At 65.6% G+C, this 57,671-nt stretch carries 48 protein-coding genes, 2 tRNA genes and 1 pseudogene (1 of these 51 running past the window's edge); 13 read left to right on the top strand and 38 right to left on the bottom strand.

Annotated features, from left to right (window positions below):
- A partial coding sequence (gene recD, locus JMF82_RS10280) for an exodeoxyribonuclease V subunit alpha (protein WP_201314433.1) occupies positions 1-1,794 on the top strand: 1,794 nt, incomplete at its 5' end.
- A gap of 47 nt (positions 1,795-1,841) precedes the next feature.
- On the opposite strand, the gene JMF82_RS10285 is transcribed toward recD, so the two are convergent.
- The 18 genes from JMF82_RS10285 to murJ form a co-directional block, all read right to left on the bottom strand.
- Entirely contained in the window at positions 1,842-2,447 is a 606-nt protein-coding gene (locus tag JMF82_RS10285; protein WP_236585399.1) for a GspH/FimT family pseudopilin, read from the bottom strand.
- Positions 2,447-2,875: a type IV pilin protein gene (locus JMF82_RS10290; protein WP_201314434.1), complete on the bottom strand. Its 429-nt coding sequence runs from the start codon at positions 2,873-2,875 to the stop codon at positions 2,447-2,449. Before JMF82_RS10290 ends, JMF82_RS10285 begins: the two co-directional genes overlap by 1 nt.
- A gap of 12 nt (positions 2,876-2,887) precedes the next feature.
- A complete protein-coding gene (locus tag JMF82_RS10295; RefSeq protein ID WP_201314435.1) occupies positions 2,888-6,601 on the bottom strand; it encodes a PilC/PilY family type IV pilus protein in 3,714 nt (1,237 codons plus the stop codon).
- A 24-nt stretch (positions 6,602-6,625) separates the two neighbouring features.
- A complete protein-coding gene (locus tag JMF82_RS10300; RefSeq protein ID WP_201314436.1) occupies positions 6,626-7,270 on the bottom strand; it encodes a PilX N-terminal domain-containing pilus assembly protein in 645 nt (214 codons plus the stop codon).
- 45 nt (positions 7,271-7,315) lie between these two features.
- Positions 7,316-8,635 carry a PilW family protein gene (locus JMF82_RS10305; RefSeq protein ID WP_201314437.1) on the bottom strand — a complete coding sequence of 440 codons (1,320 nt, stop codon included), beginning with the start codon at positions 8,633-8,635 and terminating at the stop codon, positions 7,316-7,318.
- Positions 8,632-9,162, bottom strand: coding sequence for a type IV pilus modification protein PilV (gene pilV / locus JMF82_RS10310; RefSeq protein WP_201314438.1), 531 nt, complete (start codon positions 9,160-9,162; stop codon positions 8,632-8,634). Before pilV (JMF82_RS10310) ends, JMF82_RS10305 begins: the two co-directional genes overlap by 4 nt.
- A gap of 994 nt (positions 9,163-10,156) precedes the next feature.
- Complete coding sequence (locus tag JMF82_RS10315; RefSeq protein WP_304487914.1) at positions 10,157-10,690, bottom strand: type IV pilin protein; 534 nt, start codon at positions 10,688-10,690, stop codon at positions 10,157-10,159.
- Between the two features lie 12 nt (positions 10,691-10,702).
- The gene (locus JMF82_RS10320) at positions 10,703-14,602 is read right to left on the bottom strand and encodes a PilC/PilY family type IV pilus protein (protein WP_201314439.1); all 3,900 of its coding nucleotides are present in this window, start codon (positions 14,600-14,602) and stop codon (positions 10,703-10,705) included.
- 68 nt (positions 14,603-14,670) lie between these two features.
- Positions 14,671-15,225: a PilX N-terminal domain-containing pilus assembly protein gene (locus JMF82_RS10325; protein ID WP_236585400.1), complete on the bottom strand. Its 555-nt coding sequence runs from the start codon at positions 15,223-15,225 to the stop codon at positions 14,671-14,673.
- Positions 15,226-15,340: 115 nt separating this feature from the next.
- Positions 15,341-16,357, bottom strand: coding sequence for a PilW family protein (locus tag JMF82_RS10330; RefSeq protein ID WP_201314440.1), 1,017 nt, complete (start codon positions 16,355-16,357; stop codon positions 15,341-15,343).
- Positions 16,354-16,776, bottom strand: coding sequence for a type IV pilus modification protein PilV (gene pilV / locus JMF82_RS10335; protein WP_236585401.1), 423 nt, complete (start codon positions 16,774-16,776; stop codon positions 16,354-16,356). The genes JMF82_RS10330 and pilV (JMF82_RS10335) overlap by 4 nt, the downstream gene beginning before the upstream one ends.
- A gap of 80 nt (positions 16,777-16,856) precedes the next feature.
- Positions 16,857-17,474, bottom strand: coding sequence for a GspH/FimT family pseudopilin (locus tag JMF82_RS10340; RefSeq protein ID WP_236585402.1), 618 nt, complete (start codon positions 17,472-17,474; stop codon positions 16,857-16,859).
- Between the two features lie 355 nt (positions 17,475-17,829).
- A tRNA-Thr gene (locus JMF82_RS10345) sits at positions 17,830-17,905 on the bottom strand.
- Between the two features lie 45 nt (positions 17,906-17,950).
- Entirely contained in the window at positions 17,951-18,910 is a 960-nt protein-coding gene (ispH, locus tag JMF82_RS10350; protein ID WP_201314441.1) for a 4-hydroxy-3-methylbut-2-enyl diphosphate reductase, read from the bottom strand.
- Between the two features lie 78 nt (positions 18,911-18,988).
- Positions 18,989-19,480 carry a signal peptidase II gene (gene lspA / locus JMF82_RS10355; RefSeq protein ID WP_201314442.1) on the bottom strand — a complete coding sequence of 164 codons (492 nt, stop codon included), beginning with the start codon at positions 19,478-19,480 and terminating at the stop codon, positions 18,989-18,991.
- Between the two features lie 173 nt (positions 19,481-19,653).
- A complete protein-coding gene (gene ileS, locus JMF82_RS10360; protein WP_201314443.1) occupies positions 19,654-22,521 on the bottom strand; it encodes an isoleucine--tRNA ligase in 2,868 nt (955 codons plus the stop codon).
- A gap of 108 nt (positions 22,522-22,629) precedes the next feature.
- Complete coding sequence (locus tag JMF82_RS10365) at positions 22,630-23,583, bottom strand: bifunctional riboflavin kinase/FAD synthetase (protein ID WP_201314444.1); 954 nt, start codon at positions 23,581-23,583, stop codon at positions 22,630-22,632.
- A gap of 152 nt (positions 23,584-23,735) precedes the next feature.
- Positions 23,736-25,343, bottom strand: coding sequence for a murein biosynthesis integral membrane protein MurJ (gene murJ, locus JMF82_RS10370; RefSeq protein ID WP_201314445.1), 1,608 nt, complete (start codon positions 25,341-25,343; stop codon positions 23,736-23,738).
- A 268-nt stretch (positions 25,344-25,611) separates the two neighbouring features.
- Here murJ and rpsT point away from each other — a divergent pair, with 268 nt between their 5' ends.
- Entirely contained in the window at positions 25,612-25,875 is a 264-nt protein-coding gene (gene rpsT, locus JMF82_RS10375) for a 30S ribosomal protein S20 (protein ID WP_167254468.1), read from the top strand.
- Between the two features lie 331 nt (positions 25,876-26,206).
- On the opposite strand, the gene cgtA is transcribed toward rpsT, so the two are convergent.
- The 4 genes from cgtA to JMF82_RS10395 form a co-directional block, all read right to left on the bottom strand.
- Positions 26,207-27,274 carry an Obg family GTPase CgtA gene (gene cgtA / locus JMF82_RS10380; RefSeq protein WP_201314446.1) on the bottom strand — a complete coding sequence of 356 codons (1,068 nt, stop codon included), beginning with the start codon at positions 27,272-27,274 and terminating at the stop codon, positions 26,207-26,209.
- A gap of 175 nt (positions 27,275-27,449) precedes the next feature.
- Positions 27,450-27,707 carry a 50S ribosomal protein L27 gene (gene rpmA, locus JMF82_RS10385; RefSeq protein WP_038616501.1) on the bottom strand — a complete coding sequence of 86 codons (258 nt, stop codon included), beginning with the start codon at positions 27,705-27,707 and terminating at the stop codon, positions 27,450-27,452.
- 19 nt (positions 27,708-27,726) lie between these two features.
- On the bottom strand, positions 27,727-28,041 hold the full coding sequence (gene rplU, locus JMF82_RS10390; RefSeq protein WP_201314447.1) for a 50S ribosomal protein L21: 315 nt from the start codon (positions 28,039-28,041) through the stop codon (positions 27,727-27,729).
- 137 nt (positions 28,042-28,178) lie between these two features.
- Positions 28,179-28,904: a DUF2059 domain-containing protein gene (locus JMF82_RS10395; protein WP_236585403.1), complete on the bottom strand. Its 726-nt coding sequence runs from the start codon at positions 28,902-28,904 to the stop codon at positions 28,179-28,181.
- A 181-nt stretch (positions 28,905-29,085) separates the two neighbouring features.
- Here JMF82_RS10395 and uvrA point away from each other — a divergent pair, with 181 nt between their 5' ends.
- The 4 genes from uvrA (at position 29,086) to JMF82_RS10415 (ending at position 34,957) form a co-directional block, all read left to right on the top strand.
- Positions 29,086-32,034, top strand: coding sequence for an excinuclease ABC subunit UvrA (uvrA, locus tag JMF82_RS10400; RefSeq protein ID WP_201314478.1), 2,949 nt, complete (start codon positions 29,086-29,088; stop codon positions 32,032-32,034).
- Positions 32,031-32,537 carry a thioesterase family protein gene (locus JMF82_RS10405; protein WP_201314449.1) on the top strand — a complete coding sequence of 169 codons (507 nt, stop codon included), beginning with the start codon at positions 32,031-32,033 and terminating at the stop codon, positions 32,535-32,537. Before uvrA ends, JMF82_RS10405 begins: the two co-directional genes overlap by 4 nt.
- A 105-nt stretch (positions 32,538-32,642) precedes the next feature.
- Complete coding sequence (locus tag JMF82_RS10410) at positions 32,643-34,109, top strand: DUF4139 domain-containing protein (RefSeq protein WP_201314450.1); 1,467 nt, start codon at positions 32,643-32,645, stop codon at positions 34,107-34,109.
- 92 nt (positions 34,110-34,201) lie between these two features.
- Positions 34,202-34,957, top strand: coding sequence for an enoyl-CoA hydratase/isomerase family protein (locus JMF82_RS10415; RefSeq protein WP_201314451.1), 756 nt, complete (start codon positions 34,202-34,204; stop codon positions 34,955-34,957).
- A 118-nt stretch (positions 34,958-35,075) separates the two neighbouring features.
- Here JMF82_RS10415 and JMF82_RS10420 read toward each other — a convergent pair whose 3' ends face one another.
- The 3 genes and pseudogenes from JMF82_RS10420 to JMF82_RS10430 all read right to left on the bottom strand — a co-directional run bounded on the left by JMF82_RS10420 (position 35,076) and on the right by JMF82_RS10430 (position 37,509).
- Positions 35,076-35,957 (bottom strand): sulfurtransferase, encoded by an 882-nt coding sequence (locus JMF82_RS10420; protein WP_201314452.1) that lies wholly within the window; start codon positions 35,955-35,957, stop codon positions 35,076-35,078.
- Positions 35,954-36,759, bottom strand: a pseudogene (locus JMF82_RS10425) (DUF1289 domain-containing protein). The gene JMF82_RS10420 and the pseudogene JMF82_RS10425 overlap by 4 nt, the downstream one beginning before the upstream one ends.
- Positions 36,760-36,795: 36 nt before the next feature.
- On the bottom strand, positions 36,796-37,509 hold the full coding sequence (locus JMF82_RS10430) for an FKBP-type peptidyl-prolyl cis-trans isomerase (RefSeq protein WP_201314453.1): 714 nt from the start codon (positions 37,507-37,509) through the stop codon (positions 36,796-36,798).
- A 440-nt stretch (positions 37,510-37,949) separates the two neighbouring features.
- Here JMF82_RS10430 and JMF82_RS10435 point away from each other — a divergent pair, with 440 nt between their 5' ends.
- Positions 37,950-38,732 carry an enoyl-CoA hydratase-related protein gene (locus tag JMF82_RS10435; RefSeq protein WP_201314454.1) on the top strand — a complete coding sequence of 261 codons (783 nt, stop codon included), beginning with the start codon at positions 37,950-37,952 and terminating at the stop codon, positions 38,730-38,732.
- A gap of 74 nt (positions 38,733-38,806) precedes the next feature.
- Here JMF82_RS10435 and JMF82_RS10440 read toward each other — a convergent pair whose 3' ends face one another.
- From JMF82_RS10440 to JMF82_RS10460, 5 genes are all read right to left on the bottom strand, one after another.
- Positions 38,807-39,718, bottom strand: a complete 912-nt coding sequence (locus JMF82_RS10440) for a DUF1684 domain-containing protein (RefSeq protein WP_201314455.1) — start codon at positions 39,716-39,718, stop codon at positions 38,807-38,809.
- A gap of 195 nt (positions 39,719-39,913) precedes the next feature.
- Entirely contained in the window at positions 39,914-41,746 is a 1,833-nt protein-coding gene (gene mutL, locus JMF82_RS10445; RefSeq protein ID WP_201314456.1) for a DNA mismatch repair endonuclease MutL, read from the bottom strand.
- An 88-nt stretch (positions 41,747-41,834) separates the two neighbouring features.
- Positions 41,835-43,439: an N-acetylmuramoyl-L-alanine amidase gene (locus JMF82_RS10450; RefSeq protein ID WP_201314457.1), complete on the bottom strand. Its 1,605-nt coding sequence runs from the start codon at positions 43,437-43,439 to the stop codon at positions 41,835-41,837.
- A 216-nt stretch (positions 43,440-43,655) separates the two neighbouring features.
- Entirely contained in the window at positions 43,656-44,114 is a 459-nt protein-coding gene (gene tsaE, locus JMF82_RS10455) for a tRNA (adenosine(37)-N6)-threonylcarbamoyltransferase complex ATPase subunit type 1 TsaE (protein ID WP_201314458.1), read from the bottom strand.
- Complete coding sequence (locus JMF82_RS10460; RefSeq protein WP_201314459.1) at positions 44,111-45,595, bottom strand: NAD(P)H-hydrate dehydratase; 1,485 nt, start codon at positions 45,593-45,595, stop codon at positions 44,111-44,113. Before JMF82_RS10460 ends, tsaE begins: the two co-directional genes overlap by 4 nt.
- Before the next feature lie 59 nt (positions 45,596-45,654).
- Here JMF82_RS10460 and queG point away from each other — a divergent pair, with 59 nt between their 5' ends.
- The gene (gene queG, locus JMF82_RS10465; RefSeq protein ID WP_201314460.1) at positions 45,655-46,725 is read left to right on the top strand and encodes a tRNA epoxyqueuosine(34) reductase QueG; all 1,071 of its coding nucleotides are present in this window, start codon (positions 45,655-45,657) and stop codon (positions 46,723-46,725) included.
- Between the two features lie 22 nt (positions 46,726-46,747).
- Here the strand turns inward: queG and pgi are convergent, their stop codons facing one another.
- The 6 genes from pgi to pcnB form a co-directional block, all read right to left on the bottom strand.
- The gene (gene pgi, locus JMF82_RS10470; RefSeq protein ID WP_201314461.1) at positions 46,748-48,403 is read right to left on the bottom strand and encodes a glucose-6-phosphate isomerase; all 1,656 of its coding nucleotides are present in this window, start codon (positions 48,401-48,403) and stop codon (positions 46,748-46,750) included.
- Between the two features lie 111 nt (positions 48,404-48,514).
- The gene (panD, locus tag JMF82_RS10475) at positions 48,515-48,901 is read right to left on the bottom strand and encodes an aspartate 1-decarboxylase (RefSeq protein WP_201314462.1); all 387 of its coding nucleotides are present in this window, start codon (positions 48,899-48,901) and stop codon (positions 48,515-48,517) included.
- A 98-nt stretch (positions 48,902-48,999) separates the two neighbouring features.
- Positions 49,000-49,845, bottom strand: coding sequence for a pantoate--beta-alanine ligase (gene panC / locus JMF82_RS10480; RefSeq protein ID WP_201314463.1), 846 nt, complete (start codon positions 49,843-49,845; stop codon positions 49,000-49,002).
- 19 nt (positions 49,846-49,864) lie between these two features.
- Positions 49,865-50,695 carry a 3-methyl-2-oxobutanoate hydroxymethyltransferase gene (gene panB, locus JMF82_RS10485; RefSeq protein ID WP_201314464.1) on the bottom strand — a complete coding sequence of 277 codons (831 nt, stop codon included), beginning with the start codon at positions 50,693-50,695 and terminating at the stop codon, positions 49,865-49,867.
- A gap of 56 nt (positions 50,696-50,751) precedes the next feature.
- Entirely contained in the window at positions 50,752-51,234 is a 483-nt protein-coding gene (folK, locus tag JMF82_RS10490) for a 2-amino-4-hydroxy-6-hydroxymethyldihydropteridine diphosphokinase (RefSeq protein WP_201314465.1), read from the bottom strand.
- Entirely contained in the window at positions 51,231-52,586 is a 1,356-nt protein-coding gene (gene pcnB, locus JMF82_RS10495) for a polynucleotide adenylyltransferase PcnB (protein ID WP_201314466.1), read from the bottom strand. Before pcnB ends, folK begins: the two co-directional genes overlap by 4 nt.
- 182 nt (positions 52,587-52,768) lie before the next feature.
- Here pcnB and JMF82_RS10500 point away from each other — a divergent pair.
- Positions 52,769-52,844: transfer RNA gene (locus JMF82_RS10500), tRNA-Glu, on the top strand.
- Between the two features lie 49 nt (positions 52,845-52,893).
- Positions 52,894-53,217, top strand: coding sequence for a ferredoxin FdxA (fdxA, locus tag JMF82_RS10505; RefSeq protein ID WP_201314467.1), 324 nt, complete (start codon positions 52,894-52,896; stop codon positions 53,215-53,217).
- Positions 53,218-53,312: 95 nt separating this feature from the next.
- Here the strand turns inward: fdxA and JMF82_RS10510 are convergent, their stop codons facing one another.
- Complete coding sequence (locus JMF82_RS10510; protein WP_201314468.1) at positions 53,313-53,906, bottom strand: hypothetical protein; 594 nt, start codon at positions 53,904-53,906, stop codon at positions 53,313-53,315.
- Positions 53,907-53,944: 38 nt separating this feature from the next.
- The gene (dapA, locus tag JMF82_RS10515) at positions 53,945-54,838 is read right to left on the bottom strand and encodes a 4-hydroxy-tetrahydrodipicolinate synthase (protein ID WP_201314469.1); all 894 of its coding nucleotides are present in this window, start codon (positions 54,836-54,838) and stop codon (positions 53,945-53,947) included.
- A gap of 120 nt (positions 54,839-54,958) precedes the next feature.
- Here dapA and JMF82_RS10520 point away from each other — a divergent pair, with 120 nt between their 5' ends.
- From JMF82_RS10520 to JMF82_RS10530, 3 genes are all read left to right on the top strand, one after another.
- Complete coding sequence (locus JMF82_RS10520; RefSeq protein ID WP_201314470.1) at positions 54,959-55,516, top strand: glycine cleavage system protein R; 558 nt, start codon at positions 54,959-54,961, stop codon at positions 55,514-55,516.
- 285 nt (positions 55,517-55,801) lie between these two features.
- Positions 55,802-56,263 (top strand): peroxiredoxin, encoded by a 462-nt coding sequence (locus JMF82_RS10525; RefSeq protein ID WP_201314471.1) that lies wholly within the window; start codon positions 55,802-55,804, stop codon positions 56,261-56,263.
- 151 nt (positions 56,264-56,414) lie between these two features.
- Positions 56,415-57,671, top strand: the 5' portion of a protein-coding gene (locus JMF82_RS10530; RefSeq protein ID WP_201314472.1) for a PhoH family protein. Its footprint extends 123 nt past the window's final position; the window shows 1,257 of its 1,380 coding nt (coding positions 1-1,257); its start codon is at positions 56,415-56,417; its stop codon lies beyond the right edge, outside the window.

A 57,671-nucleotide genomic window follows, 5' to 3' on the forward strand; every position in this document is an offset into this window, starting at 1 on the left:
GGCTGGGACTCGCTGGCCGATGAAGCCGGCTGGCCTGAATCGTGGCGCTCGCTGGTGGCCGTCATCGCCAGCGATCCCACCGCGCTTGCGCCGTCCACCGCGGTTGGCCTTCCCGACGGTACGCACGATGGCTCGCCACTGGTTCTCGATGGCAGTCGCCTCTATCTGCGCCGCTATTGGAACCACGAGCAACGGGTGGCGCAGGCCATCGGGCGACGCCTTGCGCAACCGTCGCGGGCGCCCGCTCATGTGCGCGAGCAGCTGACGCGGCTGTTTCCGCATGCCAACGGCGACGCACCCGACTGGCAGCGGGTGGCCTGCGCCTTGGCCGCACGCAGCCCGTTCACCGTGATCACCGGCGGCCCCGGCACCGGCAAGACCACCACCGTGGTCCGGCTGCTTGGCCTGTTGCAGACCTTGCATCGCGCCGATGCCGCACGCCCCCTGCGCATCCGGCTCGCGGCGCCGACCGGCAAGGCGGCGGCCAGGCTGCAGACGTCGATCAGCACGCAGATCGCCCGGCTCGACGTGGACGAGGCCGTGCGCGCCGACATTCCCAGCCAGGTGGACACGCTGCATCGCCTGCTCGGCGCACGACCGGACAGCCGGCGCTTTCGCCATGACAGCGCGAATCCACTGCATCTGGACGTGCTGGTCATCGACGAGGCCTCGATGATCGACCTGGAAATGATGTCGGCCGTGCTCGATGCCCTGCCCGACGACGCCCGCCTCGTGCTGCTCGGCGACAAGGACCAGCTCTCCTCGGTGGAAGCCGGCGCCGTGCTCGGCGACCTGTGCCGGCGCGCCGAGGCGGGCCACTACAGCGAGGAGACGGCGGCCTGGCTGCGCACGACCAGCGGCGACCGCGTCGATGCCTGGGTGCGCGCCGATGCGCACGCGCTGGACCAGCATGTCGCCATGCTGCGCCACAGCCATCGCTTCGGCGCCGACAGTGGCATCGGCATGCTCGCGCAACGCGTCAATGGCGGTGACGTCATGCAGGTACGCCAATGGCTGGGACAGCCGCATGCGGACGTCGCCTGGATCAACGCCGCCTCCGACCCCGCGCGCCTGGCCGAACTGGCGCTGGACGGCGGGGCCCGGCACTTCGCCGCGCGCGCCGATGCCGCCATGCCGCCCGGCTATCGCCATTACCTCGAGTGGTTGCGCCGCGAACGGCCGCCCGTGCATGCCGGCGGCGCGGCCTTCGACGATTGGGCGCGCGGCGTGCTGCGCGCCTTCGGTGGCTTCCAGTTGCTGTGCGCGCTACGCCAGGGTCCGTTCGGCGCGGAGAGCCTCAATCGGCAGATCACCGCGATCCTGCATCAAGCCGGCCTGATCGATGCCCATCACGAATGGTATGAAGGCCGCCCGGTGCTGGTGACCCGCAACGACTACGGCCTGGGCCTGATGAACGGCGACATCGGCATTGCGCTGCGCGTGCCCGACGAACAGGGCGTGCCGCAGTTGCGCGTTGCCTTTGAAGTGGCCGGCGACGCCCATGCCACGGCCACGCGCATCCGCTTCGTGCCACCCTCGCGGCTGGGCGAGCGCGAAACGGTGTACGCCATGACGGTGCACAAGTCGCAGGGCTCGGAGTTCGAGCATGCCGCGCTGGTGCTGCCCGACGCGCCCAGCGCCTTGCTCAGCCGCGAGTTGCTGTACACCGCCATTACCCGCGCACGGCGCTGGTTCAGCCTGATCGGCCCCGACGAGATCGTGCAATCGATGACCGCGCGGCCCACCAGGCGATACTCGGGCCTGCACGAGCGTCTTCCCATCCTGGCGGGCTGATGCCTCGCCAGGCCGTTCGTGATCACGCGGGTGCAACGTGCGCCGCCCTAAGGCGCGCAGCTGCCGCCATCGCCCACCTGCTCGGCAAGCAGGCTGCCCGGGCCACTCAGCCTGAGCGCGGCCCCGTGCACGTTGGCCGTGCTTTCCGCGGTGCCCACGTCGTGCGCGTTGGCCAGCGAGCACACCACCCAGCTCATGCTGGTGCGGCCAGCCGACGCCCTCAGCTGGCCTTGCAGGCCAAAGGTGACGACATCGCCGTCCGTTGCCTGAATGGCGACGCCATAATGGTTGCTCGCGCTGCGCAGCAGGACATGCGCGGCGCTGGTGGGTGAGTAGCGTTGGTTGGGACCGATCGTGCCCGCAGGGTAGGCATACACGAGCCAGCCATTTTCATAACCGGCCTCGCCGGAACACGTACTGCCCGTATCACTGGCGCACACGGAAACGAAGGCGCGTCGATTGACCGCCTCCTCGCGCGCATAGACCAGGTCGGCGCGCAGCGCGGTAGCCGCGGCGCTCACCCGGTGCCGGCGCATCAGGCCGCTGAAACTCGGTGCGGCGAGGGTCGCCAGGATGGCCAGCACCGCGATCGTCACCACCAGCTCGATCAGCGTGACGCCGGCGCTTCTGCGCCGATGCAGGGTCGCCTTCATCACCAGCACCGCCCGTTGCTGCCGCTTGCCGTGTCGGAAGCAGCCGGCAACTTGACGCCGGCACTGTCGATGGAAAGGCCCCCGCAGGCATCGGCCGCCTGCGCGCCGGCGGGCGTCGCCGTGGCGACATACCCTTGCCCGGCGCCCTGGGTGTCGACGATCGCCACCCCGGCGAGGTAGTGGCCCTTCTCCGACGGCGCGCTCGTCGTTGCCGAAAACTGGATGGTCTTCAGGTCGGCATAGCGGTTGTGCACGGCGTAGTAGCGCTCTTCGGCGTTGGCGATGCGCAGCAACAGCTCCTGGCCATCCACGCGGCGGGCGCGGTACACGTAGCGGCCATAGGTCGGGACGGCCACGGCGGCGAGCACCGCGATGATGGCCACCACGACCATGAGTTCTATCAAGGTGAATCCTCGCAGACGGCGCACGCGGCACCTCCCTTATTGGTCGTTGGTCAACTCGCGCCAGGAGCGGCGGCGCCACAGCGGTATGCCGAAGGACGGCGTGCCGCCATCGGCACCCGTGACGCTGGCGTCCGAGGTCATGCCCGGGATATAGGCGGTGCCGCCGCCCAGCATCGAGGTGATCGGCAGGAAACCTCCCGTCGGCGGGTTTTTCACCCGCATGCCGGCCTGCGCATAGCCGTCCGGCCATCCGGCGATGGCGCCGATGTTGCCGCCCAGGTTGGCCTGCCCCGTCGCCGCGTCAATCACCAGCAGCGCGCCGCGCGGCTCCGGGTCGCAGGGATCGTTGTTCTGCGGGATCAGCGTGGTCACCAACGCCTGGTTGGTGCTGAAGACGGCCGAGGCATCCACCACCACGCGTTCGCCCTTGGCCTGGCTGAGGTCCAGGTCGATGTACCAGCCACGTATCGCCGTGCCGGCGTCGGTCCGGGCAGGTACCGGGTTGCTGGACAGGCCGCGCACGCCGAGCATCTCCACCATGGTCTGCTTCACCAGCGGCGTGGCGCTGCTGCCGGCGGCCACCGTCGCCTGCCCCGCCACGCCGGCGTCGCGAATGCCATAGATCGACTGTGTGCGCGTATTGGCGTCGATCACGTTGTCCAGGGCGCCGAGGTACTTGCCGGTGCCGAACACCACCACCAGGCCACCACCGATGGGGTCCGGGAACAGGCGTGGCATCACGGTGACCGGCTGGTAGCCGGGATACTGCGGCCGGTAGAACAGGTCCACGCGCCAGCCGGCCGGGTCGCTGCTGGTGAAGTCGAAGCGCCACACGTTGCCCAGCAGGTCGCCGGCGAAAGCGACGTCGTCGATCTGGTCGCTGTTGTAGTCGCCCATTACCGGCGTGGTCAGGCCGTAACTCACGATGTTGCCGCTGATGCCAACGCCCGAGGTGGGCGTCTTCAGCTCGCGGATCAGCTTGCCGGTCTGCGCGTCGAGCACGAACAGCGAGCTGAATTCGTTGCTGGCTGCCGGCTCGGTGCTGCCGGCGGGGAAATAGCCGCCAGGCACCAGCACCGCCCAGCGGCCGTTGGCGAGCCGGCCAACGTTTGGACGTCCATACGTGTAACCCAGGTTGGCGGGGTCACCCTCGGCGGTGGCCGCCATATTGCTGCTGAATTCCCACAGCACCTTGTCGGACGCGGCGGCCTGGCTGGCGCCGGGTTCGGTGATGTCCAGTGCATACACGCCCCGCCCGCCCAGGCGCAGGCCGGCCACCAGCAGGCTATGCCAGCCCTGGTTGAAATACACGTCGCGACTCACCGGCGTGCCGTCCACCGAGGGCATGAAGCTGAAATGGTTGAGCGAAGACCAGCCCGCCAGCCGTCCATAGACCGAGTAAGGCACATAGGCCCAGCGTTCGGCGCCCGGATCGGGCGCGATGTCCACGCTGCCCGCCGCCGTCAGGCTGGTGGTGGCGTCGAAGGCGTGCAGCATGCCGTCGTTGGCCGCCACGTAAAGGGTCGGCGCACGCTTGGCATGGTCGTAGCGGAACTGCTCATAGGTCCTGCCCGACGCCACGCCCTTGGCCTCTTCCGAACCCGTGGGCCAGGCGTCGCGGTAGCCGTTTTCGGGAGCGGCCACGTAGAGCGCCTGGCCGTTGATCACCGCGCCCAACACCGAGTTGCGCTGGCGGAAGCCGGCGCCCTCCTTGCTCCTGTCGCCGCGCAGCCATGCCAGCTGGTCGGTACCGGTGGCACCCGCGCCGAAATCCGGGTCCACCGCGCGGATGGCATCGACCACCGTGCTGCCGGTGAACGCGGCACCGTGGTTCGGGCCGGGCAGCGTGCTGGTGAGGATCACGCGGCTGTCGCCCTTGGCGGCGCGCGCATCCAGCAGCGTGCGGCCGTTCCACAACACCGCGCTGGACACCGTGCCGTCCGAGTTCACCTTGTTCGCGGTAAGGCTGCCCTTCCAGTCGTTGGTGTCGTAGCCGGCCCGGTAGGTCACCGAACCCGCCGTGAGCACCGCCGCGTTGATGCTGCCCGCCACCGAGATCGTGCTGCGCGACACGATGCTGTTGATGATGCTCTTGAGCGCATCGGTAAGCGCACTCGGGTTGCTGGCCGCGAAGAAGGCGCCACGGCTGTTGAGCGCGGCATGCCACATGTCGTCGATCTTCTTGCCATCGTCGGTACCGACCGCAGGAGCCGGCCACTGGACGGAGCCGCGCCGAAGGTTGCCGTAGGTCGTGGCATTGTTGGCCAGCGTGCCGGACGCACCGAAGCCGATCATGTATTGCACCAGGTGCGGCCATGTCGCGGGATCGTTGGCGGGGTTCCAGTAGATTTCCCGATTGCTGCGCGGATCGGCATCCGCCAACAGCGGCGTGCCGAACAGGCTGGTCGACTGGTCGGGCAAGCTGGGTGGTACCTTGAGCCGGTTGGGCTTGGTGGCAAACAAACTGTCGCCGCTAACGCCCGCTTGCAGGTCGGTTGCCCAGTACCGAAAGGCAATATCCGCCATGGTCTCGACGTTATTCGCGGTTTCGTTCCATACGATCTGGCTTTCCTTATTCGACAGGGAAAAGCTGCCGATACCATCAGGCAAAAGGCTGATCGCGGCACGATCATTCACCACACCTTGATTCAAGGTATCGCCGTTCCACAGGCCATCCGTCATCTGGATATGGAAGTTCTGCCGGCAGACCAGCTCCTTGCCGACATCGCGATCCCAATAGGGGTTGTTGTCGGAGGCTCCGGTGCGATTGGTGAAATAGCTACCCGCCCTGATCGCCGCGCTACGATTTGGCGTGCCGTCGACGGCCGGCATGGTGAACAGCCAGTTGTAGAACTTGGTGCGCGCATTGCCTGTAGCCGCACCGTCCACAAACTTGTAGATAGTGCTGGACGTGGAAAGCCTGTAGGTAGTGTTGTTGATGGTTTGCCAGGCCAGCCGGATGTTTTCGTTGAATGGATTGAAGGCCCGCGACACCGACGATACGGCGGCCATGGTGCGGGTGCGGTAGTAGGAATACCAGTTGGCGAAGTTCTGCTTCTGCGCGTCGCTAACGGGCATCCAGGTCCAGTTGCCGGCGGCGTAGAGATTCGTGATCGAGGCATTGGTGAGTTGCCCCGTAGTGGCGTCCCTCTGCAAAGCCTGACCTGTGTATTTGAAGTAGCCGCCGCTCTTCCTGCCGCAGAAGGTATTGCTATTGGGAGAGTAGTTGCCCAGGTCGTACTTGGTGGACGCAGCAGGGTTATTGGGGCGGTTGGCTACGATGCCGTTCTCCCACGCGGCGGCATAGCTGGCATTGGGCATGGTGCTGCCGTCCGCCTTGATCGGCGGCTCATAGGTATTGTTAGGGTTGAAGTACACCCCATTCATGCTCCATGAGAGCGGATCATTAGGATCCGTGACGTCAGGGTTGATCACGCCGGCGCAGAGATAGGGCGCACTGCTGCTATAGGTACGATTGGCGTCGACGCTCTGCAGAGCATCCGTGTTGCTGTTGACCCAGGGCTTGTTGCCGCTGTCATAGGGCCGCGCATCCGGCATGTGATGCCAGGTCATCGAACCGGAATCATCGAACGTCAGCACCAGATTCGGCGCAACCGATACGGTGGCCGACGGCGGCCCCGGGCTCAGCTCCACCGTGCCGGCCATCGACACGCCGGCAAGGCCGGCGCAGAACGTCATGGCAAAACCGAGCAAGGTGTGGCGCGGGCGGAATCCGACTAGTTTGGCCATGCACATGGTGGACCTTCCGTTTTCTCAGTTGCCCTTCGCGCCGAAGGTGGATTCGACCACCCGCACCGCGTTCTCGCTGCCGCCGACGCCGCGTGCCGTGATGCGGTAGATGTGCGTGGAGGGGTTGCCGGCGCCGGTATTGGCGCTGCTGGTGACGCCCGACTCGTGCTGGCTGCCCACGCCGGGCGGCCGTTCTTCGCCCAGGTCTTCGATCAGGTAGCGGGGATTGTGTGCGAGCGCGGCGTTTTCCAGGCCAGCGCTGGACTGGGTGAAATCGATGCCACCGTTGGAAGCGTTGTATTCCGTACCCGCCGAGGGCAACCATCCGGCACGGGTGCGGAACTGCGTGACCACGGCCACCGGCACGGCCGGGTCGTAGAGGTAGCAATCGGTGAGGACGGTGGCGCCACAGCGCACGTTCGCATCCACGCTGCTGCTGGCCTTCCACAATCGCCACTCGGCGCCGCGCAGCGCCGCCTCGGCGCTCATCTCCGCCTGCTGGGCATTGCGAAGCCCGCCTGCCATGCGCTCCTGCAGCAGCGAGTGGGTCGCCGCGCTGATGCCAAGGATGGTCAGCAGTACAAGAAAGACCAGCGCGACCACCAGAACGACTCCCTGCTCACGGCGGGGAGCCGTCATCCGCCGTGCGGCGATGCACCGAAAGGACATGACGACCTCCTCGCGCTTTCGACACATCGTCGAAAGCGCATCCATTCATGGGTTGTAGTTGCGCACGGAAACCAGCGCGGTGAATTCGCGGCGAATCTTCGGATTGACGAAGCCCTGCGCGACCGGCGTGATCTTTCGCCCCGTCGCGCCCGGCGCGGCCGGCGTGCTCATGCCGTCGATGGCGTAGGCATACATCTGCTCGTTTTCCGTCAAGGTGAAGAGCGGCCGCTCGCCCGCCACCAGCAACCTCACCTCGATGCTCTTTACCGCGCGCCACAGGCAGCCGGGATCGCTGCCAAGCGGCAATGGCACCGATGGCGGACAGGCGATGCTGCCGGACGCGTTGCTGTCGATCTCGTCGGCCGTGAGGTAGCGCGTGTTGCCGTTGGCGTCTTCGATCCCGTAGAGGAAATCCAGCCGCTCCACCCCGCGCACGACCTCTTCGCTGGTGCCGCCCTGCTTGCGCACCAGGGCACCGGTCAGGGTCCCGTCGTCGTTGGCGACGGCCTTGACGTAGTACGTCACGGTGACGTAGTCGGTATTGAAGTCGAACAGGCGCGGCGCCGATGGCGTCGATTGCGCGGCCGGCGCGGCGAAATTGAGCGACGCCACCGGGACGAAGTCCGGGGCCCCCGATACGGCGAAGATCTGCGCCGACGAACAGTCGGCGAGCATTGCCAGGTCTCCCGGCTTGAACTCCGTCAACAGGGGCTCCCCCGCGCCAGGGACGACATGAACGGCGGCGATCGAACCATCGGCCAGGTTGGACTCGATCCAGCTGTTGCCTCCCAGGGCCCAGCCGCGCGAGGAATCCACATAGCGCAGCGTGACGATGCCGGTGCCCGGCACGCGGCTGCCGCTGGCCTTGCCCATCGCCGGCACCACCGACGTCGGCGGATTGATGGGCTTGCAGGTCTTGTCGTCGCAGTCGTAGCCGCGCATCGACAGGAACGAGGGCAGCGAGTATGGCGCCGTCGGCGTGGCGGGATACGTATTGCTGCCGGATGTCTGGCCCCAACGGGTGGTGAGATCCTGCGTACCCAGCGCCGTCATCACGTCCCTCGCATAGACGGTGGGTGCTCGCAGGCCATCGAGCAGAAGCCCGCTACCGGTGCTGGAGGCGACACCGCCCGTACTCGAGCAATACTGGCCGTTGGCCATGCGCAGGTCGTCCGTGATCCGCCGCACGGCATAGCGTCCGTTCTCCTGCACTTGTGCCAGTTGGTCCTGCGCGCGATGGCTGGCCGACGTCGCAATGAACAAGGTGACGATGCCGCCGGCAACCAGCAGGCCCAGCACGAGCGCGATCATCAATTCGATCAGCGTGACGCCCGACAGACGCCCGGCAACGTTGCGGCCCATCATGGCTGCAGCCTCCAGGAAAATACCTGCGGCGCCGCATCGCCGTTGCTTTCACCGGTGCCGATGCCACGCTCGGTCCAGGTGATGGTCATCGCGCAGCTGCCGCCATACGGAGGCCTCGATCCAAGCTGGCCCGATGGGTCGTAGCCCGCGCGGTCGACGCCGGTGCACTGCAACGTTGCGCGACTGCCTGGCAGCTGCGAGGTCAGGAGCCGGCTCCACATCACCTTGTCGCGCGCGGCGACCGCGGCCGGATCGCAACCCGTGGCCTTGTCGCAGGTAGTGGAGCCCGTGGAGACCGGGTATGCGCCGTTGTAGCTCCCCCTCCACACGCCGACCGAGTTGGCCCGCATGCGATCGGCCAGGTTGTTGGCGAGAAACGTGACCTGCGTGCGCAGATACGCCGCCTGGTTGGAGCGCGACGCCATCACCGTGAGGCCAGCCAGCCCGATCAGGCCAATCGCGAAGACGAATACCGCCACGAGCACTTCGATCAGCGATACACCGCGTTGGTATTGCAGACCGTCCATGACAGTTGCTCCCGAAAGCCAGGAGAAACTCTACGGAGCATGTCTTGGATGATTGCCACGCCACCGACAGGCGGCGGCAAAGAGCGGACAAATGGTGCGCACGGCTAGCGGTTTCGCTGAGTGCGTCATGGCTTTAGGACAGATCGCCACAGAGAGTTGGCTTTGTACGACAACAGTACGCACAAAACCCCACCCATCGATAAGCACCGCGCCTATACGATTTATCGCGACTTGCCCTATATACAGTGACGCGATGGTGTGATTGGCGCTCCGCGACGCCTGGATGACAGGAGTGGTGGGCCTCGGAACCTCAAAGGCATGATCGACACGACCATAACCGGCTGGAGAATTCGAGCACGCTTCACGAGGCGCATTCCTCGCGGAATCTTCAGCCCGGAATTAGCGGCACGGACAGCATGCCGATCATCGATCCACCTGCAACATCCACTCCAGCCCTCGCAGGACCGAAGCCTCGATGGCCGTCTCGACCAGCGAAGGCGGCCAGTCTTCGACATAGGTCGCCCCATCGATACTTTGCACGCAACACCCATCCCTCATGGTCGCGATCCAGATCGCGTCACCATGAACGCCGCTCTCATACAAGATGCGGACTTGCGCTCCCCGGAAATGACAGGAGAACGAGGGCACGTGACTTCACACCTTTCCCCTGGCTAGGCCTATAGTCTTCCCCGCCCGGAAAGCACGCAAGTCGACCATTTGGTCGATCGGGCCCTCGTGCAGACCCGTAGCGTGCCCCACCTGCAACGTCGCCACAGCCAGGCAAGTGGCTATTGCCGATCAGGCCAGGACATGTGCCATCGGAGCACTACCGCACGAGAGTGGATGACACCCCGGCATCACTCAAGCAGGAAAGCCCACCCATCGCCGATGCTTCGGCTCAGGCGAAATGTTCACTACTTCCACGAACAAGAAACCGCCCGAAGGCGGCTTCTCACTCGATCGCTTGCCTGCGTTGCCTGCCCCATCTTCGGCGTTATTGCCCCCAGCACTTGGCCGCCGTTCCGGTGCCGCCGTCAATACCGCGCACACCGGCCTGATCCAGCGTCAAGGTGGCGCATTCCGTATCGCGAGCCAGCTGCGTACCCGTAGGCGTTGCCGTAATGAGGTACGTCGTGGGTGTGGCACCGGTCGCGGCACTGAAACCCGCATACGAATAGTACTGCCCTGTCTCATTTGCCGCCTCGCACTCGAGGCCCGGGTCCCCGTTCGCGACCGGCGGGGTATCCGCCGTCTCGTTGTATTTCAGGTTCGTCGTATAGAACCGCTCCATGTAGTTCGCGATCTGCGACACACACGAAGCCGCTGCCGCACGTCGGGCACGCGTGATGTAGCTGCTGTAGGACGGAACCGCAATCGCCGCCAGGATGGCGATGATCGCCACGACGATCACCAGTTCAATCAGCGTAAAACCGCCAACCGGCTTCGAGCGACGGATGCAAAACGGAAAGCTCGCGTTTCCCATGCCCATCGCATTCGTCCTGCTTCCATTCGAAAAGGGCTGTTTCATGGCGTCACCCTGTTATTGATTGATCAGCTCGCGCCACGAGACGCGTTGTGTCTTCGAGGTCGCACCGGAGGTCTGGATGCTGCTGTTAGTGCCGTTGTCGAAGCTCACGAGCATGCTGCCGCCCACGAAAATCGGGTTATTGGGTAGCGAGCCGAAGCCCACGCCCGCCGCCGGCGCCCCATTGACGCGATCGCTGGCATTGGTGCTGCCATCGCCGTTGACGTCAAAGAAGTCCATATTCGGATTGGTGCCGGTGAATGGATCGATGGCCATGATCCAGCCGGTACCCGACGGGTTGCAGAGATCCGTTGCCTTGGGAATACGCGTCGTACCCAGCAACAGGTTTCCCTGGAACTGGTTGGGCGTGACCATGCGCTCGCCCTGGGCGTTCGTACCGCCACCGGCCACCGGCTGTAGCAGGTCGATGTACCAGCCGGACTTGCCTGTCAGCGAGGTAGCGTCCGTGGTGGTGGTAATCGAACGTGCCGCCAGCGTGTTGCCGGAGGCGCTGGTTTCCGCCGTGATGGATCGCGACGCCAATGCCGTGCGGTCTTTTGACGAATCTATCGCGGGATGGTTGGTCGAGTCCGTGCTGCTGACGATCAGGCCATACCAGGTCTGCGTGCTCGTATCCTTCAAGTCGCTCTGAGTCAGGTATTTGCCCGTGCCGAAGAACACCCACACATTGCCGGTCTGAGAATCCTTGCCGGCCAGGATACCCCCGGTGATAGGTTGAGCCTTGTTGCCGGAATCCTTCGCCGTGAAAAGCTTCGTGCCCGAGCTGGAAGGCGTGGCCGTGAGCACCGTATTGCCCGAGCTGTCTTTCGACGTCTTGTTGATCGTGAACGACCAGAGGTTTCCGTCGAGGTCGCCCGCGTAGGCCATCGTGCTCACGCCGTTGTTCACCGGGTCGATCCACACCGCCGGCGCAGCGAGGCCCGTGGTGTCCGTGGTTGCATGCACGCTGAGCGTTCCATCGGACAGGTTGAACTGCAGCAGCGCCGCGACGCCTGCAGTGCTGTTGTAGCCGTTGCCCATCAGCACCGACCAGGTGCCGTCCGAGGTCTGTGCGATGACGGGCTTGCCGGTCATCTGCCCGATGTACTTGCCGTTGCCGTCCGAATTGCTGTCGCCGCTTGACCGCTCCCACAGGAACTTGATGTTCGCCGGATCTGTCACGTCAAAGGCATACACGGCCTTGGCCAGACCACGTCCTGTCGTACCGACGAGAACTGTTTTCCAAGCCGTTCCGATGTAGACGTCCGCGACCGTCAGTTCGCCGTCGTTGAAGTACTCGTGGGACACCGTGCCGCCGTAGTCCGGGCTAGCCAGATCGGTGATGCCGACGCTGGAGGAAAGAACCGCCCCAGGCAGGTAAGCAAAGGCCTCACTGCCCCCCGCGTTGGTTATCGTACCGTCCGCCTTCTTTACATCGCTGGCATAGAAGGCATGCAACATACCGTCGTTGGCCGCCACGTAAATCAGGCCCGTGCGGCTGGCGTTGTCGCTTGCGTACTTTGCAAAGGCAGTTGAGCCGGTGAACGTCTGGTTGATGAACTGGTTTGCCGTCGGCGCACCGACGTAAACAGGCTGCGAGCTGATAATGTCCCCGATGGGCGTATCGCGAGTGCGGAAGCTGCCGCCATGCTTCTGATCCTTCGAAGAATCGCCTCGAAGATAGTTCACCATATCCGCCTGGGCGGTCGCCGAGCTCGCCAATGCGCTGAGCTGACTGCTCGACAGGGCGGGCGGACTGCCCGACGAATCATTCTTGAAGGCGATATAAGACGAGCCCGTATAGGTGTAGATATTTCGGCTGGCTGCTGCGGGCAGCGCGTTCGAAGCAGTCCAGGTCGCCGTTGCGGAAATCGCCCCCGTCGTCGAATTGATGGCCAGTGCCTTCAGGTCACCCTTCCACTTGGCGGTCCAGTAGTTGGCCTGGTAGGCCACCGTTCCCGTCTGCAGCTGAGTGGAGTTGGCTGCGAGGCTGGCGCCCGTACCTACGCGTTCGGACGCCCGCTTGAGCGCATCTTTCAGGCCGCTGGCAAAGGCCTGCGGGCTGCTGGCCGAATAGAAACCACCATGACCATTCACCGCCGCGTGCGCCAAGTCGGCGATATTGTTGATTGATCCCTGGTTGGCATTGGTGGGCAGCGGCCATACGAATCCGCTGATAGCCTTGGTGCTATCGCCATTCGCCCATGCGAAGACCTGGTCCATGGGTATGGCCGTCTTCTGGTCGGAATACAGTGGCGTGAAGCCAAGACCCATGGTGAACGTGGTCATGTGCTGCCAGAAGGCAGGATCTTCATTGTTGACCGGCACTTCGTTATCGGTCGATGGGCGCAGGTCGGTTTCCCAATACTTCATCGCCACGTCGGCGAGCGTGTTGCTGTAAGTGACAGCCGGCGAAGTGACCACCGAACCGGTATACGAAAACTTGCACGTGCCGCGCTTCGAACTGTAGTAAGACGTCTGATAACCCGAAGTGGAGCCCGTTGCCGCCTTGTACTGGTTCTGGCAGTCGGTATTGCTGCTGGCCGACTGGGAGTAATTGACCGTGCCTGGCCCATAGACATTCGTCAGCTGGCCGCTGTCCGCGTAAGGCAAGGCCGGACTGTACGTATAGGCCTGCGAGTTCGGGCCCGTGATCTTGGTGCCCGCGACACCATCGGTATCGCCGATACCGGTGACAAGGCTGTCGTCTTCGTTCCAGAAGCCGTCCGTCGTGAGAATGGTGTAGGACGCACGGCAAGCGAGCTCACCCGAGCTGCTGTCCGTGGTATCCGTCTGCCAGGGCTGCCCCGATTGGTAATACTGGCCTACCGAGTCCAAGGCCATGCGCAAAGGCGTCGAGTTGTTCGGGGTGATGTCATTCACCCACGTCCAGAAATTACTCTTCTGCGTACTCGATGCACCGCTGCCGAATGGCTGCACCGTTGCCATCGTGTTGTTGTACGCCGAGGTGTAGTTGCCGGTGGCCTTGATGTCCGTGACGTTGCGATTATTGATCGACCCGAAACCAACGCGATAGGTGGGATCGATGGTGGCGAACGCCGTCATCAGACCGCTCTTCGCCATCAGGATGCGCGTACGGTAGTACGAGAACCAATTGGCCACGTTCTGCTGGGTCGTGGTGTTGTCATCGCACAGCGCTTTGGTCGTCGAAGACGTGATCGTTGCACACGTCCCGGTGGTACCCACATAGTGCTGCGTGTAGGTACCGTTCTTCACCGGTGTACCGGTGGCATAAGTGAAGAAATTCCTCTTCGTGGAGACGCACTGACCACTTGAATTGAGACTGTCGGTAGAATAGTTGGGGCAGTTCTGAGTCGGCGCGTAGTACGTAGTGCCTGACCAGCCACTGTGCGCGCACTGCCCAGCATGTGTACCGGTCGATACCAGGGAGTCGCCGTTTGAACACGTGAGAGTGGGCGCATAGGTGTACGACGCCACGGACAACGTGACGAAGTAATTGACCTGCCCCTTATAGCGCGTGATGTCAGTCGCGGTCTGGTCCAGGAAGCCATCCGCATAGGCGTTGGTCAGTCCTGGCGAGTTTGCGTAACTGCTGCTGCCGTCGGCTTTAGGCGGCGGCGTGTAGGAAACCGCAGAGTTGTAATAGGTACCGTTATTCGCCGAGTTTCGAACGCCATCATCCGTTTGGTCGACCAAATAGCCCCAGTCCGGCATGTAGTCCCAGGCCATCGAGCCCGAGTCATCGAGCATCAACATGATGTTCGGCGGCAATGAAGCCTGCACGATCAGCGGACCCTTATCGATGGTCACGCTCGTTCCTGCCGCCTGCGCGGGCTGGCTGGCTATGCCGAGGCCAAGGACAAGCAGACTGGTGTAGACGAGCCTGCCAGCGAAGGTGGCGGCCGTGCTGCGCAGTCGGGATGTAATGTTCATGACGGCTGTGCTCTTTTATGGGTACGTCGTGGATGGCGCTCATGCGCCCGGTCAACACACGGTTCTTTTCAGCCTTGCTTGATCATGGCCTGCAGCACCACCACGGCGCGATTGCCCACGGCTTCAGGGTTGCCGCTGCGCGCCGTAACGCGGTAGTAGATGACGTTGGTGGACGTGCCCTGGGCGCCGTAGTTGTGCGCATTCGCGCTCTGGTTGTAACCCGTGCTGGAACTCGGGTCGTACCAGTTGCCCATGTTTTCGATCACGTACTGTGGTTGGCTGGCTGCCGCGCCACTGGCCGTGTACTGGCCTGCGGCATTGCCCTTCGCCACGGTGACGATCTTCGTCGAGTCGAAGTTGGGGTCATTGAACGGATTCGCCTGGCAGTAAACGCCACCCGCCTGGCAGTTGCGCGCGATGTCTTCCGGATTGGTCTGAATTCGCGCCGTCGCGACGCGGATGGCGGCTTCGGCCGCCTGAAAGGCGACCTGCCGGTCATAGAGGTTGGCAGCCATCTTCTGCTGCATGATGGTGCCCCGGATCGCGGCAAAGCCCACAAGCACCACGACGACGAGAAGCAACAATGCCACCACGAGTGCGATGCCTTGCTGCTTCCCTTGCATGCCCGGCTGCTTCCGTCTCCGGACGGCCAACGGGTGGGATGTCGACGCCACCGGCCGCGCCAACGAATCCTGAGGCTTGCGCTGGCCAAAATGGAAAAAGGATGCCTGGCTCATGTCAGCTCACCCGGTTGCGCAAGGTGGTGGTGGAGGTGAACGACCGCGATACCGGCTTGGCATTGACGCCGGCGCGCTTGTCGACACTCTCGGTCGTCAGCGTGATCCGCACCGCATCCACGACCGCCCAATTGGTGATGTTGTTTGCCGTCTTGAAATCCGTATCGCCGGACTGGTGATACAGGATCTGCATATCGGTGACATCACGCACCATTTCCGCGGGATTCTGTGTGGCACCGAGGCTTACGGTCTGCCGAAACAGCGACTTGCCATTCGCGCCATTGTTCCCGATATACCAATTGGAAACCGAGAGCTTGGAAATGAGCGCGTTGGGCGCAAACACATAGCTGCTGGAGCTGCTGCAAACGCTGGGATAGCTGAGGTCTGTCGTGCAGTTGCCGGGCGTACCGCTCGCCGCGTGGCTGAGGACGCTGCCCGCCACCGCCGTGATCTGCACGACGGCCGCGTGATCCGGATCGCAGACCACGACGACATCGTTGGTCTGGATATCGGTCGAACTTTCGTTGAGCGTGAAGTTCGCCGCCGGCTCCGCATCGACTTTCAGGCTGTTGCCGGTGCCTTCCGCGCCCAGCAGGATGATGGAGTCCGTACCGGCGACGCGATTGGCACCGGCGGCAGGGTCCGTCTGCGTGCTGTCATAACCCACCAGCGGATTGTTTACCGTAGCCCACCAGGCCGGTGTTGCCGACTTGCTGGGGCCATTGTTGAGCACATTGGAGAGGCGCCCGCTGTTGCCGCAGCCGTTCAGTCCCGCCGCCCGGATGTCGCGGGCGAGCATTTCGAAGGCGAGGCGCGAACTGTCCTGCACGTTGGACAGTGCCTCGTTGCTGCGATACACCTGCTGGTTGGATAGAAATACGCTGATGACGCCTGCGATAACCACCAGGCCAAGCAGGAGGGCGATCATCAACTCAACCAGCGTAAAGCCGGCTTCGCGCGTCTTTGCGCGCTGACGCAGGGTGAAGCCCCTGGACTCGAGCTTGCTTCGCACGTTCATAGAATGGCCTGCGTGACAACTTTCTCGGTGCTCGAGCCGCCCGCGCCTGCGCGACTGTCGTCGAAACTGATGGTGATGGTGCAATTGCCAAGAGCATCACAGGCAATCGTGCCTTGGGTGCTTTCAACCGCACCGAAGGTATTGCCCAGCTGCGTGCACCACGCATTGAGCTGATAGTTGGCGAGGCTGCCGGTTCCGTCGGGACAGGCATTGGCCTTCACGGTCGTGTTGTAGGTCGTTCCCGTTGCGGCATTCACGTCCGTGCGCATCGCATCCAGGATGGAATAACTCGCGATGGTGGCCATGCTGCGAGCCATCGCACTGTTGTTGGTCGAGAGCGACGTCGCCTGCAGTGCAGCGATCCCGAGGAAAGCAATCGACAGGACCAGCACGGCAATCAGCACCTCGATAAGTCCCACGCCGGCTTGGTAACGACCCGCTCGTTCGGGGCATGCAGACCCGCCCTTGATCCGGACATCCGCTGGACTTCCCATGTTCATTAGGTGCACGACCCTGAAGAAGGTGAGGTAGTCAGAATTCCACCAGCAGCCATGGTGATGGTCCGCTGGTTGTTGGTACTAAGCGCTGTCGTGCAGATCACGGCTACGACCCCGTTGTAAGGCGTCGTGTCGCCCACCTTGATCGCCAGACCTTGGCCGTTGAAGCGCAGCGCGGTCATGTCTCCCTTGAGGACCACGGCCCCCGTGAGCTCCGGCGTGGGCGACCGCACCTGATCGGCGATATTGGATTTGGTCATGAGATAAACAGCGCCCGTCTGCGTGCCGCAGGCAGAACCGAGGACGTCGCTGTTGTTGTTGGCCGCGGAGTTGCTGCACAACTGCGCGCTGCCGCCGCGTTTGATGGCTTCCATCTTTGCGGTGCTGATGGATGCGATCACGTCGTTGACTGCTGTCGTGAGCTTGTTGCTATACGTCATGGAGCGAAAACTCGGCACGGCAATCGTCACCAACACCACGGCCACGGCGAGCGTGATCATCAATTCGACGAGGGTGAAGCCGCGTTGCCGGGGTTTCATCGAGCAGCACGCGTTGCGTACCGAGCCCGGCATGGCGCTTTTCCCCGAAGTGGACTGGCCGGCGGTCCGCTTGCGAGCCATGAAAGGCACTTGGCGACGACCGGACAGATGTGCCGAGCCAGCGCACCCATGCTGTGCAGTTCGCGCGCCGGCACCGGCCACGCTCGCCCGCCATACGCTTCCCGGAAGCGGCATAACGCCCATAAGAATCCCCTGCCCCTGTAGGTACAGCCGTACCTTGCAGTGGGACTGTAGCCTTACTCCTGCATCCGCCTAGGCGTTCGCCGACGGGCGATGGGATTATTCCGACAAGCGGTATAGGCGAACGAGGCCAAGGTGATCCTGGTCACAGGGCACGGCCGCACGCTCGCGGCCGGCCAGCCGATGGTTTCGGGCAAGAAAAAAGCCCGCTCGATGAGCAGGCTTTTTTCTTGTCTGGTGCCGGAAACAGGAGTCGAACCTGCGACCTACGCATTACGAATGCGCCGCTCTACCAACTGAGCTATTCCGGCGAGGAACCGCCAATTCTACGGAGGCCGGGAGGGGTGCGCAAGCCGTCAAAGGCTCGCCGAGGCACCACCGGCGATGCGTAGTTCCTTCGGAAGGGCGAAGGTGATGGTTTCGGGCTCGCCATCAAGCTCGCGCACGGCGCCGGCGCCCCAGGACTGCAGGCGGGCGATCACGTCCTTGACCAGCTTTTCGGGAGCGGAGGCCCCGGCGGTCAGGCCGATGCGGGTGACGCCATCCAGCCAGCGCTGGTCGATGTGTTCCGCGCCGTCGATGAGATGGGCACGCACGCCCTGCTTTTCCGCCAGCTCGCGCAGGCGGTTGGAGTTGGAGCTGTTGACGGAGCCCACCACCAGCACCAGGTCCACGGCGCCCGCCAGGCGGCGCACGGCGTCCTGGCGGTTCTGGGTGGCGTAGCAGATGTCGTCCTTGCGCGGGCCGTCGATGTCCGGGAACTTCGCGCGCAACGCCTCGATGATCGCCTTGGTGTCGTCCACCGAAAGCGTGGTCTGGGTAACGTAGGAGAGTTCATGCGGAAACGTGGGGGTGAGTTCGGCCACGTCTTCGACCGACTCCACCAGCAGGATCTCGCCGCGATTGGCAGGATTCCACTGCCCCATCGTGCCTTCCACTTCCGGGTGTCCGGCGTGGCCGATCAGCACCACGCTGCGGCCGGTGCGTCCGAGGCGCGCCACCTCCATGTGCACCTTCGTAACCAGCGGACAGGTGGCATCAAACACCTTGAGGCCACGCTGGTCGGCTTCCTCGCGCACCGCCTTGGAGACGCCGTGGGCGCTGAAGATCACGGTGGCGCCATCGGGCACTTCGTCCAGCTCCTCGACGAACACCGCGCCATCGGCACGCAGCTTGTCCACCACATAGCGGTTGTGGACCACCTCGTGCCGCACGTAGATCGGTGCGCCATAGGATTCGAGCGCGCGCTCGACAATGGCAATGGCGCGATCCACACCGGCGCAAAAGCCACGGGGATTGGCAAGCAGGATATCCACGAACACTCCGGGCCCGAGCGGGCCTAATGGCAGGCTTTCATTATCGCATGCCCCATGAAATCACACGTGAGGGCGCGTTCAGGCCTTGGATTTGCCCGCAAACAGGCCGAAAACGACGAGCGCCACCGCACCCACGGTGATGCCGCAATCGGCCACGTTGAACACCGGGTAGCTCCACTCGCGGTAGTACACCTGGATGAAATCGGTCACCTGGGCCGCGTGGAGGCGATCCATGAGATTGCCCAGTGCGCCGCCCACGATCAGGGCCAGCGGCATCGCCGTTTTCCAGTCGCGCCGGGGCGTGCGATGCAGCCATGCCACCAGCACCGCGCTGATCACCACCGCCAGCAACACGAAGAACCAGCGTTGCCAGCCATCGCTGTTCGCCAGGAAGCTGAAGGCGGCGCCGGTATTGAAGGCCAGCGTCCAGTTGAGGAAACCGGGGATCACCGGGTGCGGCAGCCCGGCGGGTTGCAGGGCAGCCAACGCCCACCACTTGCTGAGCTGGTCGAGCACGATGACCACGGCGGAGAGCAGCAGCCAGGAAAGGGCGTTGGGCTTAGGTTTCATGAGCACATCAATCTTGCGAGCTGTACTCCCTCTCCCCTTTGGAGAGAGGGTTGGGGTGAGGGGCCAATCTTCCGGTGGGTTGTGGGTAGAGCGACGGCGTTCTTTTGAGACTCAATCGCGAGCACCCGCCCCTCACCTCAGTCCTCTCCCCGGGGGAGAGGAAGAAAGCAACATCAGAACCAGCGCCTATCCTCGCCCGGACCATCCACGTTGCTGATGCAGCGATCGCACAGCTCCGGATGGTTCGCATGCGTGCCCACGTCATCGCGGCGATGCCAGCAACGCACGCACTTGGCGGCATCGCTGACGGTCGCCGAGACCCACACGTCCGCGCCTTCCAGCTCGGTCAGCACGGCGTCGGCCGGCTGGCCACCGGCGAGGTCCAGGCGCAGGTCGGAGGTGATGAAGAAGAAGCGCAGTTCCGACGCCGCGGGCTGGTAGCGCGCAACGATGGCCGGATCGGCATGGATCGCCAGCTTCGCTTCCAGCGAGGCGCCGATCTGCTCGCCCTTGCGCATGCCTTCGAGCACGCGAGAGGCGGTTTCGCGGATGGCCAGTAGGTCGGACCAGTACCGACGCTGCTCTGGCGAACCCTGCGTGGCGGCCAGGCCTTCGTACCAGGTTTCGAACAGCACGCTCTCGCTGCGTTCGCCCGGCAGGTATTGCCAGATTTCCTCGGCGGTGAAGCTCAGCACCGGCGCCAGCCAGCGCACCAGCGCCTCGGCGATGCGGTACATCGCGCTCTGCGCGCTGCGGCGACCGTGGCTTTCGGTCGGCATCGTGTAGAGGCGGTCCTTGGTGATGTCCAGGTACAGCGCGCCCAGCTCGTTGGTGCAGAAGTTCTGCACGCGCTGCACGATCTCGGGGAAGTCGTAGCGGTCGTACGCCGCCATCACCGCCTGCTGCGTGTCGTACGCCTGCTGCACGGCCCACTGGTCGAGCAGCAGGCTCTGCTCCACCGGCACCAGGTGCTTGGCGGGGTCGAAACCGTCGAGGTTGCCGAGCAGGAAGCGCGCGGTATTGCGGATGCGGCGATAGGTATCGGAGACGCGCTTGAGGATCTCGTCCGACAGCGACATCTCGTTGCGGTAATCGGTCGAGCAGATCCACAGGCGCAGGATGTCCGCGCCCAGGTTCTTCATGATGTCCTGCGGTTCGATGCCGTTGCCCAGCGACTTGGACATCTTGCGGCCCTGCGCATCCACGGTGAAGCCGTGGGTGAGCACGTCGTTGTACGGCGCCTTGGCGAACATGGCCGACGAGGTGAGCAGGGACGACTGGAACCAGCCACGATGCTGGTCCGAGCCTTCCAGGTACATCACCTTGTAGCTGGACGCCTTGCCCTGCTGCAGTTCAGGACGCTGGCCGACGACAGCGAAGTGGCTGACGCCGGAGTCGAACCACACGTCGAGCACGTCCAGGACCTTTTCATAGTCCTTGGCCTGGTCGCCCAGCAGTTCGGCCGCATCCAGTGCGTACCACGCGTCGATGCCGCCCTGCTCCACGCGCTTGGCCACCTGCTCGAGCAGCGCGACGGAATCGGGATGCGGCTCCTGCGTGCCCTTGTGGATGAACAGCGCGATCGGCACGCCCCAGGTACGCTGGCGCGAGATGCACCAGTCGGGACGATCGCCGACCATGCCGGCGATGCGCTCCTCGCCCCAGCCCGGCACCCAGCGCACCTGCTTGATCGCGTCGAGCGCGGTCTGGCGCAGGCCTTCCTTCTCCATGCTGATGAACCACTGCGGCGTGGTGCGGAAGATCACCGGCGTCTTGTGGCGCCAGCAATGCGGGTAGCTGTGTTCGATCTTGGCGAAGGCCAGCAGCACGCCGCGACGGCGCAGCAGCTCGACGATCTCGTCGTTGGCCTTCCACAGGTGCTTGCCGGCGATCACCGTGCCGTCCAGCGCGGCCGGCGTGTCCGCGCGGTACGTGCCGCGCGCCTCGGTGTAGTTGAGCGTCTCGATGCCGTACTTGCGCGAGACGACGAAGTCTTCCACGCCATGGTCGGGCGAGGTGTGCACGGCGCCGGTACCGTCTTCGGCGGACACGTGGTCACCGATCAGCACGGGCACTTCGCGCGCATAGAACGGATGCTTGAGCAGCACGCCCTCCAGCACCTGGCCGGCAACGTGGCCGAGCACCTTCGCATCGCCCTCGATGCCGTAGCGCTGCGCGACCTTTTCGACGAGGGCGCTGGCGACGACCAGCAGCACGCGCCGTCCGTCGCGCGGCAGCCCTTCGATCAATGCGTATTCGAGCTCGCCGCCCAGCGATACCGCCAGGCTTTCCGGCAGCGTCCACGGCGTGGTGGTCCAGATCGGGATGGCGACGATGGCATCGCCTGCGTCCACGCCGAACTTCTGCGCAAGCGCCCGCGGATCGACGGCGTCATAGGCGACGTCCACCGCGGGCGAGGTCTTGTCGGCGTATTCGATCTCGGCTTCGGCCAGTGCCGAGCCACAATCGAAGCACCAGTACACCGGCTTGGCGCCGCGCACGACGTGGCCGTTGGCGACGATCCTGGCCAGCGCGCGCACCATGTCGGCTTCGTACTTGAAGTCCATGGTGCGATAGGGATGTTCCCAGTCGCCCAGCACGCCCAGGCGCTTGAAGTCGGTGCGCTGCAGGTCGATCTGCTGTTGCGCGTACTCTCGGCACTTCTGGCGGAAGGCGGCGGCGTCGAGCTTGTCACCCACGCGGCCGAACTTCTTCTCCACCGCCACTTCGATCGGCAGGCCGTGGCAATCCCAGCCCGGCACGTAGGGCGCGCGGTAGCCGGCCAGCAGGCGCGACTTCACCACCACGTCCTTGAGCACCTTGTTGACCGCATGGCCCAGGTGGATCGCGCCGTTCGCGTACGGCGGCCCGTCGTGCAGCACGAACACCTTGTCGCGGTTCGCCGCGCGCTCCTGGATCTGCACGTAGCGGTTCACCTGCTGCCAGTCGGCCAGCCACTTGGGCTCGCGCTTGGGCAGGTCGCCGCGCATCGGGAATTCCGTCTGCGGCAGGTTGATGGTGTTCTTGTAGTCCTGGGTCATTGCCTGGGGATGCTCTGATCGGGGTCTGGCGCGGTCCTGCGGGCGCCGTCGTTGCCTGGCGCCGCCATGGACACGGCGGAAACGCTAACGTTACCGGATTTGGGGCCGTTACGCTTCGCTGAGGCGCGGATTCATGCCAAGCAGCTCGCGCGCCTGGCGGGCATCTTTGGCCATCTGGACGGTCAAATCGTCCAGGTTGTCGAACTTCTGCTCGTCGCGCAGCTTGGCGACGAATTCCACCGCCATGCGCTGGCCGTAAAGGTCGCCTTCGAAATCGAACAGATGGACTTCCAGCAGCGGCTCGGGCACTTCATTGACCGTGGGCCGCACACCGAGGCTGGCCACGCCCGGCCAGCTGCACTCGCTCTCGCCCAGGCCCACCCGCACCGCGAAAATGCCGTGGACGGGGCTGGAACGGTCCCGCAGGTGGATGTTGGCGGTGGGATAGCCCAGCTGGCGTCCCAGCTGCTTGCCGTACTCCACCTTGCCCTCCATCACGAACGGACGACCGAGCAGCGGCGTGGCTCCGGCAAACTCGCCCGCGGCCAGCAGCATGCGTACGCGGGTGGCCGATACGCGGGCACCCTCCAGCAGCACCGCAGGCATGGTGCGGGCGCTGAAACCCAGTTGCCGGCCCATGGTCTCCAGCAATGCCACATCGCCACCGCGCTTGTGCCCGAAGCGGAAGTCGCCACCGACCCATACCTCGCGTGCCGCGAGGCGGTCGACCAGCACGCGCTGCACGAAATCCTCGGCGGACATGGCGGTCAGCGCGCCGTTGAAGCGCAACAGCAGCACCTGCTCCATGCCGGCCGCCGCGAAGCCGCGGAGTTTCTCGCGCACGCTGGAAAGACGCGCCACCGGCTCAGGGGAGAAAAACGCCCTTGGCAGTGGCTCGAAGCTCACCACCACCGGCGTCAGGCCGAGCGCGCCCGCGCGCTCGCGGACTTCGGCGAGCAAGGCCTGGTGGCCACGATGCAGCCCATCGAACGCACCCACGGCCACCACGCTGCCGCCGGGCGCCAGGCATGGGCCGGCGACATCCCTGGAAAGTCTCATCATCCGGCGAGTATAGCGGGTGACAGCCACCATCCCGCCTTCCGCCTTCTTGCAGGAGGGCGCCCAGGGCGCGATCGCCGCAGGACGTTCCTAGCGCTTCGGCCACGCGGTGATCGCGCACTGGGTGCGCTCCTGCAGGAGGACGGCAGGACGCCTCAGGCGCCCCGCAGCTCACGCATGCGGAAGCCGGCGGCGAAGAGCGTCACCACATAAGCGCCACCGCCCGCCATTACCAGCACGGCCAGGCGCCATACGCGGGTCCACTTGTCGACGCTTGTCCAGTCCGGCCAGATCCACATGCCCACCAGCAGTACCGCAATCATGACCGTACAGGCCAGCACCAGGCGCAGCATGTGGCGAGTCCAACCCGGCTGGCGCTGATACACGCCCGCCTGCTTCAACCAGCGCCATAGCAGACCCAGGTTGATGTAGCTGGCCAGCGCACTGGCCATGCCCAGCGCCATGTGCAGGCCCGGCACGGCGGCGATGCCGTCCATCCAGGGCAGCTGGCGCTGTTCCGGCGTGGCCCACAGCATGAACAGCATCGCCACGAACACCACGTTGAGCGCCATGTTCGCCACCAGCGAGGCCACGCCCGCGCGCACCGGCGTGCGGGTGTCCTGGCGTGCGTAGAACGCCGGCAGGGCCACCTTCACCAGCGCGAAGGCCGGCAGGCCGAAGCTCAGCGCCGTGATGGACAGCGTCGCCATGCGGGTATCGAACGGGGTGAACTGGCCATGCTGGAACAAGGTCGCCACCAGCGGCCGCGCCAGCAGCATCAGCGCGAACATCGCCGGCACCGCGATCAGCAGCGTGGTGCGCAAGCCCCAGTCCAGCGCCTTGGAAAAGCCTTCCTTGTCGGTGGTGACGTGGTGACGCGACAGCGACGGCAGGATCACCGTGCCCAGCGCCACGCCAAACAGGCCCAGCGGCAGCTCGAGGAAGCGGTCGGCCTGCGACAGCCAGCTCTGCGAGCCGGTCATCAGGTAGGCGGCGATCACGGTGTCGAGCAGCAGGTTGACCTGGGCCACCGAGGACCCGAACAGGGTCGGCACCATCAGCCTGAGGATGCGGCGCACATCCGGGTGGCTCCAGCCCCAGCGCGGCAGGGCGAGCAGGTCCAGGCCCCTCAGCGACGGCAGCTGGAACAGCAGCTGCAGGATGCCCGCCGCCAAAATGGCCCAGCCCATCGCCATGATCGGCGGATTCAGATAGCGCGACAGCCACAACGCGCCGCTGATCATGCAAAGGTTGAGGATGACCGGCGTCAGCGCCGGCAGCGCGAAGCGGTGGAAGCTGTTGAGCGCGCCGCCACACAGCGCGGTCAGCGACACGAACAGCAGGAACGGAAAGGTCAGGCGCAGCAGCTGGGTGGTCAGCGCGAACTTCTCGGGCGTATCCGCCGCCCCCTGCGAGAACAAGGACGCCACCTGCGGCGCGAAGATCACGCCCACCGCCGTGATGACCAGCAGCACCCCGCCCAGCGTGCCCGAAACGCGCGACATCAGTTGCTTCAGGTCCTCGTGGCTTCGCTTCTCCTTCACCTCGGTGAAGACCGGCACGAAGGCGGTGGAGAACGAGCCCTCCGCGAACAGGCGGCGCATGAAGTTGGGGATGCGGAAGGCCACCCAGAACGCGTCCGTCGCCGCGTTGGCACCGAACGTCGCGTTGATGGACATGTCCCGGACCAGACCGAGCACGCGCGAAATCATGGTCATGCTGCTGAAGGACAGCAGCCCGCGGAACATGCTGGGAGACTTCATGCGTGGAAACAGTGCCTTTGCTGGTGAGACGGCGCAGGCGCGGATCGCCCCGCCCTGGCCGAAAGGCGCGTAGTGTGACAGCCGCGAAGAGCAAGTTCACGGCCTGGGCATGGCATAATCGGGGCTGGTTCATCCGAGCCATCGCCACCGCAGCGGCGTCTGGCGCCCATGGGCGCCTTGACAAACAGCTAAGCTGTTGACGCAACGGCGCATTGACCGCATAATTGTCGTCTTTTTCCAACCCAGTCATTCATTCCGGAGTTCTACCTTGGCCAACATCAAGTCCGCGAAGAAGCGCGCGCGCCAGTCCGAGCAGCGCCGCCTGCGCAACGTCAGCGCCCGCTCCATGGTGCGCACCGCCCTCAAGAAGGTCGTCAAGGCCATCGAGAACAAGGACAAGGCTGCTGCCGTCGAGGCGTTCGCCGCCGCCCAGCCGGTCATGGATCGCTACGCCTCCCGCGGCCTGATCCACAAGAACAAGGCTGCTCGCCACAAGAGCCGCCTCAACGCGAAGATCCGCGAGCTGGCGTAAGCCGGCTCCGCGTATTGCATCTCGGGTTGGTAGGGAAGCCGGCGCAAGCCGGCTTTTCTGTGCCTGAACGAAACACCGGCCGGCGCAAGCCGGTTTTTTTTGTTTGGGGACAGCCTGACGGGGAGCGCCCCGCCCCTTCCCCGTCATTCCGGCGCAGGCCGGAATCCAGGCTCCGTGAGCACGGTTTTCGCGACGCGATGAAAGGACTGCCGGCAGGCGGGGGCGACAACCCGCCTCTTCCGTTACTGGATTCCGGCCTGCGCCGGAATGACGGCGAAAAAAAAAGCGGCCGCTGGGCCGCTTTTCCGTCAACCTCGTTGAGCCTTCCGGCTTACTCGCCACGCAACCGCACATCGCCTGGCAGCATGTCGTCGCGCTCTTCCCGCGCCATATGCTCGGCTTCCAGGAAGCGCCACACCTGTTGGCAGACCGGCATGGTGTTTTCACGGGCGATGGCGGACACCAGGAACCAGGGCTCCTTCCACTCCAGGCGCCGCACGATGTCCTCGGCAATGACCTGGCGCTCGTCGTCGGGCAGCACGTCGGCCTTGTTCAGCACCAGCCAGCGCGGACGCTGGAGCAGTTCGGGATCGAACTTCTCCAGTTCCTGCTCGATCGCATGGACCTGCTCCACCGGGTCGGTCCCATCGACCGGCGCGATATCGACCACGTGCAGCAGCAGGCGCGTGCGCGACACATGGCGGAGGAACTGGATGCCCAGGCCGGCGCCATCCGCGGCGCCCTCGATCAGGCCCGGGATGTCGGCGATCACGAAGCTCTGGTCCGTACCCAGGCTGACCACGCCCAGGTTGGGGTGCAAGGTGGTGAACGGGTAATCCGCCACGCGCGGCGTCGCTGCCGACACGGCACGGATGAAGGTCGACTTGCCGGCATTGGGGAAGCCCAGCAGGCCCACGTCCGCCAGCAGCTTCAGCTCCAGCTTGAGCTCGCGCACGTCGCCCGGCGTGCCAGGCGTGGACTTGCGCGGCGCGCGGTTCACCGAGCTCTTGAAATGGATATTGCCCAGGCCACCCTTGCCGCCCTGCGCCACCAGCAGGCGCTGGCCGTGCTGGGTGAGGTCGCCGATGGTCTCGTCGGTGTCGACGTTGGTGACCACGGTGCCGACCGGCACGCGGATGAAGGTGTCTTCGCCGCCCTTGCCGTACATCTGGCTGCCCATGCCGTTCTGGCCACGCTGGGCCTTGAACATGCGCTGGTGGCGGAAGTCGATCAGCGTGTTGAGGCCCTCGTCGGCCACCAGCCACACCGAGCCGCCGCTGCCGCCGTCGCCGCCATCGGGACCGCCAAAGGGAATGAATTTTTCGCGACGGAAGCTGATGCATCCGTTGCCGCCGTCACCGGCCTGGACCTTGATGATGGCTTCGTCGACGAATTTCATTTTGGGCGCAGTCAGTAGTAAGTGGTGAATGGTAAACGGTAAAAGCGTCGCGGGGCTGTGAGTGGGCTGGCCTGCGCCAGGCATGCCTTTCCCATTCACTATTCACCATTGACCATTTACTCGACAAAACAAAGGCCCCGCCGAGGCGGGGCCTTCGCTGCAACATCGAAGGGGATTAAGCCTTGACGACGCTGACGAACTTGCGACCTTCGGCGCCGCGAGCCTTGAATTCGACGGTGCCGTCGACCAGGGCGAACAGCGTGTGGTCACGACCCAGGCCCACGCCGGTACCGGCATGGAACTTGGTGCCGCGCTGACGCACGATGATGTTGCCGGCTTCGATGGCCTGGCCACCGTAAACCTTCACGCCGAGGTACTTCGGGTTCGAATCGCGACCGTTGCGGCTGGAACCTACGCCTTTTTTATGTGCCATGACTCAATGCTCCAGTTGCTTAGGCGTTGATGCCCGTGATCTCGACTTCGGTGAAATGCTGACGATGTCCCTGCTGCTTCTTGTGGTGCTTGCGGCGGCGGAACTTGATGATGCGGACCTTGTCGGCACGGCCGTGCTTGCGCACGGTGGCGCTGACGGTGGCACCGGCCACGGTGGGTGCACCGACGGTGATCGACTCACCGGCACCGACCAGCAGGACCTGGTCGAAGGTGAAGGCGGCGCCTTCGTCGGCGTTCAGCAGCTCCACGCGCAGGACGTCGCCCTGCTGAACGCGGTACTGCTTGCCGCCGGTCTTGATGACTGCGTAACTCATGGGAATATCCCTTCTGTCGTTATTCTCTTGGGTTCGCCACGCCGAAACCGGCACTGGCGAACTCGGGAGTATAGCGGGCCTTCAGGACGCTGGTCAATTACTGACCAACTGCCCATGCAAGCCTTTCCAGCCCACGGTCATTGCCCGCTGGGAGCCGGCGCACTCTGGCTGGGCGCCTTGGCCGGCGTCGTCTTGGCATCGGTCTGGGCAGGGGCCTTTGCGTCCGTCTTGGCCGGCGCCTTGGTGGCCGGCTTCCTGGCCGTCGTCTTCGCCGGCGCCTTCTTGGCCGGCGCTTTCGCCTTGGACTTGGCCGGCGCCTTGGCAGCGGGCTTGGCCGGCGCCTCCTCGGCGGCGTCGTCTGCCTGTGCCGGCGTCGCACCAAGGGCCGGGGCGGCGGCCGCCACCTTCGAGGGGCAACGCCCGCTGGCGTCCAGGCTCCCCTTCTGCTTGAGCTCGGCGATCATCTGGTCGCTGCGCTCCTGGCTCCACTGCCGGCCGGCCTGATTGGCTTCGGCCATGGTGGTGGGCATCTCGTTGATGACCTTCTGGCCCAGCGGGGAACGGTAGAACTTGAGCAAGCCCTCCATCTCCTCGGCGTTGAAGTGCTTCTGGTAGACCGGCACCAGGCGGCCGATGAACTGCTGCGTGGCGTTCGCGTCCAGGTAGCTCTGCCAGTACTCGGCCGGCACGCACGGCAGCGACTGCTGCATGGTGGTCACCGCCTGGTAGTTCATCTGGCTCAACATCTTGCCCACGCCGACGACGTCCATCAGCTGGCGAACCTGCGCCTCGCTGGCCGGCCCCGAGGCCGCCATCACCTGTCCGCCGGCCATTGCAAGCGCCAGGCCGACGCCCCATCTCATCCACTTAAGCATCCGCACTCTCTACCGAATCAAGCCAGGGCCCGTCGGGGCCAAAGCAGCTATTTAGCCATAGTTGGGCCGGTCTTCCCTGAAGACGACGCTCAGGCATCAGGCGGGCAATAACTAACCTGATTGGTTTGGTATAGTGCAGTTTTTCCCTTTCCCCACCTTCCCGGGCGACATGGACACCATCCGCATCCGCGGTGCGCGCACGCACAACCTCAAGAACATCGACCTGGATCTGCCGCGTGACCGGCTGATCGTCATCACCGGTCTTTCCGGCTCGGGCAAATCCTCGCTGGCCTTCGACACGATCTACGCCGAAGGCCAGCGCCGGTATGTCGAATCGCTGTCGGCCTATGCCCGCCAATTCCTCTCGATGATGGAAAAGCCGGACGTCGACCACATCGAAGGTCTTTCCCCGGCCATTTCCATCGAGCAGAAGTCAACCTCGCACAACCCGCGCTCCACCGTGGGCACGATCACCGAGGTGTACGACTACCTGCGCCTGCTCTACGCCCGCGTAGGCACCCCGCGCTGCCCCGACCACGGCATCCCGCTGGAGGCGCAGACGGTGAGCCAGATGGTGGACAGCACGCTCGCGCTCGATCCCGAGAAGCGCTTCATGCTGCTTGCCCCGGTGATCCGCGAGCGCAAGGGCGAGCACGTGCAGGTGTTCGACCAGCTGCGCGCGCAAGGCTTCGTGCGCGCGCGCGTCGACGGCACCGTGTACGACCTCGACGCCGTGCCGCCGCTCACGCTGCGCCAGAAGCACACCATCGAGGTGGTGATCGACCGCTTCCGTCCGCGCGACGACATCAAGCAGCGCCTGGCCGAATCGTTCGAGACGGCGCTGCGCCTGGGCGATGGCCTGGTGATCCTGGCCGACATGGACGCCGGGCAGGGAAGCCCGAGTGCCGCGGGCGCAAGCCGCGCAGGAGCGGCCGATGCCAGGGCCCCCGAGCAGCTGCTTTCCTCGCGCTATTCCTGCCCCGTCTGCGATTACTCGCTGCCGGAGCTGGAACCGCGCCTGTTCTCGTTCAACTCGCCGATCGGCGCGTGCCCGACCTGCGATGGCCTGGGCGTGACGCAGGTGTTCGATCCGGCGCGCGTGGTGGCGCATCCCGAGCTGTCGCTGGCCGGCGGCGCGATCCGCGGCTGGGACCGTCGCAATGCGCACTATTTCCAGCTGATCATGTCGCTGGCCAGCCATTACAGGTTCGATGTCGAGACCCCGTGGCGCAAGCTGCCGGCGGACGTCCAGAAGGCCATCCTGTATGGCAGCGGCAAGGAGACGATCGCGTTCAAGTACCTCACCGAGCGCGGCGGCCGCGTCACGCGCGAGCATTCGTTCGAAGGCATCCTTCCGAACATGGAGCGCCGGTACAAGGAAACCGAATCGCCGGCCGTGCGCGAAGAGCTGGCCAAGTACATCAGCGACCAGCCCTGCCCCGAGTGCTCGGGACAGCGGCTCAATCGCTCGGCCCGCAACGTGTTCGTGGCCGACCACGCGCTGCCCTCGCTCACGTCGCGATCGATCGATGACGCACTGGCCTTTTTTGAAGCACTGAAGCTGACCGGCTGGCGTGGCGAGATCGCGCTGAAGATCGTCAAGGAGATCCGCGAGCGCCTGTCGTTCCTCAACGACGTGGGCCTCAATTACCTCACGCTGGATCGCCAGGCCGACTCGCTGTCCGGCGGCGAGGCGCAGCGTATTCGCCTGGCCTCGCAGATCGGCGCCGGCCTGGTCGGCGTGATGTACGTGCTCGACGAGCCGTCGATCGGCCTGCACCAGCGCGACAACGAACGCCTGCTCGGCACGCTGACGCGGCTGCGCGACCTCGGCAATACGGTGATCGTGGTCGAGCATGATGAAGACGCCATTCGCATGGCGGATCACATCCTCGACATCGGCCCGGGCGCCGGCGTGCATGGCGGCGATATCGTGGCGCAGGGCGCGTTGAAGGACATCCTTTCGTCGCCGCGCTCCGTCACCGGCCAATACCTGTCGGGCAAGCGCGGCATCAAGGTGCCGACCGAACGCCGCCAGCAGCTGGATGCCGATTCGTGGCTGCACCTGAAGGGTGCGAGCGGCAACAACCTCAAGAACGTCGACCTCGCCATTCCCGCGGGCCTTTTCACCTGCGTCACCGGCGTGTCCGGCTCGGGCAAGTCGACGCTGGTCAACGATACGCTGTTCCGTCTCGCCGCCGCCGAGTTGAACGGTTCCAGCGAACAGCCGGCGCCGTACAAATCCGTCGAGGGGCTGGAGCTGTTCGACAAGGTGGTGGACATCGACCAGTCGCCGATCGGTCGCACGCCGCGTTCGAACCCTGCCACCTACACCGGCCTGTTCACGCCGCTGCGCGAACTGTTCGCGCAGGTGCCCGAAGCGCGTGCGCGCGGCTACACGCCGGGCCGTTTCAGCTTCAACGTGCGCGGCGGCCGCTGCGAGGCTTGCGAAGGCGACGGCATGATCAAGGTGGAGATGCACTTCCTGCCGGACGTGTACGTGCCTTGCGATGTGTGCCACGGCAAGCGCTACAACCGCGAAACGCTGGAAGTGCATTACAAGGGCCACACCATCGCCGACGTGCTGGACATGACGGTGGAAGATGCGCTGAAGCTGTTCGAGAACGTGCCGACCATCGCGCGCAAGCTTGAGACCCTGCGTGCCGTGGGCCTGGACTACATCAAGCTCGGCCAGAGCGCGACCACGCTCTCGGGCGGCGAAGCGCAGCGCGTGAAGTTGTCCAAGGAGCTGTCCAAGCGCGATACCGGCCGCACGCTGTACATCCTCGACGAACCCACCACCGGCCTGCACTTCCACGACATCGAGCAGTTGCTCGACGTGCTGCACCAGCTGGTGGAACAGGGCAACACCGTGGTGGTGATCGAGCACAACCTGGACGTGATCAAGACCGCCGACTGGCTGGTCGATCTCGGCCCGGAAGGCGGCGCCGGCGGCGGTCGCATCCTCGTGACCGGCACGCCGGAACAGGTCGCGGCCACGCCGGGCTCGCACACCGGACGTTTCCTTGCGCCCCACCTCGACGTGAAGCCCGCCAAGGCGGCGAAGACCGGGGGCAACGGCAAGAGCAAACCTGCACTACGGAAGAAGACTGCATGAGTTCCGCCCAACCGGCGCCGGAGAAACGCACCCGCGCCCGCAAGGCCCAGGCGCCGGAGAGCACCCCGGCCGTCGATGGCATCGAAACACCCGCAACCCGGCCACCGGCGCTCTTCGTGGCGCCGATCGGCGTGCGTTGGCGCGATCTCGACGCGTTCAACCACGTCAACAATTCCAACTACCTCACCTATCTGGAAGAGGCGCGCCTGCAGTGGCTGCGCCACGTGCCCGGCTGGTTCGACGAACAATCGATGCCGGTGCTGGCCGCCAGCGAGATCAACTATCGCCGGCCCATCGAGTGGCCGGCACAGCTGCACGTGGAACTGACCTGCGAGCGGCTGGGCAACAGCTCGATCACACTGGCGCATCGCATCGTCGATGCGCATGACGACACGCAGCTGTACAGCGACGGCAAGGTCGTGATGGTGTGGATGAACCCCGCTACCGGCAAGCCGGTGCCACTGCCGCAGTCGATCCGCGACGCCGCCGAAGGCGTCGCTTGAACGACGCTTCCGGCGTTCGGGGTTAATGCCCCTTGGACGCCGGATGCCCCAGCTTCATGCGGTATCCGTAACATCCACGTCGACCACCCCGAAAGGAGTTCGACCGTGCGCCCGCTTTCCCTCACCACCCTCGCCTTCGCCGTCGCCGCCGGTGCATCGACTGGCGCCATCGCCGCTTCATCGACAGCCACCAGCCTCACGCTTTATCGCAGTGACGACGCCGCGCTGTTCAGTGGCGGCGACGGTGGCAGCATCCAGGCAGGCTACGCCGTGGCACGCGAGCCGCGCGAGCTGTCGTTGAAGAGCGGCGTGCAGGACATCAACCTGGGCGGACTGCCGCAATACCTCGACCCTGAAGCGCTCGCGCTGACCGTGGCGGGCAACAGCGCCAAGGTGCTGTCCCAGCGCCTGTTGGTCGGCCAGGGCCAGAACGCCGCACTGGCCAGCCTGGCCGGCCAGCCCATCGTGGTACTGGGCAGCAATGGCCAGCCGCTCGCTTCCGGCACCTTGCTTCGCGCGGGCGATGGCCTGCTGGTGCAAGGCAGCGATGGCGGCACCAGCCTCATTCGCGATTACGCTGCCGTGCGCGCGCAAGGCAGCTTCCAGACCGGTTCGCTGCTGCAGCTGCGCGTCGATGCGCAGCGTCCGGGCGCCGCCAAGGCCACGCTGAGCTATACCACCGCCGGCATGGGCTGGCGCGCGGCTTACGTCGGCACCCTGCAGGCGGGCGGTCGCTGCCAGATGCAGTTCGAGTCACGCGCGAGCATCGCCAACCGCAGCGGGCGCGACTGGAAGGATGCGGAACTCACCCTGGTCGCCGGTGAACCCAACTTCGCCAAGCCGTCGGCGCCTCGCCCCATGGGCGCTCCGGTGGCCTATGCGATGCGCGCGAAGACGGACACCGCCCAACTACCCGAGCAGGACACGCTGGCCGATTACCGCACCTATACGCTGCCCGGTGCCGTCGACCTGCCCGACGGCAGCGTCAGCCAGGTACCGCTGTACGCGACGCGCACGATCGAATGCGAACGCACGTCGCTGTTCGAGCATGGCGGCGGCTGGGTACCGCCGCAGCCGATGATCAATCGCGACTACACGCCGGGCGGCGACACCGCCATCACCAGCACCCTGCAGCTGCGCGCCTTCGACAGCCTGCCGGCGGGTTATCTGCGCGTGCTGACGGCGGACCGCAACGGCACGCCGCAATTCATCGGCGAAGGCCGCATCAACGACACGCCCAAGGGAAGCGATGCGCACATCACGCTGGGCACCGCCTTCGACCTGCGTGGCGAGCGCGAACGCACGGCCTTCAGCGTGGACAAGGCCGGCCACACGCTCGATGAATCGTTCCGCATCACCCTCACCAATGCCGGTGACAGCGAACGCGTGGTGACGGTGCGCGAACATCCGTCGCGCTGGCGCCAATGGACCCTGGTGTCGTCGAGCAGCAAGCCCAGCCAGCAGACGCCCGACACGCTGGAATTTCGCGTGACGGTGCCCGCTGGCGGCAAGGCCACGCTGGATTATGCGGTGCGTTACCAGTGGTCCGCCGACGACCATCCGCAGGGATGACACTGGCCATGGCAACGAGAGGAAGCCAGCCGCAATCCGGTTTGCTACTCTCGTTTCCTGTTGCCGCCACCCTCCTTTGACGGGCCCTCGCCATGCTCAACCTGATCACGCACGACGCCATTACCGAAATCAACATGGCGCGCCCGCCCGTGAACGCGCTCAACATCGAACTGCTGCGCGCCATGCGTCACGGCATCGATGACGCGGTCCGCGCCGGTGCGCGGGGACTGGTGCTGTCCGGCGCGCCCGGCCTGTTTTCGGCAGGTGTCGATGTACCGGCCTTGCTGGGACGGGATCGCGAGGGCGTACAGGAGTTCTGGCGCGAGTTCTTCCAGACCTGCTCGAAGCTGGCGATGTCGCCGGTGCCGGTGGTCGCCGCCATTACCGGCCACAGCCCGGCAGGCGGCGCGGTGCTGTCACTGTTCTGCGACTACCGTGTCATGGCCGAAGGTCCGTTTCGCATCGGCTTGAACGAAGTGCAGGTGGGACTGGTCGTGCCCGAAAGCATCCAGCAGGCGCTGCGCCGCACCGTCGGCCCTTATCGCGCGGAGCGGCTGATGGTGGCCGGCGCCATGATCGAATCGTCGGAGGCCTTGGCCTGCGGACTCGTGGATGAACTCACCAACGTCGAACAGGTGGTGACACGCGCACTCCACTGGATGCAGGGCATGCTGGCCTTGCCATCCAACGCGATGCTCAAGACACGCGCCATCGCCCGCGCCGATCTCACCAGGGTGTGGGTCGATCCGGATGCCCTGCCGATCGATGAATTCATCGACGCGTACTTCCATCCGGAAACCCAGGCGGTGCTGCAGCATCTGGTGGCGCGCCTGAAGAAGAAGGACTGACCGGACTTCCAGTTTTTTTCTGTTGTAGGAGCGCACCCACTGCGCGATAAGCCAAAGGAGCGATGCGATTGTTGCTCCGCGGTCGCGCACTGGGTGCGCTCCTACAACGGCGGCCATGTCAGCCCGGCGATTCGCCCTTGGCGACCGGCCTTGCCGGATCGCTGACCCAGCCACTCCAGGAAGGCGCATACAGGCGCGAGCCCGTGAGGCCGGCGACTTCCATCGCCAACAGGTTGTGGCACGCGGTGACGCCCGAGCCGCACATGTGCACGACGTCCCGCGGTGCGTGCGCGCCCAGCAAGGCCAGGAATTCTTCGCGCAGGACAGCCACGGGCTTGAAGCGACCATCGGCATCCAGATTGTCGGCGAAGGGACGATTCAATGCCCCCGGTACATGGCCGCCGACCCGATCGATCGGCTCCACTTCGCCGCGATAGCGCGGCGCCGCGCGCGCATCGAGCAGGACGCGCCCCGGCTCGTCCCGCAAGCGCGCATGATCGACCAGGTACTGGTTCGCGTCGAAACGCAGATCCACTTTCGAAGGCTCGCGAACGACATCGCCCGTTTCGAGCGGCAGTTTAGCGGCCACCCACGCCGGATAGCCGCCATCGAGCACCGCGACCTCGCGCACACCGGCGAGCTTCAGCAGCCACCAGAGGCGCGCGGCAGCCAAGGCTCCATTGGCGGCGTCGTAGCAAACGACCTGCATGCCGGGTCGCCAGCCCCAGCGCGAAAGCACGGCGGAAAACGCGGATTCGAGTGGCAAGGGATGGCGCCCGAGACCCTCGGCCTGCCGCGAAAGGTCGGACAAGTCCGTATCCAGGCTTGCATACACGGCGCCCGGGATATGCCCCTCGCGATAATCGCGCTCGCCCTTGCCCGGGTCGCGATCGCCGGTGCCCGGCGCCATCAGGTCGAACCGGCAATCCACGATCAGCGCTGCATCCACGGGCAAGACTGCCAGATCGTCGACAGTGATCAAGGTGGTCTTGGCGGTCATGCGCGTCCCATCCTCTGCAACAGGTTGAACACCATGGCGGCCGTGGCACCCCAGATGCGATGTCCGCCGTGCACGAACTCCACCATGTCGCGGCGGTGTCCGCGAAACTCCATCGTATAGCGCCGCAGGTTGGCCGGTTCGAGGAAAAACGACAGCGGCACCTCGAACACCTCGGCCACTTCCGCGGGCGCGGGATACAAGCGCGCTTCCGGGTCGATGCGGGCCACCACCGGCGTGATGTTGTAACCGCTGATCGTCTCGAAGCGATCAAGAAAGCCGAGCGGCTTGACCAGCGTGCGCTGCAGACCGATCTCTTCCTCGCTTTCGCGCAACGCGGTGGCCACGGCATCGGCGTCGCCGGGATCGCTGCCACCGCCGGGAAACGCCACTTGTCCCGCGTGCGATGGCAGGTCGTTGGTGCGCACCGTCAACACCACCCTTGGCTGCACGCCCTCGCGCACGCCCACCAGCACGGCAGCCGGACGCCGCGGCGCGTCGCCGAGCAACTCCGTCATCTGCGCATGATTCCAACCCTGCCCGCTCGGTGGCGAGGAAAGCGGCACCAGCGATGCGCTCAGGTCGGCGAGCAATGCGCTCATGAGGTGGCCTTGCGCGCGGGCAGCACATCGCGCATGAGGCGCAGCCGTTCGTGATCGCCCAGGCTGCGCCAGCGCGCTATTTCGTCACCCGTGCGCAGGCAACCGAGGCAGTAGCCACGGTCATCGAGCTTGCAGATGCCGATGCACGGCGTAAGTGGTGCGACGGGCGGGGGGACGGGATCATTGAACATGAGCCCTCCCATGCTAGCCGATTCCCCGCCTTCAGGCAGGGAATCGCGTCACTGCTGGATGTCCAGCAGCTCGATTTCGAATACCAGCGCTTCGTTGGGGCCGATGCGCGGCAGGGCGCCACGCGGTCCATAGGCAAGCTGCGGCGGAATCACCACTTTCCAGCGGTCGCCCACGTGCATGCGCGGAATCACGTCCTGCCAGCCAGGAATGACCTTGTCGACCTGGAAACGGACCGGCGCGCCGTGCGCCCAGGTGCTGTCGAACTCCGTGCCGTCCACCAGCCTGCCGCTGTAATTGACGGTGACCTGGCTGGTGACCTTGGGCGTGGCCGTTCCCTCGCCCTTCTTCAGCACGGCGTACTGGATGCCCGAAGGCAACTGGATCACACCGGGCTGCTGGCGGTTGCGCTCCATGAACTCGGTGCTCTTGCGCGCATTGGCGTCGGCGATGCGCTTGTATTCGGCCAGGGCCTTGGAATGCATTTCCTCGTCGAGGCGCTGCAGCTGGTCGTGCATGTCCTGCATGGACACGGACGGCGGCTTCTTCGAGTACGCGTCCTGGATGGCTTTCTGCAGCGTGGGAATGTCCACGTCCGGTTCGCCGTTCGCGAACTGGCTGCCGATCTGGAAACCGATGGCGTAGGACAACTTGGTCTTGTCCAACCTGACCCGCGATGCGTCGGGCGAGGCGCCGCCATCCTGTGCGTGCGCCATCGCACCCCACAGAAGGACGCCCAGAGCCAGCCAACGCAGTTGTGCCATGCCTATCTCCATTGCAGCGCGAACTCAAAGGCAACACCGACCAAGTATCGTCGTCGTGATAATGCCTGGAAGATCCGCAGGGTGTGTCGTGTGACGCCGGCGAGACTGGCTGTCTTGCCAAGCCGCGCGGCGCAGCCTACGGGCCTTCCAGGCATCACCCTATCGCTTGTATTTAACACGCCAGGGCCAGCCCTGTCTGTCCGCATACCTTCGGTCCGTCGTCTCGATAGCCAGCCGGGCTGCCTTCGCCGACCCTGTGGTCTCCGAACAGACAGGGCTGGTGACGGCGACGATACTTGGTCCAGTGTTGCCTTGGTCATCGTAAGCGGTCCGGGCCGATCGTGCAGCGAACGTCCGTCGACGGGCGTCCCTGCTGAGAACGCCGGGAGCTCCAAAGGTTCCCACTGGTACCATGGCGGCTTTACCTGTGGAGTGAGGCCATGGCCTACCGGAACCTGGAAATCACCAACCGCGGCGCGGTGCGCACCATCACCGTCAACCGCCCGGACAAGCTCAACGCGCTCAATCGCGAAACCCTCAATGAGCTGACCCTGGCCTTCACGCAGGCCGCACAGGACGACGCCGTGCGCACCGTGGTGCTGGCCGGTGCCGGTGACAAGGCTTTCGTGGCCGGCGCCGACATCTCCGAAATGAATGGCTACACGCCGGTGCAGGCGCAAGGCTTCTCGCGGGCGGGCCAGCGCCTCATGAGCCTGGTCGAACGCCTCGGCAAGCCGGTGATCGCACGCATCCAGGGTTTTGCCCTGGGCGGTGGCATGGAGCTGGCCATGTGCTGCCACCTGCGCGTGGCGAGCGAGAAGGCGAAGTTCGGACAACCGGAGATCAACCTCGGCCTGATCCCGGGCTTCGGTGGCACGCAGCGCCTGCTGCGCCTCGCCGGCCGTGGCGCCGCACTGGAGTTGTGCCTGACCGGCGCCCCTGTCAGTGCACAGCGCGCCTACGAACTGGGCGTAGTGACGCGCGTGGTGGCCCCGGAGGCGCTGGACGACACGGTCAACGCCCTGGCCGACCAGCTTGCCGCTTCGGCACCGCTGGCCGCCGCCGGCATCCTCGATGCCGTGCTGCAGGGCGGCGAGACCAGCATCGACCAGGGCCTGGAGTTTGAAACGCAGGCGTTCGCCCTCGCCTTCGCCACCGAAGACATGCGCGAAGGCACCACGGCGTTCCTGGAAAAGCGCAAACCCGAATTCAAGGGCCGCTGAAAACGCGAAGGCCAGGCGATTCGCCTGGCCTCATGCTGCCGCGTCAAACCCTGCTTGTCGCACTCACGCGACGATCAGTGCCCACCGCTGTATTTCTTCTCGCCCGCCGTCACCGCGAGGTCCATGCGGTTTTCCGGCGGTGCCAGCGGACACGTCGCGTACGGCGTGAATGCGCACGGCGGGTTGTACGCGCGGTTGAAATCCAGCACGACCTTGCCGTCCTTCGGCAGATCCGCGTAGAGGAAGCGCGCCGCGCCGTAGGTTTCGCGGCCGGACGTGCGATCGGCGATCACGAAGAACAGCGAATCGGGTTCTTCCTGGATCGGCATCAGCTCGTAGGTGTGACCGTCGCGATGGAACACCGCCTTGCCCGGCACCTTCTCCTTGTTGATGGTGCCGAGTACCGAGCCGATCTCCAGTTCGTGCGGCGGATCGAACGGCACCCAGTCCGCCACGATGCGCCACGAAGGATCGGCCGGGAAGTTGTCCAGGCCCGCGAAATGCGTACGCGTTTGGGCATTGCTGTCCTTCACGCGCAACGCCTTGCGCCCATCGCGCTCGATCACCAGGAAACTCACGCTACCGAACGCCACCACCGATGGCGCGCCGTTGCCGGCATGCATGTCGTCGATCAGGTTGGCCTCATGCACCGCCTTGCCGTCCACCGTCGCGCAGCTATCCTTGTCGAGCACGATGTGCAGCGAGCCGTCCTTCGCCAGCGTCACCACGCCCAGGTGCGCAGGCCCCGCCTTGAGCACGATGTCGTTGTCGGCGGCACTGCCTACGCGGTTGGCCCCCTCCTGCAACCAGTCCAGGCCGATCAGGCTGAGCCAGCCGTTCGGCGCGGCGAGGTTGTTGAGGCGCGCACTACGCCACTGGGCGATCTGCTGCGGGAAATCGTTGGCATCGGCATGACTGGGGGTTTGGGCGTGCACGGCGGCAACTCCAAGGCTCAAGGCAAAAGCGAAAACGGCGGTACGCAACATGGCAGGCCCCGTCGGAACGAGGTTCCGAGTATGGCCGTCCATTTGCCGGACTGGCAAGCCGGTGCGCCGTTCAAGAATGGGGACCACACCGGAGCCTGATGTGGGAGCGCATCCTGTGCGCGACAAGCCCGCGGAACGGCATCGGGATCGGTGGCTGTCGCGCACAGGGTGCGCTCCCACTGACGTGCGGCCGGCTTACCGTCCCCGCAGGAACAGCTTGTCCAACTCAGGCAGGCTCAGTTGCGTCCATGTCGGACGACCGTGATTGCATTGGCCGGAGCGCTCGGTGGCTTCCATCTCACGCAGCAGCGCGTTCATTTCTGGCACGGTGAGACGACGGCCGGCACGTACCGAACCGTGGCAGGCCATGGTGGCGAGCAGTTCGTTCTCCAGCTCCTGCAATCGGCGCGAACTGCCGTGCTGCGCCAGTTCGGCCAGCACGTCGCGGCACAACTGGGCCACATCCGCGCCTTCCAGCAACGCCGGGATACGACGCACCACGACACCTGAAGGACCGCTGCGCGAGAGTTCCAGCCCCCAGTCGGCCAGGGCGTCGGCATGTTCTTCCGCTGCAGCCGCTTCCTTCGCGCTCACCGGGACATTCAATGGCACCAGCAACAGCTGCGATCGCAAGTTGCTGCAGGCGCGCCCCGCCTTGAGCTTCTCGTAGGTAATGCGCTCATGCGCGGCGTGCATGTCGACCAGTACCAGGCCGTACGCATTCTCCGCCAGGATGTAGATGCTCTTGAGCTGCGCGATGGCGAAGCCAAGCGGCGGCGCTTCGTCGTCCGCGGCTTCGGGCATGGGCGTGTTCGCGGCAAACGCCAGCGACGCGGATGGCGTCGCGGGTTCGCCCAGCAGTGCGGCGTAATCGGCCAGCGGCTCGTCGCGCACGCCCAGGCTCAGCCGGCTCTGGCTGAAGGCATTGGGCCATGACGGCGCGGAAGCCGCGGCGGGCGCCGAGGCAAACGCGTAGGCCGGCGGCGTTGCGGCCATCGGTTCCTGCGTCGATGTCCCAAGCTGTCCTGCCCGCGTCTGCGCAAGTGCTTCGTGCAGCGTGCGGAACAGGAAGTCGTGCACGAGTCGCTGCTCGCGAAAGCGTACTTCGTGCTTGGCCGGGTGCACGTTCACATCGACGCCCGCCGGATCGAGCTCGAGATACAGCACGAACGCCGGGTGGCGACCATGGAACAGCACGTCCGCATAGGCCTGGCGCACCGCGTGCGCCACCACGCGATCGCGAACCAGGCGTCCATTGACGTAGAAATACTGCGAATCGGCCTGCGAGCGCGACGCGGTCGGCAAGCCCACCCAGCCGGACAGATGCAGGCCGGCGGCGGCGTGATCGATGCGCAGGCTCTGCGCGGGAAAGTCCTCGCCCAACACTTCGGCCACGCGCTGCAGGGCGGCGCCCTCGTCACGCGCCGCCTTGAGGATGCGCACCGGCTTGCCGTTATGGCTCAGGCGAAACTCCACCGAGCCACGCGCCAGGGCGAGCGACTTCAGCAGGTCGTCGATATGCGCGAACTCCGTGCGCTCCGCGCGGAGGAATTTCCGGCGTGCGGGCACGTTGTAGAACAGGTCGCGCACTTCGACGCTGCTGCCCTGCGGATGCTGAGCCGGACGTGCGGCCTGCATCTTGCCGCCATCCACTTCGATGCGAAATGCCGTTTCCTGGCCTTGCGCGCGCGAAGTGAGCGCGAAGCGCGCCACCGACGACACCGAAGCCAGCGCCTCTCCGCGAAAACCCATGCTGGCGACATGCTCGAGATCGTCGAAGCTGCCGATCTTGCTGGTGGCGTGGGATGCCACGGCCAGTTGGAGTTCGTCGGGCACGATGCCGCAACCGTCGTCACGCACGCGGATCAGCCGCGCGCCACCCTGCTCGATGTCGACTTCGACGCGCGTGGCGCCGGCATCCAGGCTGTTCTCGACCAGTTCCTTGACGACGGACGAGGGACGCTCGATCACTTCGCCAGCGGCGATCTGGTTGATGAGTTCGGGAGGAAGGGGACGAATGACAGGCATCGGTGAAGCTTAGAGCCTGCCGCCCGGCGACGAAAGCAAAAGCGCCGCCCGAAGGCGGCGCCACCTGCACTCCCCCAACACCGACGTATCAGCCGGATGGAATGGCCAGCGTCATGCCGACGCGCACGCCGCTGTCGCTGTCCAGGCGATTGGCGCTCTTCAAGGCGCTCACGCTCACGCCGTACTGGCGGGCGATGCTGCGCAGGCTTTCGCCACGTTCGACGCGATGCATGTCACGCACTCCCTCGTCGGCCGACTTGGACGCCATGGCCTGCGCCACGGCCTTGGTGGCCTTGGCCGAGGTGTCATCATCGTCGCCCTGCGAGGAAGCCACGGCCGTCGCTACGCCATTGCGACGCGCGGCTTGCGACGCGAACCAGCTGCCCGGCGGCGGCGTGGCTTCGAAATAGCCTCTTACGCCATTCATTACCGCCGTCGCCAGCCGCGACTGATGCGAGGGATCGCGCAGCTTGCGTTCTTCGTCCGGATTGCTGATGAACGCCGTCTCGACCAGGATCGAGGGCACATCCGGCGAGCGCAGCACCACGAAGTTCGCGCGTTCGACATAGCCGCGATGCGTTGGACCAAGATTGCCCAGTGCCTTCAGCACGTTGCCGGCCACCGTCTCGCTGGCCTGCATCGAATAGCCCTGTTGCAGATCGAGCAGAACCGCGGCCAGGCCATCGTTCTTGTCGTCCAGCGTGACACCGCCGATCAGGTCGGCCCGGTTCTGGCCATCCGCCAGCCAGCGGGCGGCCATGCTGGTCTTGCCGCGCGGCGACAGTACCCACACCGACGAGCCCTTGGCGTCGCCATTGATGAAGGCATCGGCATGAATCGAGATGAACAGGTCGGCCGAATTGTTGCGTGCAATCTGGTAGCGCTGGGCGAGCGGGATGAAGAAATCCGCGCTGCGCGTGAGCACCGCGCGCATGCCCGGCTGCTGGTTGATCTGGTCGGCCAGCTGGCGCGCCACGGCGAGCGTGACGTTCTTTTCCAGCGTGCCGCCCGGGCCATGGGCGCCCGGATCCTCGCCACCGTGACCGGCGTCGACGGCAATCACCACCTTGCGCTCGCCGTTCAGCATCGCAGCGGCGGCACGGGTGGAAGCCATGCCGCTCTGCGTGGGCTTGAGCGTGGACTTGGCCGTGCCGCGGGATGCGACGACCGGCTCGGGTGCCGGCGGCGGTGGGGACGGCAACGCCTCAGCCACTGGCGTCGGCGCGGAGTCGCTGTCGTCGTCGCTGTCCCTGGAAGGCGCCGGGGGCTTCGGCGACGACTTGGCGGACGCCACCTCATGGCCCGGGTACAGATCGACCACCAGCCGATAGCCGTACTCGGCTTGCGGGCTGAGTACGAAGCTCTTGACCGTGCTCGCGGGATCAACCTTCGCCGTCAGCCGCGCGCCGCTGCCCTGCCTGGCGCCGCTGAGCCCCTTGTACAGGCCTTGCGCGGCCGGCGAGCTGAAGCCGGTGCCGATGGAACTGCCGTCCAGGTCGATGGTGACCTCGTCGCCGTCCTGCTTGATCTTGTAGGTGACCGGGCCGGAAACATCCAGCACCACGCGGGTGTATTCCGGGCCGGCCCAGACGCGGGCGGACTTCACGTCGGCGGCTTTTGCCGCGCAAAAGGGTGCCAGGGCCAACAAGGCCACTGCGCCGAGCCGAGCAGGATGCGTCCTATATCCCTTCATGGAGCGGAATTGAAGCCCAGAGCATCGCCGAAAGCAAGAGGTTTTTCCTTGAATATCCATAACCTGCACGAGATTCGTCAGATCGCCTCCAGCTATCGGCCGCAACCCACGCAAACTGAAGGCTTCGGTTGGCCGCCAGGACCAAACGAAAAATCTCAATCACTATAGATACTTAGGCGCCATCAGCCGCTTGGCGGCATTCCGTGGGAACCCGCCTTAGCCGAGCCGCGCAACCACCTGGCGGCCGCGCTCGGTGCGGGGTTCCATCAGCGCCTTGCGGCCGGCACCGGCATAACCAAGGTGGACGATCAGGTCAGGCGACGGCAAGGCGCCGGCGCCGCGCTCGGGCCACTCCACCAGCACGAGCGCCGCCGGATCGGAGAGCGCATCCAGCCCCAGCCATTCCAGCTCCCCTGGATCGGCGATGCGATACAGGTCGAGATGCCAGGCCGGCCTGCCCTGCGCCCGATAGGACTCGACCAGGCTGTAGGTCGGGCTCTTGATCCGTTCGCCCACGCCCAACGCACCGAGCAGGGCGCGGGCGAAACTGGTCTTGCCCGCGCCGAGGTCGCCGTGCAGGTAGACCACCAGGCCAGTCTCCAGCGCGCCGGCCACGCGCGTGGCCAGCGCGGCGGTCGCCGCCTCGTCGGGAAGCCCCCAACTGTGTCCCGTCATGATTCCCGTCCGTTGAGCAGCAGCCGCAGGGGTTCCAGCAGGTCGCTGGCGATCAGGCCGCGCTCGCCATGCTGCCGGGCAGCGAGATCGCCCGCGCGGGCATGCAGGCCCACACCGAGGCACGCAGCCTGCCATGCGTCGCACCCCTGGGCCAGCAGGGCCGCCACGATACCGGTGAGCAGGTCGCCCATCCCGCCGGAAGCCATCCCGGGGTTGCCCCAGGGACATACCGCAACCCTCCCCGAGGGGTCGGCGATGAGGCTGCCGGCGCCCTTGAGCACCGCCACCACGCCATAGCGGCGTGCCAGCTCGCGTACTGCGGCGAACCGGTCGCGGGCGATGGCCGCGGTATCGCTGCCGAGCAGGCGGGCCGCCTCACCGGGATGCGGGGTGATCACGGTGCTGCCCTTGAACGGTCGCGGCTCGCGCGCCAGCAGGTTCAGCCCGTCGGCGTCCAGCACCAGGGGCTTGCCCGCATCCAGTGCCGTCATCCACAACGCATGGCCCCAGGCCCCCTGTCCAAGGCCCGGCCCCACGGCCAGCACGGTGGCCCGCTGAAGCAGGTCTTCGAGCGCCTGCGGTCCATGGACCTCGTGCGCCATCAACTCCGGGCGCGCCGCATTGAGCGCCACCAGATGCTCGCCGCGCGTAGCAATGCTCACCAGCCCCGCTCCCCCGCGCAGGGCCGCCTCGCCGCACAGGCGGATGGCCCCGGCCGTGCCGTGCTCGCCACCGATCGCCAGCACATGCCCGTTGTTGCCCTTGTGGGCCTGCCTTGGTCGCGGCGGCAAGGTCGCGGGCTGCATCAGCTCCGCATCGGCCTGCACGCCCTGCCACAGGGTTTCGGGCAGCCCCAGGGGATCCCAGTGCACCTGCCCGACGTAACCCGGCGCGACACCGGTATAGAGGCCGCGCTTGGCGGCGATGAAGGTGACCGTGACGTCCGCCCGGATCGCCTCGCCCGGAACATCACCGGTATCGGCATTCACGCCGGAAGGCACGTCGAGTGCCAGCAGCGGGCGAGCGGTCGCGCGCATGCGCTGCACCAGCGCAGCCACGTCGGACGCGAGCGCGCGCTGCAAGCCGGTACCAAACAGTGCATCGACTTGCACGTCGGCTTCGGGCAATGCGGCCTCGGCGTGCCAGGCGTGCACTGGGCCACCGGCCCGCTCGAACTCGCGGCGCGCACGAACCGCGTCGTCGCCTCGGCTGTCACCGAGGGCGACCACCTCGGCGTGCATTCCGGCTTCGCGCGCCAGCATCGCCAGCAGGAAACCATCGCCGCCGTTGTTGCCGGGCCCGCAGTAAACGGCAATGCGCCGGGCTCGCGGCCAGTGCTGGCGCAGGCAGACCAGGGCGGCCGCGGCCGCGCGCTGCATCAGTTCGTAACCGGGAATGCCGAGTGTATCGATGGCACGGCGATCGAGCGCGCGCACCTGGTCGACGGTGTAGAGCTCATGGCGGTGGGCGCTGGCAGTCATGCGCGAATTATAGGCATGCCATGCGAAGGCTCCACGCGTCCAGCGCCTACAATGGGCACATGACCGCCGCCCCGACCACGTCCACCGACTACGCTACGCTCGCGAGCGACATCAAGCGCTGGGCGCGCGAGCTGGGCTTTGCCGACGCGGGCATCGCGGGCACTGATCTGGGCGACGACGAGCTGCATCTGAAACGCTGGCTCGATGCGGGTCATCACGGCGAGATGGATTACATGGCGCGGCATGGCCACAAGCGCAGCCGTCCCGGCGAACTGGAGCCAGGCACCGTGCGCGTGATCACCGTGCGCATGGACTACGTGCCACCGGGTACGCGCAACGCATGGAGCGTGCTGGAGGACGCCGAGGCAGGCTACGTGGCGCGCTACGCGCTCGGCCGCGACTATCACAAGCTGATGCGCAATCGCCTGCAGAAGCTGGCCGGCCGCATCCACGATGCCATCGGCGATTTCGGCTACCGCGCCTTCGTCGATTCCGCGCCCGTGCTGGAAAAGGCGCTGGCGCGCAATGCCGGCATGGGCTGGATCGGCAAGCACACGGTGCTGATCAACCGGCGCGCCGGTTCGTATTTTTTCCTCGGCGAGCTCTATACCGACCTGCCGCTGCCGGTCGACGAGCCGGCCAGTGCGCATTGCGGCAGCTGCCGGCGATGCATCGACATCTGTCCGACGCAGGCGATCATCGCGCCGTACAAGCTCGATGCGCGCCGCTGCATTTCCTACCTCACCATCGAATTGCGCGGCAGCATTCCCGAGGAACTGCGTGCGCCGATGGGCAACCGCATCTTCGGCTGCGATGACTGCCAGCTCGTCTGCCCGTGGAACAAGTTCGCGCAGGACGCGACGGAACCCGACTTCGCGCCACGCCATCAGCTGGACGGCGCGAAACTGGTGGAGCTGTTTGCGTGGAGCGAACAGGAGTTCCTGCAACGCACGGAAGGCATGGCGATCCGCCGCACCGGGTACGAAGGCTGGCTGCGCAATATCGCGGTGGCGTTGGGAAACGCACCGACATCGCCGGGCGTCGTGGAATCACTGCAGTCCCGCGCGCAGGATGCGTCGCCCATCGTGCGCGAGCACGTGGCATGGGCGCTGGCCAGGCACACCGGCTAGGCCAGCCCCCTTCCGCACGGGCTCAACGATCGTGCCTGGCCAGGGTCAGCCGGCGATCATGGATGGTCTCGAGCAGGAACTGCGTCGACGGGTCGAGGGCCGAGGTGTTGGCGCTTTGGTTTTCCAGCGCCGGCAGGATCTGCCTCGCGATGGACTTGCCAAGCTCCACGCCCCACTGGTCGAACGCGTTGATGTCCCACAGGTGGCCGAGCATGAACACCTTGTGCTCGTAGAGCGCGATCAGCGCGCCCAGGCTCTCCGGCGTGAGCTGGTCGAGCAGGATCACGGTGCTGGGACGATCGCCCGGGAACGTGCGCTGCGCCGCCAGCACGCGCCGCTCCTCTTCGCTGCCCTGCTTCGCCTCCGCCAGCGCCTCGTCGAATGTCTTGCCCAGCGCCAGCGCGGCCGCCTGCGCAAGCAGGTTGGACAGCAGCGCATCGTGGTTGGCGACGAGATGATGCGCCGGCTTCACCACGCCGATGAATTCCAGCGGCACCACGTCGGTGCCCTGGTGCAGCGCCTGGAAGTACGCGTGCTGCGCATTGGTGCCCACGCTGCCCCACACCACCGGCGACGTGGCTTGCACCACCGGCCTGCCCTGCGGCGTCACCTGCTTGCCAAGGCTCTCCATCTCCAGCTGCTGCAGGTAGGACGTCAGGTCCGTGAGCAAGTCCGCGTACGGCACCACGGCGCGACTGCCGCGCCCCTGGGCGTTGCGGTTCCACAGTTCCACCAGGCTGAGCAGCACCGGCAGGTTTTCCTGCCACGGCGCCGTGCGGAAGTGATCGTCGACGAGCGCGGCGCCCTTCAGCAGCGCATGGAAGTTGTAGCAACCGATCGCCAGCGCCAGCGAGAGTCCCACCGCCGACCACAGCGAAAAACGGCCACCGACGAAATCCCACATCGGATAGACCTGCGCGGCGGGCACGCCCCACGCCTCGGCCGCGCCGACGTTCGCGCTCACGGCCAGGAAATGACGGGACACGGCGGCGGCTTCACCCTGGTACGCGCGGCTGATCCAATCGCGCATCACGTTGCCGTTGAGCAGCGTTTCCTGCGTGGTGAAGGTCTTGGACACCATCACGATCAAGGTGCGCTTGGGGTCGAGCTGATGCATCAGCTCATAGGCCGACTGCCCATCCACATTGGTGAGGAAATGGCTGCGCAGGCCCGGCACGTGGTACGGCTCCAGCGCGCGCACGGCCAGGCGCGGGCCAAGGTCGGAACCGCCGATGCCGATATTCACCACGTCGGTGATGCCGGGCGCCACGCCAAAGGCCGAGGCATCGCCCAGGCCGACCGCATGCACCAGCGCGTCGATACGCTTGAGCGTCCCGGCGATCTCGTCCAGCATCTCGCGCGGCGCGGGCGACGGCAGCTTGGAGCCGCCGGCGCGCAGCGCGGTATGCAGCACCGCGCGATTCTCGGATGTATTGATCGGCGCGCCGGCGAACATCGCATCACGCGCCTGCTGCCAGCCGCTGGCCTCGACGTGCGCGCCCAGGGCATCCAGCGCGGCAATGTCGAGCTTCTGGCGGCTGAGGTCCAGCAGCAGCGGGCCGATCCGGTGTCGCAGGCGTTTGCCGCGCACGGCGTCCTTCAGCAATTCACGCAGGTGGGTGCGTGCGAGACGGTCGACGTGCTCTGCCAGGAAGGACGAACGTTGCTCGGGCGACATGGGGGCTCATGCTTGGCGAATGGGAACCCCGATCTTACGCAGCTTTCCGCATCCCATGCCAGCGGATTGTTGCACCGCAACCATGCCCGGCCCCGGGCGGGGCGCGAGGTCTTACGCCGCAGCCATCTGCTTGGGGATGGAGCGATTGGTGTGCGAGATGCAGTTGTTCGCGTCCACATAGACCAGGGTCGGCTGGAACTGCTCGACCTCGGCCTCGGACAGCTGGGCGAACGCGGCGATGATGACCAGGTCGCCGGGCTGCGCGCGATGGGCGGCGCTGCCGTTGACCGAAATGATGCCGGAACCCTCTTCGGCGCGCAGCGCGTACGTCACGAAGCGTTTGCCGTTGTTGATGTTCCACGCATGGATCTGCTCGTACTCGCGGATGCCGGAGGCATCGAGCAGCAGGCCGTCGATCGCGATGGAGCCTTCGTAATGTAGCTCGGCATGGGTCACCGTCGCGCGGTGGATCTTGGCCTTGAGCATGTTCAGGTTCATGACTTCATTTCCGCAGGTACAGCCTGCCTAGCACGCCATTATCCGGCCGGGGAACGTCGCGCTGCAACATGGCCGGTCCGGCCCCGATATGGGGCCGCTCAGTCGAACGGCAAGTTGTCGATGAGGCGGGTGGTGCCCAGGCGCGCGGCGATGAGCGCCACCAGGCCCTCCTGCTCGCCATCGGTGGGCTCGGCGAGGTCCTCGACGCGGCGAATGGCGGCGTAATCGACCTCGAACCCGGCCCGGGCCAGCTTGGAGGCCGCGGCCTGTTCCACCACCGCACGGGCATGGCCCTTGGCGATGAGCTCGCGCATCTGCGCGAGGGTGGCGTGGATCTGCGGGGCCAGTGCCCGGTTCTCGGCCGAGAGATACTGGTTGCGCGAACTCAGGGCCAGGCCATCGTCGGCACGCAGGGTGGGGGCCGCCATGATCTTTATCGGCAGCGACAGGTCGCGCACCATCCGCTCGATCACCTTGAGCTGCTGGAAATCCTTCTGGCCGAACACCGCAAGGTCGGGCTGCACCAGGTTGAACAGCTTGCATACCACCGTGGCCACGCCATCGAAATGGCCGGGGCGATGCGCCCCTTCCAGCGTCTCGGTGAGCTGCGGTACGTGGAGGCTCACGCTGTTCGCGGCACCAAAGGGGTAGAGCGTGGCCACTTCCGGCGCGAACAGCAGATCGCAGTCATGCTCGGCCAGGCCCACCTGATCCTGCACCAGGGTGCGCGGATAGCGCTCGAAGTCTTCGTTTGGCCCGAACTGCGTGGGATTGACGAACACACTCGCCACCACGCGATCGGCGCGGGCGCGCGCCAGCTTGATCAATGAATGATGGCCGGCGTGCAGGTTGCCCATGGTGGGCACGAAGCCCACGGTCTGGCCCTGGTTGCGCCAACCGCGGATCACGGCGCGGAGCGCCGCGGCGTCTTGCACTGTCTGCATGGGTGCTCTGCTCTGCTGCTCAGTCGAAGCCGTGTTCCAACGCCGGAAAGGCGCCGCTGCGCACGTCCTCGGCGTAGGCCGCGATCGCCGCGGCCACAGATTCGCGTCCTGCGAGGAAATCCTTGCTGAACTTCGGTCGCTTGCCCGGCGTGACGCCCAGCATGTCGTGCAGCACCAGCACCTGCCCGTCGCATTGCGGGCCGGCACCGATGCCGATGGTGGGGATGGACACGGCGCGGGTGATGCGCTCGCCCAGCGCGGTCGGGATGCCTTCCAGCACCAGCAGCTCGGCGCCTGCCGCCTCGACGGCCTCGGCCTGCGCCACCAGATGGTCGGCCGCATCCTGCGCGCGCCCCTGGATGCGGAAACCGCCGAACTTGTGCACCGATTGCGGCGTGAGGCCCAGGTGCGCACAGACCGGGATGGCGCGCGCCACCAATGCGGAAATCGCGTCGAGGACGTGCGGCGCCGCCCCTTCGATCTTCACCATCGCCGCACCGCCCTCGCTGACCAGTCGGGCGCCCGCTTCCAGCGCATGCGCCACGTCGCGGTCGGCCATGAACGGCAGGTCGGCCACCAGCAAGGTGGCGCTGAGGCCACGGGCGACGATGCTGGTGTGATAGACCATGTGATCGAGCGTCACCGGCAAGGTGCTCGCGTGACCCTGCACGACCATGCCCAGCGAATCGCCCACCAGGGCCACGTCCACGCCGGCCATCTCCAGCTGCGCGGCGAAGCTGGCGTCGTAGACGGTGAGCATGACAATGCGGCGACCTTCCGCCTTCATCGCGCGCAGGGACGGCACGGTGACCGGCTTGCGCGTAGGTGCGTTCGCTTTCTGCGCGTACACAGGGGTTCCTTGAGGCGGAAACAGACGGCGATTATCCCGCGCGAGACGTGAAGGGCTCAAGGCAGCCGCTCGAGCCCCGATGTATCGAGGGCTGCCAGCAAAGCCGCCACGCGCCCCTGGCCCGGAAGCTCCAGCTCCGGCGCCAGATCGTTCAGCGGCATCAGCACGAAGGCACGATCAGCGATGCGCGGGTGCGGCAAGGTGAGCCGGTCATCATGCAGTGCGAACCCGCTCATATGGAGAATGTCGAGGTCGAGCGTGCGCGGCCCCCAGCGCTCGCCATCGCGGATGCGCCCCGCCGCGCGCTCGATCGCCAGCAGGGCATCGAGCAAGGCATGGGGCGGCAACATCGTGTCGATGCGCGCCGCGGCATTGACGAAGGGAGGCTGCTCCAGCACACCCCACGGCGGCGTGAGGTACAGGTGCGAGCGCGCCTCCAGCCGCGTATCGGGCAGGCCCGACAGCGCGTCGAAGGCGGCCAGCACGTGGCCACGTGCATCGCCAAGGTTGCTGCCCAGCGCGATGTAGGCTTCGGTCACGCCTGGTCCGACTTGTTGCCCGGCTTGCCGGCCGGTTTGCGGCGCCGACGCTTGCGTGGCTTTGCGGGAGCGACGTTTTCCACCGGCGCGCCAGGCGAACTGCCGGCCAACGCGGCCGCCAGGGTTTCATGCGGCAACTGCTGCGCGTGCGCCCACCAGTCGCCCAGTTCCTTGACGGCCGGTGATTCGGCCGCGCGCAGCAGCAGGAAATCGAAGGCGGCGCGGAAACGCGGATGCGCCATCAACCGGAAGACGCGCTTGCGCTGCACCTGCTCGAAGCGCGGCTGCAGCGCCCAGATTTCTTCCATGGTGAGGGTGAAGCGCCGCGGTATGGCCACGCGCTGGCACTGCTCGCCGATCACATGGACGGCTGCGCGTTCCCACGCGGCGTTGGGCTCCAGGCCCTTGGTGATCCAGGTATGCGCGAGATCGCGCACCTCGCCCCACAGCAGCACGGCAAACAGGAACGCCGGCGTGACCGACTTGCCTTCCGCCACGCGCGCGTCGGTATTGGCCAGGCCCTGCTCGATCAGGGCGCGCAACGCCTTGTCGCCACGCTTGAGCGCGCGCGCCGTGGCCGGGAACATGAACTTCAGCAGCCCGGTCTGCTCGAGCATGCGGAAGCTCTTGAGGCCATGGCCCGCCAGGAACAGCTTGAGCGACTCGTCGAACAGGCGTGCCGGCGCGGCATCGGCCAGCAACGGGCCGAGCTCGTCGAACGGTGCGGCAGCGGCGGCGTCGATGCGGAAGCCGAGCTTGGCCGCGAGGCGCACGGCGCGCAGCATGCGCACCGGATCTTCGCGGTAACGCGTGGCCGGATCGCCGATAAGGTGCAACACGCGGTCTTCCACGTCCTGCATGCCGCCGACGTAGTCGCGCACCGAGAAATCGCTGATGTCGTAGTACAGGGCGTTGACGCGGAAATCGCGGCGGATCGCATCCTCCTCGATGGTGCCCCAGACATTGTCGCGCACGATGCGGCCGTCGACGATGTGGCGATCGCCCTCGCCTTCTTCTTCGCCGGTGCCGCGGAAGGTGGCGACCTCGATGATCTCCGGCCCGTACACGACGTGCGCAAGGCGGAAACGGCGCCCGATCAGGCGCGAGTTGCGGAAGAGCTTCTTCACCTCGTCCGGCGTGGCATTGGTGGCCACGTCGAAATCCTTGGGGTGCCCGCCCAGCAGCAGGTCGCGCACGGCGCCGCCCACCAGATAGGCCTGGTAGCCGGCTTCGTTGAGCCGATAGAGCACGCGCAGCGCTGCCTTGCTGATGTTCTTGCGCGAGATCACATGCTGCTCGCGCGGAATGATGCGCAGTGCAGGCTTGGCGGTGGTCCTTGCGTCTTGACTCAAGCGGTTTGGATCCTTGCAGGCGCTGTGCGCCGTTCTGGGCGATCATTCGCGGCTATCGCCGCAGCCACATCCCGCATGGCCTTCTATGGCCGGCGGGACCGTTTCGCGTAGGGGCCCGAAGTCGCCCCCGGGCATTGCCGGGCGAAACAATTCCGTTATACTAGCGCGCTCCGGTGCATTTCGCTCCCTTCGTCTAGTGGCCTAGGACACCGCCCTCTCAAGGCGGGAACACGAGTTCGAACCTCGTAGGGAGCGCCACTTCCGGCCTGGCACGGGCCGCAGCCCTTCTGAACAGGCTCGCGACAGTATGACTTTTGTCGTCACCGACAACTGCATCAAGTGCAAATACACCGATTGCGTCGAGGTTTGCCCGGTCGACGCCTTCCATGAAGGCCCCAACTTCCTCGTCATCAATCCGGACGAGTGCATCGACTGCACCCTGTGCGAGCCCGAGTGCCCGATCAACGCGATCTACCCCGAGGACGACGTGCCCGGCGGCCAGGAATCGTTCGTCGCGCTGAACGCGGAACTGGCCAAGAGCTGGCCGGTGATCACCGAGCGCAAGGACGGCCTGGCCGACGCCAAGGACTGGGAAAACAAGCCCAACAAGATCGACCTGCTCGAACGCTGAGCGCGGTTCGAGGCCAAGGCGGCCGCTCGGCGGCACCAGAGGGCTCATGAAAAAGCCGCCCAAGGGCGGCTTTTTTTGTGGCCTGGCGAATGCGCTCAGCCGCCGCCGAGGCGACCCTTGAGCGTATCGATGACCTTGGCCACCGCCGCCGCGTCGCCCTGGGCGCGCACTTCACTCGCCTTCTCGCCGCTGCTGCTGATGGTCAGCTGGACCTGCTTGGGTGCGGCGCCCGGCGCGTCCTCGCTCTTCTTGGACTTGCCGTTGAACATGCTGCTGAAGAAACCCTTCTTGCCTTCGGGCTCGTCAGAGGCGATCACGCTCAGCGAATAGGTGTGCGCGTCGTCGTCATGCCCCACGACCTGGCCGATGTCCCCCTTCTCCAGCGTCTGGGCGACGCGGCGATAGGTGTTCTCGACGCTGTCGTTGAGCACGAAGCCGTCGGCGATCTGGTTGCCGCCCTTGCCCACGTGCGCCGTGGCACCGTTGGAGGTCGGGTTGTTGGCGCCCTGCTCGGGAATCACCAGCGCGGCGTTGCTGGACGGGGTGTCCAGGCCCGGCGGGATTTCCAGCGGCGATTCCTGTTTGGCGGTTTCCCATGCCTTCTGCGAACGGAACATGCCGCAGCCGGAGAGCAACAGGGCAGACACAGCCAAGATCGGCAGGGCCACGACGAGCGGGGATTTCTTCATGTAAGCAGATTCCGTAGGAGTATCAGGTGCCCGAAACGTCAGGCCGCATTCGCCAAGGATGCCAGAGCCGCCACCGCTTCGCGAAGTCGCGCACGATCCGGCCCCTCTTCCAGTTCCACCAGGGGCAGACGCGGCGACGCCAACCCCAGCCCGAGCGACGGCAGGCCCGCCTTGACCGCCATCGGATTCGGCGCGCAGTTGAGCGCCTGCACCAGCGGCTCCAGGACCGCGTCGCAACGCTGCGCCTCGAGCCGATCTCCGGCCGTGGCGGCGTCGCACAACATGCGGAACGCACGAGGCGCCAGATTGGCTACCACCGAGATGGTGCCTGCGCCCCCTGCGAGCATGGCCTTACAGGCCGTACCGTCATCGCCGGACAGATAGACGAAATCCGGGCGCGCAAGTTCCGCAGAAGCCCGGATACGCTCATCGGACGAGAGGGCTTCCTTGATGCCGATGATGGCGGGATGGTCACGCAACAGGGCGGTGGTTTCGGGCAGCAGGTCGCAGGCGGTGCGGGTGGGTACGTTGTACAGCAGCACCGGCAGGCCGCCCTGCTCGGCCACTTCCAGAAAGTGCCTGCGCAGCCCCTCCTGGGTGGGGCGCACGTAGTACGGGGCCACCACCAGCGCAGCATCGGCGCCCAGCGCCCTGGCGCGACGCGTCAGCGCCACCGTCTTTGCGGTGCCGGCCTCACCCGTGCCCGCGATCACCGGAATGCGCTTGGCGACACGCTCCACGGCGAACGCGAGCAGGCGATCGTATTCGTCGTGCTCGAGCATGTGGGCCTCGCCGGTGGAGCCGGCAACGACCACGCCTTCCGTGCCGCCCGCGATCTGGAAGTCGAGCAGGCGCCCGAATGCCTCCAGGTCGAGTGCGCCATCCGCCGCGAATGGCGTCACCAGGGCACAGATGCTTCCGCGAATGTTCAAGACCTGCTCCGGACAAAATCCAAGCCCTGCATATTACTTGCGGCTTTACAGGGGCGACAAGTAAGCTCGGACGATCGATTTTCACCCCGCCACGGCGGGGGCTGCCACAGGTGGACCTCCTTGAATCGTTCCTCCACGCGCACCGGCAGTGACAACCAGCTGCTGATCCAGACGCTGACCCCTGCCCCGCGCACGCCGCTGCTCACGCTGGCCAAGCGGATCGCCGAGGCGGGCTGCAACCTGGCCGATGCACGGGTCGCCACCATCGGCACGGATACGTCGTTGACCCTGCTCGCCACCGGCGCATGGGATGCCGTGGCCAAGCTGGAATCCGCGCTGACCAAGCTGGCGCGCGACGAAGACCTCCGCCTGGTGCATTACCGCACCGGGCCGCGAGAGCAGGACTCGCACCTGCTGCCGTACCTGGTGGAGGTCATCTCGGCCGATCGCCCGGGCATCCTGGTGAAGATCATCGACTTCTTCGACCGGCGCGATATCGTCATCGAGCAGCTCAGTTCGCTGCGCTACCAGGCCATGCAGACGGGCGCCGACATGTTCCAGGCGCAGATCACCATCGGCATTCCCGCAGCGACGCACATCGCCGGGCTGCGCGACGATTTCCTGGAATTCTGCGACGGGTTGAACCTGGATGCGATCATGGACCCGGTGAAGTTCTGATCCCTGCGGCCGTCGCGCGCGGCAGCCTGAAATCCGCTTTTTGCGGTATGGCGCCGGGTTCTTGAGGATGCCGCCTGCCGCCATCGCACGCAAGAGGTTCCATTCGCCGTCGCACGCGCTAGTCTCTGTCTCCAGGCAGTACCGGAGAGCGCACATGCAACGAGCGGGTCGAGCAGCACCGATCGCAGGTCGCACGCTTCCCGCCGGCTCGTCTTCCCCCGCTGCCTGTTTTCCCCTCGATTCCAGCCAAGCGTCGAAGCCGGCCCCGGCTTCGCAGGAGAACCCATGCCCGAAGTTGGCAAGAAAGCCCCCAAACTCAAAGGCCTTACCGGTGACGGCAGCGAGCTGAAGCTCGACAGCCTCAAGGGCCAGTGGGTCGTGGTGTACTTCTACCCGAAGGACAGCACGCCTGGTTGCACCAACGAAGCGAAGGATTTTCGCGACCTGTATCCGACGTTCCGGAAGCGCCATGCGCAGGTCATCGGCGTCTCGCGCGATTCGGTGAAATCCCACGCGAATTTCGCCACCAAGCAGGAACTGCCGTTCCCGCTGGTCTCCGACCCCGACGAAACCTGGTGCCAGGCGTTCGACGTGATCCACGAGAAGGTGCTGTATGGAAAACGTCACATGGGTGTCGTACGAAGTACCTTCCTGATCGATCCCGAAGGAAGGCTGGCCCAGGAATGGCGAAACGTGAAAGTCACCGGACACGCCCAGGCCGTGCTCGACGCCATCCCCGCCAAGTGATCGACGACCTAGCCTCCCGCCGCGTTTTCCATCGCCCCTCACGGCGATCGGGACATGGCGCGCACGGCACACCGGCCGGATCGGCCGGCTTCCCGCGGTGCACCCCGCGCCGCGGTTCTTTCACCTCGCACGCCCAAGAGGTTCCTTCCGTATGACCGGAAGCAAGCGCATCTACGCTCTCGACACCAATGTCCTGCTGCACGATCCGACCTCGCTGTTCCGCTTCGAGGAGCACGACATCTTCATACCCATGACGGTGCTGGAGGAGTTGGACGAAAAGAAGAAAGGCGCCTCGGAAGTCTCGCGCAACGGCCGCCAGGTCAGTCGTTTCCTCAACGAATTGATCGAACGCGGCAACGGCCACGGCATCAGCAACGGACTGGAGCTGATCAGTCCCGAGGGCGTCAACCTCAAGCGCGGCAGGGGCGTGGGCCGCCTGTATTTCCAGCAGCGCACGACCAATGGCCACGGCAAGGCCGACAACCTGATCCTGTCCGCGGTGATCGAGCTGCGCGACCAGAACCCCGATCGCGCCGTGGTGCTCGTCACCAAGGACATCAACCTGCGCATCAAGGCCAAGATCTATGGCATCGATGCGGAGGACTACCAGAACGATCGCGCGCTCGACGATTTCACCCTGCTCTATACCGGCTCGACCGAGCTGCCCGAGGATTTCTGGGATCGCCACCCGGAAGTGCAGTCGTGGAACGAACGTGGCCGCACCTTCTACAAGCTCGACCGGCGCGAAGACGAAGACTGGTACGCCAACCAGTGCCTGTTCCTGCCCGGCGACAACAGCGTGGAACTGCGCGTGCTGCACGTGGACGACAGCAAGGCGACGCTGGTGTTGCTGGACGACCACAGCCACGCGAATCACAGCGTGTGGGGCATCGCGGCGCGCAACCGCGAGCAGAATTTCGCGCTCAACGTGCTGATGGATCCGGACGTCGACTTCGTCACCCTGCTCGGCACCGCCGGCACAGGCAAGACGCTGCTGGCGCTGGCGGCAGGCCTTGCGCAGGTGATGGACCAGCAGCGCTACCGCGAGATCATCATGACGCGCGCCACCGTTTCGGTCGGCGAGGACATTGGCTTCCTGCCCGGCACGGAGGAGGAAAAGATGACGCCGTGGATGGGCGCGCTCACCGACAACCTCGAAGTGCTCGCCAACCCCGAGGAAGGCGGCAGCTGGGGACGCCAGGCCACCAACGACCTGCTCGCCTCGCGCATCAAGATCCGCTCGCTCAACTTCATGCGCGGCCGCACGTTCCTCTCGCGCTACCTGATCATCGACGAGGCGCAGAACCTCACGCCCAAGCAGATGAAGACGCTGATCACCCGCGCCGGCCCCGGCACCAAGATCGTGTGCCTGGGCAACGTGGAACAGATCGACACGCCGTACCTCACG

The sequence above is a fragment of the Dyella sp. EPa41 genome (assembly GCF_016586165.1).
Classification (GTDB): domain Bacteria; phylum Pseudomonadota; class Gammaproteobacteria; order Xanthomonadales; family Rhodanobacteraceae; genus Dyella.

Bases quoted from the DNA above. Each gene is read 5' to 3' on its own strand.
- JMF82_RS10315 (WP_304487914.1), bottom strand. From the start codon at position 10,690: ATGAAACAGCCCTTTTCGAATGGAAGCAGGACGAATGCGATGGGCATG.
- JMF82_RS10420 (WP_201314452.1), bottom strand. From the start codon at position 35,957: ATGACCGCCAAGACCACCTTGATCACTGTCGACGATCTGGCAGTCTTG.
- JMF82_RS10285 (WP_236585399.1), bottom strand. From the start codon at position 2,447: ATGAAGGCGACCCTGCATCGGCGCAGAAGCGCCGGCGTCACGCTGATC.
- JMF82_RS10320 (WP_201314439.1), bottom strand. From the start codon at position 14,602: ATGAACATTACATCCCGACTGCGCAGCACGGCCGCCACCTTCGCTGGC.
- uvrA (WP_201314478.1), top strand. From the start codon at position 29,086: ATGGACACCATCCGCATCCGCGGTGCGCGCACGCACAACCTCAAGAAC.
- tsaE (WP_201314458.1), bottom strand. From the start codon at position 44,114: ATGACGGGACACAGTTGGGGGCTTCCCGACGAGGCGGCGACCGCCGCG.
- JMF82_RS10525 (WP_201314471.1), top strand. From the start codon at position 55,802: ATGCCCGAAGTTGGCAAGAAAGCCCCCAAACTCAAAGGCCTTACCGGT.
- pgi (WP_201314461.1), bottom strand. From the start codon at position 48,403: ATGTCGCCCGAGCAACGTTCGTCCTTCCTGGCAGAGCACGTCGACCGT.
- JMF82_RS10300 (WP_201314436.1), bottom strand. From the start codon at position 7,270: ATGTCCTTTCGGTGCATCGCCGCACGGCGGATGACGGCTCCCCGCCGT.
- mutL (WP_201314456.1), bottom strand. From the start codon at position 41,746: ATGCCTGTCATTCGTCCCCTTCCTCCCGAACTCATCAACCAGATCGCC.
- JMF82_RS10460 (WP_201314459.1), bottom strand. From the start codon at position 45,595: ATGACTGCCAGCGCCCACCGCCATGAGCTCTACACCGTCGACCAGGTG.
- rplU (WP_201314447.1), bottom strand. From the start codon at position 28,041: ATGAGTTACGCAGTCATCAAGACCGGCGGCAAGCAGTACCGCGTTCAG.
- ileS (WP_201314443.1), bottom strand. From the start codon at position 22,521: ATGACCCAGGACTACAAGAACACCATCAACCTGCCGCAGACGGAATTC.
- JMF82_RS10435 (WP_201314454.1), top strand. From the start codon at position 37,950: ATGGCCTACCGGAACCTGGAAATCACCAACCGCGGCGCGGTGCGCACC.
- panD (WP_201314462.1), bottom strand. From the start codon at position 48,901: ATGAACCTGAACATGCTCAAGGCCAAGATCCACCGCGCGACGGTGACC.
- JMF82_RS10330 (WP_201314440.1), bottom strand. From the start codon at position 16,357: ATGAACGTGCGAAGCAAGCTCGAGTCCAGGGGCTTCACCCTGCGTCAG.
- fdxA (WP_201314467.1), top strand. From the start codon at position 52,894: ATGACTTTTGTCGTCACCGACAACTGCATCAAGTGCAAATACACCGAT.
- JMF82_RS10395 (WP_236585403.1), bottom strand. From the start codon at position 28,904: ATGAGATGGGGCGTCGGCCTGGCGCTTGCAATGGCCGGCGGACAGGTG.
- JMF82_RS10450 (WP_201314457.1), bottom strand. From the start codon at position 43,439: ATGAAGGGATATAGGACGCATCCTGCTCGGCTCGGCGCAGTGGCCTTG.
- rpmA (WP_038616501.1), bottom strand. From the start codon at position 27,707: ATGGCACATAAAAAAGGCGTAGGTTCCAGCCGCAACGGTCGCGATTCG.
- JMF82_RS10440 (WP_201314455.1), bottom strand. From the start codon at position 39,718: ATGTTGCGTACCGCCGTTTTCGCTTTTGCCTTGAGCCTTGGAGTTGCC.
- JMF82_RS10340 (WP_236585402.1), bottom strand. From the start codon at position 17,474: ATGGCTCGCAAGCGGACCGCCGGCCAGTCCACTTCGGGGAAAAGCGCC.
- cgtA (WP_201314446.1), bottom strand. From the start codon at position 27,274: ATGAAATTCGTCGACGAAGCCATCATCAAGGTCCAGGCCGGTGACGGC.
- JMF82_RS10405 (WP_201314449.1), top strand. From the start codon at position 32,031: ATGAGTTCCGCCCAACCGGCGCCGGAGAAACGCACCCGCGCCCGCAAG.
- panC (WP_201314463.1), bottom strand. From the start codon at position 49,845: ATGCAGACAGTGCAAGACGCCGCGGCGCTCCGCGCCGTGATCCGCGGT.
- JMF82_RS10510 (WP_201314468.1), bottom strand. From the start codon at position 53,906: ATGAAGAAATCCCCGCTCGTCGTGGCCCTGCCGATCTTGGCTGTGTCT.
- JMF82_RS10295 (WP_201314435.1), bottom strand. From the start codon at position 6,601: ATGGCCAAACTAGTCGGATTCCGCCCGCGCCACACCTTGCTCGGTTTT.
- pilV (WP_201314438.1), bottom strand. From the start codon at position 9,162: ATGGACGGTCTGCAATACCAACGCGGTGTATCGCTGATCGAAGTGCTC.
- JMF82_RS10430 (WP_201314453.1), bottom strand. From the start codon at position 37,509: ATGGCACAACTGCGTTGGCTGGCTCTGGGCGTCCTTCTGTGGGGTGCG.
- JMF82_RS10325 (WP_236585400.1), bottom strand. From the start codon at position 15,225: ATGCAAGGGAAGCAGCAAGGCATCGCACTCGTGGTGGCATTGTTGCTT.
- murJ (WP_201314445.1), bottom strand. From the start codon at position 25,343: ATGAAGTCTCCCAGCATGTTCCGCGGGCTGCTGTCCTTCAGCAGCATG.
- lspA (WP_201314442.1), bottom strand. From the start codon at position 19,480: ATGAAACCTAAGCCCAACGCCCTTTCCTGGCTGCTGCTCTCCGCCGTG.
- JMF82_RS10305 (WP_201314437.1), bottom strand. From the start codon at position 8,635: ATGATGGGCCGCAACGTTGCCGGGCGTCTGTCGGGCGTCACGCTGATC.
- queG (WP_201314460.1), top strand. From the start codon at position 45,655: ATGACCGCCGCCCCGACCACGTCCACCGACTACGCTACGCTCGCGAGC.
- JMF82_RS10415 (WP_201314451.1), top strand. From the start codon at position 34,202: ATGCTCAACCTGATCACGCACGACGCCATTACCGAAATCAACATGGCG.
- JMF82_RS10365 (WP_201314444.1), bottom strand. From the start codon at position 23,583: ATGATGAGACTTTCCAGGGATGTCGCCGGCCCATGCCTGGCGCCCGGC.